The following is a 57,671-nucleotide window of genomic DNA, read 5'->3' on the forward strand; positions in this document are numbered from 1 at the left end:
CGGTTGCGCCTTCGGCAAAAGCGGGTCTTGTGGATCGCCTCATGGGACGCAAGGTCTCTGCTCCGGTAGTGCGGCGGGTTCTAGATGATGAGATGCTGGAGCAATTGGAAGAACTGTTGATCTCAACCGACATGGGCGTGGATACCGCCTTGCGGGTTACGGCCAACATGGCCGAAGGTCGATTTGGAAAGCGGTTGTCGGTAGATGAGATCAAACGCTTGATGGCGACCGAGGTGGCACGCATCATGGAGCCGATCGCAAAGCCACTGCCGCTATATGCCAAGAAGCCTCAGGTAGTGCTGGTTGTAGGTGTCAATGGATCAGGGAAAACGACGACCATCGGCAAGCTTGCCAGCCAGTTCAAAGCCGCAGGTAAAAACGTGGTGATTGCTGCTGGTGATACGTTTCGCGCGGCAGCCGTGGAACAGCTTCAGGTTTGGGGGGATCGCGCGGGCGTACCCGTGATGACTGCATCGCAGGGGTCCGATCCCGCGAGCCTGGCGTTCGAAGCAATGGGCAAGGCCGAACGGGACGGTGCGGATCTGCTGTTGATCGACACCGCCGGACGGCTGCAAAATCGCGGTGATCTGATGGAGGAGTTGGCAAAAATCGTTCGGGTTATTCGCAAGAAAGACCCCGACGCGCCCCACAACACACTTTTGGTGCTGGATGCGACGACCGGCCAGAACGCGTTGAGTCAGGTCAAGGTGTTTCAAGAGATATCCCAGGTATCGGGTCTGGTCATGACCAAGCTTGACGGAACGGCCAAAGGGGGTGTCCTTGTGGCATTGGCGGATAAGTTTGGTCTGCCCATTCATGCCATCGGCGTGGGAGAGCAGATTGACGACCTGCAGCCCTTTGATCCACAGGACTTTGCCGATGCGCTTATGGGACTTGACCCACGGTGATCCGCGTTAGAGGGACCGCCCGGTGAACGACTGGATTTTGCAGGTCGAAGGGACGGCTGCCGGACATCAAGCTGCATTGTGGTTGGCGTTGGCGGCGGCGTTTCTGCATGCCGTATTCGGTGCGTTGCAAAAGGGCCGCCATGACCCGTGGTTGACCCGAGGGGCGATCGATTTCTCGTATTTCGCGATGGCGGCACCGTTTGCGCTGTTTGTCGTGCCGTGGCCTGAGCCGCACATGTGGGTGATCTTTGCAGGGGCCTGGGCGATCCATATCGTCTACAAGCTGTTGCAGGCGTGGGCGTATACCAAAGGGGCCTATACGGTTGTCTATCCTGTCGTGCGCGGTACCGGCCCATTGTTCACGGTGATCGGCGCGTATCTGATCTTTGGCGAAAGCTTTACCGGGATCCAATGGCTGGGTGTCGGCGTGTTGATCGCGGGTATCTTCGGGCTGGCCTTGTACAACATGGTGTATCTGGTTTCGGAACGCGATACCCTGAATGCGGCGCTTGGACTGGCATTTTTAACCGGCCTTTTCGTGGCGCTGTACACGACCTTCGATGCATATGGTATTCGTGCGACAGGTGATCCGTTCACCTTTCTTGCCTGGTTTTTCATGATTGACGGGCTGGTGATGCCGTTTATTGCCGCGCGGCGCTGGGCACTGATGGCCCATCGACCGGCGTTGGGCCCTTTGATGGCACGCGGGGTGGTCGGCGGGATTGTGGCGTTTTTCAGCTTTGGTTCGATCATGCTGGCCACGCGGCTTGACAAGGTGGGGGAAGCCGCGGTGTTACGCGAAACCTCGACCGTATTTGCGGCGCTTATCGGTTGGCTGGTGCTGAAGGAAACGGTGGGGCCGCGTCGCATTGCCCTGATGACTTTGATTGCTGCCGGCGCTGTAATCGTCGAAATGGGTGGCTAACAGGAGATGAAGATGAGCACGACACGCAAGATCAATCCTATCCTGAAGTCGGCGCTGGAATACGGGCCGGTTGTGATATTCTTCATCGCATACCTTCGGTTCAAGGATGATGTTTTCACGATTTGGGGCACGCAATACAATGGGTTCATCGTGGTGACCGCTGCGTTTGTCCCGTTGTTGATCGCGTCTACCGGTGTGCTGTGGGCCCTGACGGGAAAAATCAGCCGGATGCAGGTGGCTACGGTCCTTCTGGTAACTGTTTTTGGTGGGCTGTCCGTTTGGCTTAACGACGAACGTTTTTTCAAGATGAAGCCAACTGCGATATACCTGCTGTTCGGTACGCTTTTGGCCATCGGCCTTGTGCGCGGTCAATCCTATCTGAAATATGTCATGGAAGAGATGATGCCGCTGAAAGAGGAAGGGTGGATGATCCTGACCAAGCGGCTGATGTTTTGCTTTTTCGGTCTGGCCGTGGCGAATGAACTGATCTGGCGGTTCGCGAGTACGGAGACCTGGGTTTACTTCAAGACCTTTGGTCTGACGGCGGTCGTGTTTGCGTTCTTCATGAGCCAGGGTAAGCTGTTTCAGACCTACAGCCTGGACAAGGACGAGGTCGATGCCGATGTACGTTGACGCCCCGGGGGCCAGCCCCCGCCGGCACTTGCGTGCCGGCCCCCCCGGGATATTGCTCCATTTGGAAAATATGCCTAGCGTTTGAACAAGGTGTCGTGCGTTTCTTTCTGCTTTGAAATGTCGCCGCGCTTGTCAGCATGTAGGGCACGCCCGGCCTGAACCCCGGGGCGGGCGGTCATGACATCGAGCCAGCGGGCCATATGGGGCTTGTCGTCAAGGGTCTGTTGCTGTCCTTCCCAAAGCGACGCCCACCCCCAGATCGAAAAGTCGGCGATGGATACCGAGGCACCTGCGACATATTCATTCAGTGCCAGTTGACGATCCAGCACGCCGTACAATCTGGCGGTTTCGGCACGGTAGCGATCCTTGGCATAGGGCAGATCGTTGGGCGGGTCCATCTGGGGGGCATATTTCAGGAAGTGATGCGCCTGGCCCGCCATTGGCCCCAGTCCGCCCATCTGCCACATCAACCACTGGTCAATCGCGATCCGGTCACGTTCGGTCGCGCCGTAGAACCGACCGGTTTTGCGCGCAAGATACTGCAATATGGCACCGGATTCGAAAATCGAGATTGGCGCATTGTCGGGACCCTCAGGGTCAATGATCGCCGGCATGCGGTTATTGGGGGAAATCTTGAGAAATTCCGGAGCGAACTGGTCCCCCGCGCCGATGTCGATCAGGCGGGTCCGGTAAGGCAGGCCCATTTCCTCGAGGGCGATGGAGACTTTCCAGCCGTTGGGGGTGGGCCAGTAGTAGAGATCAATAGGGTTGGGCGCGGCCATGCAGGGTCCTTTGGGTTTTGTTCGGTTTCATAGAGGCGGGTTTTGCACCGGGCTGCAAGAAAAAGCGTTCTGAAACAGAGTTGACGGAAGATATCCAGCGCTGGTGCGCGGCCCGCTGTTGACGATCGGTTGAACGAGGCGTAGCAGATAGCGCGTGGTGATTTGTTACCGGATTGCGGGCCACGGGCGGGGTGACCTGTCGAATACCGCTAAAAGGTCAGGATGAAAGCCCCCTTTCGCTTGGCCGCGTCAGGGGTTTTTTTATGCCGGCCTGGATAGCAGGCCAGGAAGGATATGAGGATGAACAGCCAATGGAAGCCACGTACCAAGGCGGTACATAGCGGGACCCGGCGCAGCCAATACAACGAAGTTTCCGAAGCCGTTTTTCTGACGCAGGGCTTCGTTTATGAAAGTGCTGAACAGGCGGAAGCACGGTTCCAGTCGCTGGGCGACGACGAATTCATCTATGCCCGATATGGCAACCCGACCGTGCGCATGTTCGAAGACCGCATTTCCGCCTTGCTGGGCTATGAGGATTGCTTTGCCTGCACATCGGGGATGGCGGCCGTAAGCGGTGCCCTGACTGCGCTGCTGAAAGCCGGGGATCACGTCGTCGCGGCACGGGCCTTGTTTGGGTCGTGCCTGTATGTGCTCGAAGATATCCTGGCCCGGTTCGGTGTCGAGATCACCTTGGTCGACGGAACCGATAACGCGGCCTGGGACGCTGCGCTGCGTTCCGACACCCGGTTGGTGTTTTTCGAGAGTATTTCCAACCCGACGCTGGAAGTCGTCGACATGTGCCATGTTGTCAAAGCCGCACATGCGGTCGGAGCACTGGTGGTCGTGGATGATGCGATGGCGACGCCGGTGTATTCCTATGCCCAAAAATGCGGAGCTGATATTGCCATCATATCGACAACGAAACACGTGGACGGGCAGGGGCGGCTGTTGGGTGGCGCGATCTGCGGATCCAAGGAGTTGGTTCGAGGTCCGATCGAAACCTATATGAAACACACAGGCGGCGCGATGAACCCGTTCACTGCCTGGACCCACCTAAAAGCGCTTGAGACCATCGACTTGCGTGTGCGGGCACAATCGGACGCGGCGCTGGAAATCGCACACGCACTGAGCGACCATCCCAAGTTGAGCGCTGTGCGGTATCCTTCCCATCCCGGTCATCCACAGCACGAACTTGCGATGTCGCACAGCACATCAGCCGGTACAGTACTGGCGCTTGAGGTCAAAGGCGGCAAAGCTGCGTGTTTCAAGTTTCTGAACGCGTTGGAAATCATCACCATTTCCAACAACTTCGCCGATGCAAAGTCGATAGCGACCCATCCTGCGACCACGACGCATCAACGGTTGCCGCAAGAACAAAAGGATGTCCTGGGCATCTCGGAGGGGCTTGTCCGGCTCTCTGTCGGTCTCGAAGATGTAAGCGATATCATCGCGGACCTTCGGCAAGCGTTGGATATGGCGGGCTGAATTCCTGAGGGTTTACTGGGGCACGCCACGGTTTTTTGAACTGATGGTTGGTAAAACCCGCGAAAAGCCCTTATATTCGGGGCAGATTGCTAGGGGCCTGCCATGAACGTTATTGCACCTTTGAACGTTACTCCTGATCGGGACGCTGCTGTTGCCGCGCTTGATACGCTCAAGGCGTGGGCCGCAAAGGCCAGTGCAGGAGAGGTCGATGCGCTGGACCCGGCGCTGGCACGGCTTTTGCAGAACGCCGAAGGGTATCCGAGCTTTAGCAGGGTATACCCTGATGGCTTTGCCGTGGGTGATAACTACAAAGCGACCCTACCCGATTTGCAAAATGGTCCCTCCAGCCTGATCCGGGGGGCCAAGCAACAAATCCAGCATGTGGGTATCTCGAACTTTCGCTTGCCGGTGCGGTTTCATACCCGTGATGGCGGAGATTTGACGCTTGAAACCTCGGTTACCGGGTCGGTCAGCCTTGAAGCCGACAAAAAAGGTATCAACATGTCGCGCATTATGCGCAGTTTCTATGAATATGCCGAAGAAACCTTCAGTTTCGAGGTCATGGAAGCGGCGCTGGACGACTACAAAACCGATCTGGAAAGCTGTGGTGCACGTATCCAGATGCGGTTTTCCTTTCCGATGAAAATCCAGAGCCTGCGGTCGGGACTGTCAGGCTATCAGTATTATGACATTGCGCTTGAACTGGTCGAAACCGGGGGCGCGCGCAAGAAGATCATGCATCTGGATTACGTCTATTCGTCCACTTGCCCATGCTCGTTGGAGTTGTCAGAGCATGCGCGCGCGACACGGGGGCAGTTGGCCACGCCCCATTCCCAACGTTCGGTCGCGCGGATTTCAGTGGATGTGAATTTCGACGAAGGTGTGTTGTGGTTCGAAGACCTGATAGAAGCCGCGCGCCGGGCGGTCCCTACTGAAACGCAGGTCATGGTCAAACGTGAGGACGAGCAGGCTTTTGCGGAGTTAAATGCAGCCAATCCGATATTCGTCGAGGACGCCGCCCGTTTGTTCTGCGAACAGTTGCAAGCTGATCCACGTATCGGTGATTTCAGGGTCATCGCCAGCCATCAGGAAAGCCTGCACAGCCATGATGCGATCAGCATTCTGACCCAAGGCACGACTTTTGCCGCGCAAAGTATCGACCCCAAGCTGTTCAATACGCTGGTTCACGTTGGCTGATCCTTGACACTGGCGCACCGTCACGCCAACGCTGCGCAGATGTTGGATATGCGACCCGTTGGATATGTGATCGGCCTGTTGGTTGCGGTGCTTGGCATCGCGATGATTGTGCCGATGTTGGTGGACATCGCGGAAGGTCGCGGTCACTGGCCGGTTTTTGTTGAATCGGGACTGATAACGATGCTGGGTGGCAGTATGATTGCCTTGTCCTGTGCCAATGGCGTCAGGCAGGGGCTTACCATTCAGCAGACGTTTTTGCTGACCTCGGGCGTCTGGCTCATGCTGCCATTGTTCGGTGCCTTGCCCTTCATGCTGGGGGCGACCGAAGCGCGGTTCGTCGATGCGGTGTTCGAGGCCATGTCGGGGATGACCACGACAGGCTCTACCGTGTTTACGGGCCTTGATGATCTTCCCAAGGGGTTATTGCTATGGCGCGGCATTCTGCAATGGCTCGGCGGGATCGGCATCATCGTCGTGGCAATGGTGTTTCTGCCCGAATTGCGCGTAGGCGGGATGCAGATCTTCAAATCCGAAGCCTTTGATACATTTGGAAAGATCTTGCCTCGGGCGGGGCAGATCGCCAGTCAGATATCGGTCATTTACGTTTGGCTGACCTTTGCCTGTGCACTGACATACCTTGCATTGGGGATGAATGTCTTCGACGCGACCGTCCATGCGCTGACGACGGTCTCGACCGGGGGGTTTTCAAATTACGATGCGTCATTCGGCACATTCTCGGGTAATGCCGAATATGCCGCATCGATCTTCATGGTGCTCGCGGCACTGCCTTTTGTGCGCTATGTTCAATTGCTTAACGGCAATGCGCTGGCACTGCACAGGGACCCGCAGGTGCGCGGCTTTCTGTTGACCATCACCGTCCTGGTGTTGATTGTATTCTTCTCAATTCGCACGGTGTTTCCACAGCATTGGGAACAGTCGCTGCGCGAAGCGCTGTTCAACATTACCTCTATCATCTCGGGTACCGGATTTGCATCGGTTGACTATATGGCGTGGGGGCCGTTTCCCGTGGCGTTGTTCTTCTTTACCGGGTTGATCGGCGGGTGTGCGGGGTCGACGGCGTGCTCAATAAAGATCTTTCGCTACCAGCTCCTGTTTGCCTCGATTCGTGCGCAGTTGCGGCGGATCCGGTCACCCAACGGTATATTCACCCCGCGCTACGATGGGCGCGCCATCAGCGGCGATGTCATGATTTCGGTCATGTCGTTCTTCATGTTTTTTACGCTGACCCTGGGGCTGGTTGCTGTGGCGCTCAGCATGACCGGGCTGGATTTTGTCACCTCAGTTTCCGGCGCAGGGGCGGCTTTGGGCAATATCGGACCCGGCTTGGGTGAAATTATCGGCCCAGCCGGGAATTTCAGTACGTTGAACGACACCGCCAAGTGGATATTGACCGCAGCGATGTTGATCGGCCGGTTGGAATTGATGGCGGTTTACGTCATTCTTACCTTTAAGTTCTGGAGAGCATGATGAGTGACACGCAAACCCGCCCGTTGGGTGCCCAGATATCGCACATGCTGAAATCGCGCGGTGTCGAGGTGATATTCGGCATTCCCGGGGTTCACAACCAAGAGATGTACCGGGGCATCGAAGAAGCCGGTCTGACCCATGTACTGGCGCGACACGAACAGGGCGCGGGATTTATGGCGGATGGTTATGCGCGGGCGACCGGAAAACCCGGGGTGGCCTATGTCATCACCGGGCCGGGCTTGTGCAACACCATGACGCCGATGGGGCAGGCCTATAGCGATTCCGTTCCCTTGCTGGTGCTGTCTTCGTGCCTTGATGAAACCGCTTTGCGCAAAGGGCAGCTTCACCAGATGAAAGACCAACGCGCCGCCGCCGAGACCGTGTGCGATTGGTCCGAGGTCGCGCAGACACCGCAGGCGGCGTATGGGCTGATTGACCGCGCCCTGACAGAATTCGCCACCCGCCGCGCGCGTTCCAAGCATCTATCGATTCCGATCGCCGTGCTGGAAGCCGGTGCGGTGGCGGCCAGGCCGTTGTCGGTTACGGCAAAACGGCCCATCGCCAGAGCTGAGGATATCGTGCTGCTTTCGGCACAGTTGCGCGCAGCCAAGCGGCCATTGTTCATCTTTGGCGGGGGCGCGGCGCACACGGAGAACGCGACGGCGTTGATGGCCCGGTGGCGGGCTGCCAGCATGACCACATATGCCGGGCGTGGCATCGTCGCCGGCGATGCGCCCCTGCATTTCGGGTCTTGCCTGGCGCGGCCGTCAAGCGTCGAGGTGATAGCGCGAGCCGACCTTGTGATCGCGATCGGCACCGAACTTGCCGAGGTCGACCTCTGGCGCAGCGAACTCGGTCATAGCGCCGCAATGGTACGCGTCGACATCGACCCCGTGGTGCTGGCGGACCAAGAAGCGGCGCAAGCCTGCATTCTGGCAGACGCAGCAAGCGTTATGGACGCACTAGACCAAGCCATTCCGGAAGCGTTGGAGACGCAGTGGTCCGCACAGCAAACGACAACGTGGCGTACGCGCTGGCGCGCCGAGGTCGACGCGGAGCGTCCGGGGATGTTGGCGGTCATCGATGCGGTTCAAGCGGCTTTGCCCAAGGATACGATGATCTATTCGGACATGACCCAATTCGCCTACGCCGCAAAAGAGGTGTGGGACATGGACCGTCCCGGCCACTGGCATCATCCTTACGGTTTCGGAACGTTGGGGTATGCCACACCTGCGGCAATCGGCGGTGCCATCGGCAGGCCTGGGTTGCCGACTGTGGCCATTATCGGAGACTACGGGTTTCACTACACTCTTCAAGAACTGGGCGTTGCAGTGGAACTGGGTCTGCCGCTGCCGATTATCCTGTGGGACAATGGCAAGCTTGGCGAAATCGAAGACAGCATGACCCGCGCACAGATTGCCCCTAATGCCGTGGTTGCCCATAATCCCGATTTTTGCAGATTGGCCGAAGCATTCGGCGCGTTGGCCACGGCCCCTGATCGTCTTGCCGACCTTCCCGACGTGCTGGCCGAAGCATTCAACGCCGACCGGCCAACCCTGATTTATCTGACACCGCAAACTGCCCGCTAGGTTCCGTGGAATGGCAGGGGGGACCGACGCTTTAGGCAGGCATCGGTCCCAAAACGGGTTTCTTATTCCCAGCAGCTGACCAGTACGGTCATGTCCTTGGCGTTTTCACGAAGGTCCTGTGGCTTGATCGATGCCGACCCGGCCTCGGTTACTGTTGTCACGGTGATGCCGGCTTTTTGGGCGATATCCGCGATCAGCTTTGCTTCGGCCGCGAACTTCACTTCTTCGGGCAGTTGCTGCGCGTCATCGCGGCGGGGGAGCAGCATCCCCAACACCTGGCCCTTGGCATCAAACACCGGCCCTCCCGCGTCGCCTTTTTGCGAAGCAACAGAGAGCCGCGCTATGTTTTCCTCACCGTTCAGGCCGCGCACATCCTCTAGCGAGCCGAAAGTGATGGTCGCGGAGCCCAGAACGCCTTCGTAAGGGAAACCCGCAACGGCAATCTCCGATTGCAGCCGGGGCGGCACGGTGTTGAACGTGGCCACCTTGATCGGCGCAAGCGGCGTACGCGGCTTAAGCAGCGAAACGCCGCTGTTTGCGTCGTCGATAACCACATCCAATTCGGTGTCGTCATCCAAAGTGAGGCGGCTGCAATTCTGAACCGCTTGAGATGTCGTCGCGACCGTCCCCCGCGCGTCGATGAAAAAACCTGACCGTGCGATTTTCGGCAACCGAACTTGCAGGCCCGACACCAGATCCACCGCTTGATCATCACCACCGCCAGCGGTGGAATTCAGAACGCCAGGCAGCCGGGTAAAGCTTTGCGTCATCTCGGTGATGACCCGGCGGCGCCTGTCTTCGTCACCTGCTGGCCAGATGAGCGTAAAGCCTTTGATCTCGCCATTTTGCAAGGAGACTTGGGTCTGGCTGATGATACGGCCGTTTTCGCCGATCAGCTCAAAGCTGTCGGACTTGCGTTCGCGCGGGCCTTGTTCGGGCACGATCTCCAGCGTCTGCATGATGTCATACAGGCCATATAGCGTGTCTTTGTCGCCTGATTGGCTGATGAGCAAAACCCGTGCCTGACTGTCACCGATGCTGTTGTAATGGGCGAAAGGTGGTTCGTACTTGTCAAAACCCACCATCGCCGTTGGCAAGATCATTTCGATACCGGCCTGCGTATCCCGTACAGGTTTCAGCCCGATACCTTCGAGAACGGCATTGTATTCCCCTAGCAGCGCCGCCCGCTGCAAAGTGGTCAAGACGCCTGTTACTTCGTAACCGTTTGCCTCTTGCCACTGCGCCATTGATCCGCGTGTTCCGCGGCCGAAGGCACCGTCAATTGCACCGTTGTAAAACCCAGCCCACTCCAACGCAATCTGAAGCTGTTCGCGCTGTCCGCGGTCCAGGTCTCTTTCGCTGCGACGTGCCTCGTCCAGGGTTTCATCGACAGGGGCAGCGGGAAGAACCGGCGCTTGGGGTACTGTCGCGGCTTCTGAATCGGCGGCCTGGTCTGCGGGTGGCAAAGCGGTTTGGGTGATAGACGTGTCGGCCTGTGTCTGTGTGTCGGCGTTCGGATCAATTGGTTCGATGGTCGGAATGTTCAGTACATTTGCGCCCACTGGCCAGAACTGCTGACGAAACTTTTGCGACACCTGAATGAAACTGTCGCGCGGCACCAGACCTTCGCGCCGGTAGCTTCGCAGCAACAGCTCTGCGTCGCGGCGCAAATATGGCCCGACGGCGATTCCGTACCATCCGCCCCCTAACGCGAATCCGTTCACATCCTCCAAGCTGTCACTATAGGCGCGGGCCCTTTCGGTTGCGCTCGACAGGTTTGGTTGCGCTTCGATCTGGATCCAGACCACTTCGTCGGCAGACTGGGCGCCAACGATGGCAGGAAGAAGGAAAAGGGCGGCAAACAATGCCAAAAACAGTCGCGTCATAGGAATAGGTGCTTTCAAGGGATTAGAGTTGCAGCAGATAAGCAGGAAAAGAGATTAAATGCCATGCCTGACACGCGGCAATTCATCACAAAGCTGCCAATTGACCCTCCGGCGGCAGCGCCGTAGGAAAGACCCGCAGCAGCAAAGGCAATTACTCATGTCCGATCCGGTTCAGCGCCCCCGTTCCTTTCAGGAAATCATCCTCGCCCTCCAATCATATTGGGCGCGTCAGGGCTGTGCGATCTTGCAACCCTATGACATGGAAGTTGGGGCAGGGACCTTCCACCCGGCAACGACATTGCGGGCACTTGGCACGAACCCCTGGGCGGCGGCCTATGTGCAGCCATCGCGGCGTCCGACCGACGGGCGGTATGGCGAAAATCCCAATCGGCTACAGCATTACTATCAGTATCAGGTGCTGATAAAGCCCAGCCCTCCGAATTTGCAAGACCTGTACCTTGGGTCGCTGGAAGCCATCGGCATCGACATGGCTTTGCATGACATCCGCTTTGTCGAAGACGACTGGGAAAGCCCGACCCTGGGGGCCTGGGGACTGGGCTGGGAAGTGTGGTGCGACGGCATGGAGGTCAGCCAGTTCACCTATTTCCAGCAAGTCGGCGGTCACGACTGCCACCCGGTTTCGGGCGAACTGACCTATGGGTTGGAACGGCTTGCGATGTATGTGCTGGGTGTCGATCACGTGATGGATATGCCGTTCAATGATCCCGACGCGCCTATCGCGCTGAGCTATGGCGATGTATTCAAGCAAACCGAAGAAGAATATGCCCGGTGGAATTTCGATGTGGCCAACACTGATGTGCTGCTGGATCATTTCGTCGAAGCCGAAAATGAATGCAAATCCATCCTGTCTCAGGATGCGCATGACCCCAAGACCGGCAAACGCATCATCATGGCACACCCGGCTTACGACCAGTGTATAAAGGCCAGCCATATCTTCAACCTGCTTGATGCACGCGGCGTCATCTCGGTTACCGAACGTCAGGCGTATATCGGACGGGTGCGAACACTCGCCAAGGCCTGTGCCGACGCCTTCGTTGAAACCCGCGCGGGCGGTTGGAAGGAAGACGCGGCATGAGCGGTAAACTTGTAGGAATTGTCATTTTGGTTATTGCAGCTATCGCGGGCATCGCGATCTATTATTTGCAGGTTTTCGGTTTTTACCACGAAGTTTTGGCCCCCCAGCACGGCGTCGAGCTGGTTTCGTTGTCTACAAATGAACCTGAACCGATCCTGACCGAGAACTTTCGCGGCATTGATGCCGATAGTTCGCCCATCCGGTATCGCGCATGCTTTGATACAAGCCTGAGCCTTGCGATGCTGTCTGAAACCTATGTCGTCAGCGACGATATCGTGCCGCGCAATGCACCCGGCTGGTTCGACTGTTTCGATGCCGCTGCAATCGGCGCAGAGCTTGAGGCAGGCACCGCGCTTACGTTTCTCAGCAAGAAAAACGTGCACTTTGGCGTTGACCGGATTGTGGCGATCACCTCGGACGGGCGCGGCTATGTTTGGCACGAACTGAACGACTGTGGTGACAAGTCCTATGACGGAACGGTGGTGGGCGAGGCATGCCCAGAACGCCCCGGCGATTGACCCTGCGCAGCTTTGGTATTTGAACACCCTCGCGTTCGGCGCGAAAAACATTTAACCGCACCGAACTACAAGCGGCCCCGAAAGGTACGAAACCCATGCCCGACCTCCTGATAGAGCTTTTCTCGGAAGAAATCCCCGCCCGCATGCAGGCGCGCGCGGCGGATGATCTGAAGAAACTGGTGACGAACGGTCTGGTGGATGCGGGGCTGACCTATGCCTCTGCGGCGGCCTTTTCGACGCCGCGTCGCCTGACCTTGACAATCGAAGAGATGCTGGACGCCAGCCCGTCGCTGGTCGAGGAACGCAAGGGCCCCAAGGCTGACGCGCCGGAAAAAGCCATCGAAGGCTTCTTGCGCGGTGCGGGGCTGACTCGCGACCAACTGGAAGAACGCGACACGCCCAAGGGCAAGATCCTGTTCGCCATGATCAAAAAGCCGGGCCGCCCCGCAGCTGAAATCGTGCCAGAGGTGCTGGAAACCACCATTCGCAATTTCCCATGGCCCAAATCCATGCGGTGGGGCAGTGGCAGCTTGCGGTGGGTGCGCCCGCTGCATTCGATCCTGTGTATCCTGTCGGCCGAGGATGGCGCGCAGACCGTGCCCTTGACCATCGACGGGATCACCGCAGGCGATACCACGCGCGGGCACCGCTTTCTGGCCCCCGATACAATTACCGTCAGCAACTTTGACGATTACGGCACCAAGCTGAAACGCGCCTTTGTCGTGCTCGACCCGGCAGAGCGGCGCGATACGATCTGGAACGACGCGACCAATATGGCCTTTGCCAACGGGCTTGAGGTGGTCGAGGATGCGGGCCTGCTGGCCGAGGTCGCAGGGCTGGTGGAATATCCCGTTGTGCTGATGGGGCAGATTGGCGATGATTTCCTTGGCCTGCCGCCCGAGGTGCTGCAAACCTCGATGAAAGAGCACCAGAAGTTCTTTTCCGTGCGCAACCCCAAGACGGGTCGCATCGAACGCTTTGTCACCGTCGCCAACCGCACCACCGCCGACGATGGCGCGACCATTCTGGCGGGCAATGAAAAAGTGCTCTCTGCGCGTCTGTCGGATGCTAAATTCTTCTGGGAAAACGATCTGCGCATCGCGCAATCGGATGCCGGGATGCAGACCTGGGTGGACCGTCTGTCCAACGTGACCTTCCACAACAAGCTGGGCACACAGGCCGAGCTGATCTCGCGTATGGAAGCACTGGCTGGGGAACTCGCCCCGATGGTCGGGGCCGACGCAGAAGAGGCCCGCGCCGCCGCCCGTTTCGCCAAGGCCGATCTGTCGTCCGAAATGGTCTATGAGTTCCCCGAACTTCAGGGGCTTATGGGCAGCTACTATGCCAAAGCCGCAGGCAAGTCCGAGGCCATCGCCGCCGCCGCCCAAGACCACTATGCGCCGCTTGGCCCATCCGACGATGTGCCAACCGCGCCCGTGTCCATCGCCGTGGCGCTGGCAGAGAAAATCGACAAGCTGACCGGCTTCTGGGCGATTGACGAAAAACCGACCGGAAGCAAAGACCCGTTCGCGCTGCGTCGCGCGGCCTTGGGCGTTATTCGGATTTTGGTTGAGAATGATATTAGGCTCCAACTTAACCCATTAATGAAGTTTGGGGTTAAGGGCTCGGGGCACCGATGGTATAATTTTGGCGATAATACCTCCGCATCATCGACAGAGGTTGAAGAAGGTATGTTTTTATCGGCAGGAGGTGTCGATGATCTCGCGGGTCACGTACATCAAAACCTCCTCTCCTTCCTCCACGACCGCCTGAAGGTCTACCTCAAAGACCAAGGCGTCCGTCACGACATCATCGACGCTTGCATCAGTTCTTCCGATGGCGCACCTGCCGGTGCGACGGACGGCAACGACGACCTGACCCTGCTGGTCAAACGCGCCAAGGCGCTGAGCGAGACGCTGAAAACCGACGACGGGGAAAACCTGATCCAGGGGTTCAAGCGCGCCAACAATATTCTCAGCCAAGCCGAGGATGCGGATGGGGTGGAATACTCCTTTGGGGCGGATATCAAATTTGCCGAGACGGAAGAAGAACGCGCGCTGTTTGCCGCCCTTGATACCGCAGAGGCAAAGATCAAACCGGCGATGGAAGCACAGGATTTCGGCACGGCCATGTCCGCGATGGCGTCCTTGCGCGGGCCGATTGATGCCTTCTTTGACGCGGTGCAGGTGAACTCTGACAACGCGACGGTCCGGCGTAACCGGTTGAACCTGCTCAGCCGTATCCGCACGATCTGTAGCTCGGTCGCGGATCTGACGAAAATCGACGGGTAACGCAGCAGACCCGACACGTGGGCAAGGCGATCACGCCTTGCCACACCACGGCGAAAGCCTATGCTGCGCAGGAACCCAAAGGTGCCGCAGTGCAGAAACACGCCATGACAACACTTATCACCCAGACTGCGCCAATCGCCAACAACACGCATGGTGGGCGCGCCAAATGTTTGCAACGTCTGGTACGCCTCGACCTGCCGGTGCCGCGTACCGTCGCGCTGCCTTTTGATACGGTGCTTGATATCGCGCGGGGGCAGGTCCCTGATATTCGCCAGATTGCCGATGAATTCCCGCATGACGCACTGCTGTGCGTGCGTCCGTCCTCTCAGGACCCCGACTGGGGCGGGCCGGGGGCGGTCGTGAACATAGGCATGAACGACGCGCGGTACCAATTTTACTGCGCGCAGATGGGCGAAGGGCCTGCATCGACGCTGTACACCCGGTTTGTCCAGTCCTACGCCGTGAATATCGCACGGCTTGACCCCGACATGTTTGACGAAGTGGAAGGCGAGGGCCGCGAGGCGTTGGAAGCGTCTTTGCGCGCTTATGAACTCGAGACCGAGGAAAGCTTTCCGCAAGATCGCGTGACCCAGTTGACTGCCGTGCTGAGTTCCATGGCGCGGGCGTGGGAAGGCACGTCGGCCCGGTTGTTGCGTCAGGCCAAGGGGGCACCCGCCGACGCGGGGTTGGGCCTGGTGGTGCAACAGATGGTCTTTGGTGTTGGAACCGGGCTTTGTGGGTCGGGCGTGCTGCAACTGGTCGACAGCACAACAGGGCTGCCGCAGATTACCGGGCGATATCTTAGCCAGTCGCAAGGTCGCGATGCCTTGCAAAATAACGCCGACGCCATGTTTCTTACCCGCGACCCACGTGGCCCGTCGTTGGAAGAACATGCCCCCGAGGCGTTCGAGACCTTGACGCAACACGCCGCATTGATGCGTCAACGGCTGCGCGCGGAAATGCAGCTGGAGTTTGTGATTTCGGACGGCGAGCTGTTTATTCTGGATGGGGTTCGCGTGGCGAGGTCATCGCGGGCGGCGGTCCGTATCGCGGTGGCGCTGGCCGATGAGGGTATCATCTCGCGCGAGGAAGCGTTGATGCGAGTGCAGCCGCGCACGTTGACAGAACTGCTGCACCGGCAGGTTGACCCACGGGCCAAGCGCGACGTGATCGGGCGGGGTATCGCGGCAAGCCCAGGGGCGGCGACGGGCAAGATCGTGTTCAACGCCAATGACGCGCAGGCCAGCGCGGCCCGCGGGGAAAAGTGCATACTTGTGCGGCGCGAAACCTCCCCCGAAGATATTCGCGGTATGCATGCCGCCCAAGCGGTCCTGACTGAACGTGGCGGTATCACCAGTCACGCCGCCGTAATCGGGCGCGGCTTGGGGCTGCCCTGCGTGGTGGGTGCGTCGTCGATGCGGTTCGATCTGGTAAAGGGTCAAATAACTGCCATGGATGGCCGGGTTTTCAAGGCTGGCGACGAAATCACCCTTGATGGCACGCACGGCGAAGTGCTTTGCGGTGCCCCCGATACACTGGAGCCGTTACTGGACGCGACGTTTCAGAAATTGATGGATTGGGCCGAACAAACTGCCGATATCGGTATCCGGGCCAATGCCGATACGCCTGCTGATGCGCAGACAGCCCGGAATTTCAATGCTCACGGTATCGGCCTTTGCCGCACCGAGCACATGTTTTTTGATCCCAGCCGTCTGACGGTGATGCGCGAGATGATCTTTGCCGACACCAGCGAAGGGCGGCGTGCGGTCTTGGACCGTCTTTTGCCGATGCAGCGTGACGATTTCATTCAGCTTTTCCGCATCATGCAGGGTCAGCCCGTCTGCATCCGCCTATTTGATCCGCCACTACACGAATTTTTGCCCACAAGCCGTTCGGGACAGCGTGACCTGGCCGAAGCGCTGGATCTGCCTCTGTCGAATGTGACCCGACGGATCGAGGCGATGTCGGAATACAACCCTATGCTGGGCCTGCGCGGGGTGCGGCTTGGTGTGACGGTACCCGAGATCTACGAGATGCAAGCGCGCGCGATATTCGAGGCTACGATCGAGGCAAGCCGGGATGGCGAGCCGGTCGTGCCTGAGATCATGATACCGTTGGTTTCGGCCAAGCGCGAAGTTGAAATGGTCAAAGCCAGCATTGACAAAATCGCGACGGCGGTGCGGTCAGAGCGGGGGGCTTCATTTACCTACAGGCTGGGCGTCATGGTGGAAACGCCTCGCGCGGCGCTTCGAGCCGGCGAAATCGCGCCGTATTGTTCATTCCTCAGTTTCGGGACCAACGACCTGACACAGATGACCTATGGGCTTAGCCGCGACGACGCGGGAAGGTTCATGTCGACATATGTTCAACAAGGGGTATTTCCCGAAGATCCGTTCCACATGCTGGATCAGGATGGCGTGGGCGAGCTGCTTCAGCTTGGTGCGGCTCGAGGGCGGGAAGCCCAACCTGGGGTTACGTTGTCGATCTGCGGAGAGCACGGCGGCAACCCCGAATCGATTGCATTTTGTCGCGCCGCGGGATTCGATTATGTCTCCTGCTCACCATTTCGTGTGCCAGTGGCACGCCTCGCAGCGGCACAACTGGCGATTACGCACAAGATAGGGTAGCGTGTTAGGAATCTAAGTCTATATATAGTGCGGCTGCGCGGGTTTCTGCGCAGTTAATTCTCGCAGGGTTTACCCATTGTCGGATATTGGGTACGCGGCCAAGAACGAAACTACTTGCGAGGCGCTCAATGCGTTCTATCCGAAGACTTTCCACATGTGCCGTCGTCAGCCTGTCGTTGCTGTCCCCCTTATCAGCTTTGGCAAGCCCGGAGCAGGCAAAAACCCTGGCGGACATCGAAGCGAAAGGTCTTCGATCTGTCGGTTCAGAGCGGCTCGAGACAATGGTATCGGCCTCTACATCGCCAAGCGAAATCGAATTCACACGAAGCTGGCTGGCAAAACAGCCGAAGGCATCGGGCGGCGAACAATGGAAGTGTTTATCGGAGGCTTTGTATTTCGAAGCCCGTGGCGAGACCATAAAGGGTCAATTCGCCGTCGCTGAAGTCATCTTGAACCGTGTAAAATCACGGCAGTTTCCCAGTACGCTGTGCAACGTGATCAATCAGGGAACCGGCAAGAAGTACCAGTGCCAGTTTACATATACCTGCGATGGAAACGCCGAGGTGATCTCGGAGCCCCGCGCTTATGCGCAGGTCGGCAAGGTCGCCCGCGCCGTTCTGGACGGGAAGGCTCCGTCGTTGACCAAGGGCGCTACCTATTACCACACCAAAGCGGTCAGCCCCCGCTGGTCCCGGGTTTTTACCCGCACCGCGCAGATCGGGGTTCATCTGTTTTATCGTGACGGTGTTCAAACCGCGTCGAACGACTAGGGCAGCCGTCGTGATTGATGTCTGGCCAGCCGCAACTGGTTTTGATACATCCCGACGAACGATCTAGGATCGCGTTTAGCGGGACAAAACAAAGGCCAGAACGATGACCACTGATACAAGGCTTGCGTTTGCGCACCCTTCCGAACGCGCAGCCGCGACCGCCGGTCCCGAGCCGTTGGACCGCATTTCGCTCAGGGATCACATCGTGTCTGTCGAAATCGGTGCGTTTCAGGCTGAACGTGGTGTCACGCAGCGCATCTGTTTCAATGTCGTCGTCGAGGTGCGGCCGTTGACCGGGCCGGTGGATGACGATGTCGACCGGATCTTGTCGTATGACCGTGTCACCGAAGCGATCGCCTATGAGCTGTCGGACGAGCGTCTGAACCTGCTGGAAACCTTGGCGGAAAGGGTCGCCGACCGAATTCTGCTTGAACGACAGGCAATGCGGGTATTTGTGCGCATCGAAAAACTGGACCGTGGCCCCGGTGCCCTGGGAGTCGAGATCGTGCGCGCGCGCGACGCTGCGCCGGACGCGCGGACTGACGCCGCCGAGGTACCGCATCCCGAACTGGTATATCTTAGCAACGACGCGATTGCGTCTTCGCATCTAGCGGGTTGGTTGGACCAGCTTCACGCCATGGGTCGCCCGCTTATCCTGTGTGTCGGTGCGTCTGACACGCCGGCACCGCATGTCGCGCATAAAATGGCACAGCGTCGGATTGACCTTTTGGCAATCGAGCAGAACGCATGGGTGTTGGCCTCAAAAGATGACCGCTGCGTTGTGGTTGCGACCCGAACCGAACTGAACTGGGCGCTGAAGAACGGACAGACCAGCGTATGGGCTCCTTCCAAGATTGTCTTGGACAGCGTTGACACACCATCGGTTCAGCCACGCGATGCAGTCGCACTGGCCGCTTGGTTTGCCGCCACCTTTGACGCAACAGAAATGCTGGTCATTGGTGCGGATTTGCCAGCGCAGGCATCTGTACCGCTGCGTGCGGTGCCCGTTGACCAAGGTGTCCTGTAATCCATGACAACATACTATAGACCCTTGGTGCAGATCGGTCCGACAAGACCCGATGCTGCGTTGCAACTGGCCGGGGGTTGGGGCTGGTTTACCCACGTCGAGACGGTATCGCGAAGCAAGGCTTCGCGCGTGGTCGACGCCGCCGAGCTTCCTGCCGATGTTCTGGCGCGGTTGACCACAAAACGTGCCGCCGTAGCCGGTCTTTCGATGGATCGACCCCAGATTATGGGGATATTGAACGTTACGCCTGACAGTTTTTCGGATGGAGGCCAACATTCTGAGGTGTCCGAAGCCGTGCTGGCGGGGCAGGCTATGGTCGCTGCGGGGGCGGATATTATCGACGTGGGAGGCGAATCGACCCGACCGGGAGCCGATCTGGTCGCCACCGAAAACGAGATCGAACGTGTATCGCCGGTCATCGTGGGACTGCGTGCCGCAGGGGTGCGCAACGCCATCTCTATTGACACGCGCAAGGCCGCGGTCGCCCAGGCGGCGGTGGCGGCGGGGGCGAGCCTGGTTAACGATGTGTCCGGATTCACCTTTGACGCCGAACTCGCACCATTTTGCCAGCGGCAACAGCTCCCGGTTTGTGTCATGCACGCCCAGGGCGAACCGGCTACCATGCACCTAGATCCGTTTTACGACCATGTTTTACTGGATGTGTACGATGCGCTTGATCGTCAGATCAATTTTCTTGTGGAAAGCGGTATCCGGCGAGAGATGATCGTGGCGGATCCGGGTATCGGCTTTGGCAAAACACTGGAACATAATCTGGCGTTGCTGGCGAGGATCAGTATATTTCACGCGTTGGGGACGCCCTTGTTGTTGGGGGTGTCACGCAAGAAATTCATCGGTACCCTCGGGCAGGCCGACACGCCCCAGGACCGCATGGCTGGTTCTATCGCAGTGGCGCTTGCAGGGCTGGCACAGGGTGTGCAAATTATCCGTGTCCACGACGTTGCAGAGACACGTCAGGCGGTATCGCTGTGGCACGCATCATCTTTTGGGAGTATTTTATGACGAAGCTTTTTGGGACTGACGGTATTCGGGGCGAAGCCAACATCTATCCGATGACCGCTGAAAATGCTTTGCGCATCGGTGCAGCGGTCGGACGATATTTCAGTTCCAGCCGTGCCGGCGCACACCGTGTGGTGATCGGCAAGGATACGCGGCTTTCCGGATATATGTTCGAGAATGCTTTGACTGCCGGGCTGACGTCTTCGGGTATGAACGTATTGCTGCTGGGACCGGTGCCTACGCCTGCTGTAGGGCTTTTGACCCGTTCGATGCGGGCGGATCTTGGGGTGATGATTTCAGCCAGTCACAATCCTGCCAAGGATAATGGCATCAAGTTCTTTGGTCCTGATGGTTTCAAACTCAGTGACGAGGTTGAAGCGGAAATCGAGGCATTGATCGCCGAGGGCGTCGCGTTGAACCCTGCGGACAAGATTGGCCGTGCCAAGCGGATTGACGACGGGCGGTTTCGCTATGTTGAGCGGGTGAAGTCTTCATTTCCCCGGCAGATGAGCCTGGCCGGTCTAAAAGTAGTGATTGATTGCGCCAACGGTGCTGCACACCGCGTTGCACCTGAAACCCTTTGGGAACTTGGGGCGGATGTAGTTGAGATCGGGGTCAAACCAAACGGATCCAATATCAATGACGATTGCGGATCGACCCACCCGGAACAAGCTGCCGCCGCCGTGCTGAGCCACGGTGCCGATGTCGGGATCTGTCTGGATGGGGACGCGGACCGGGTTATTCTGATCGACGAGTCCGGCAAGGTCGGCGACGGCGATCAATTCATGGCGCTGATGGCGTCACGATGGGCCGCCGAGGAGCGCCTGGCCAATAATGCATTGGTCGCGACGGTGATGAGCAACCTTGGACTGGAGCGTTTTTTGCAAGGCCAGGGGGTACGGCTGGAACGTACCGCCGTGGGCGACCGCTATGTGGTGCAACGCATGCGCGAAGGTGGGTTCAACCTTGGCGGCGAGCAATCCGGCCATATCGTGATGATGGACCATGCAACCACCGGCGATGGTCTTATGGCGGGACTGCAATTCCTTGCTGAAATGATCCGGTCGGGCAAGAAATCCTCGGAATTGCTGCAAAACTTTGAGATGGTGCCGCAACTTCTTGAAAACGTTAGATTTGCCGCGGGACAGACTCCATTGGAAGACGCCCAGGTTCTGGCCGCCATCGCCCAGGCCGAAGCCGACCTGGCGGGAAAGGGGCGGTTGTTGATACGCAAGTCGGGCACAGAGCCGTTGGTGCGGGTTATGGCCGAGCATGAAGATGCCGTTTTGATGTCACGCGCGGTAGGCTCTGTAGTGGAGGCGGTAACTGCCGCTGTGCGCGTCTGATCGCGCGCGGCTTCGGTCAGGTGGGTACTGTGACGGCTGGGGTCGGGATGCCTTCGGCGAGGATTTCAAACCATTTGGAATTAGCGGGCACCGCGACCAAACAGCGTTGCGATCACGCGATACTGGCTTAGCGCCACACCGCCGAGGATGAGCACGAGCGACCAAGCCAATGATGGCGGTAAAGGTTCGTTCAGGATAAGTGAACCGAGAAGCACTGCCCAGACCGGTACCTGGTAGTTTACGAGCGACATGAATACCGGGCCGGCGCTTCGGACGACGATGACGCGCAACATATTGGCGGCAGCGGTGGGAACCAAACCGAGAAAGCCGAGCGCGACAATGATCTTGGACGAGGGTAGCGGGGGCGGCCCTTCGACCGCGAAGGCCACCGGAAAGCTTATGCAGGTGGCGACGAGCAGCAAGACTGTTGCCAAACCGATCGGGTCGATCGCCGGAAGGCGGCGCATGACGATGGAGCTGAGAGCGTAACATAGCGCGGCCCCCAGGGTGGCGAGCCTTCCCAGGGTTTCGAGTTTGTTGCCTGTCGTGTCAAATGCCTGCGGGCCGATCAGGATGACCACGCCCGCGAAGCCCAGTGCGAAGCCAATGGATTTGGGCAGTGTCATGCGTTCGCCTGCCACGAAGAAATGTGCAAGTGGCAGGATGATCAGACCGGTTGCAGCCATCGATACACCGGCGAAACCCGAGGTGACGTATTGCTGGCCCCACGCCAGCAAGGTGAAGGGCACCGCCGAGCTGGTCATGCCGATGAAAATGAGTGCAACAAAATCAGACGGTTTCGGGGCGGTAAGGAAAAGGCGGAATCCTTGAACCCGCCAGACTGTGATCATCAACGCTGCGGCAAGACCGACCCGAAGTGCCGCGATCCAGAATGGCGGCATTTGGGTCAATGCGATTTCCGTCACCAAGAAGGTTCCGCCCCAAATGAAAGCCAGCAGAGCGATGATCAGCCAACTGAGCGGGGTGATGTTCGGCATGGTTCCGATTCAGTGGGCTTTGCTTCGCGCCGATGAAACGGCCCTGGCTGCGGTGCAGAAGTGAAAAGGCCCGGCGCGAAGCCGGGCCTTTTGCGGGTCAGGAGTGATTAGTTCTTGGCTTTGTCGACCATCTTGCCTGCGGAAATCCACGGCATCATTTCACGCAGCTTCTGGCCGACCTGTTCGATCTGATGTTCGTCGTTGATCCGGCGAGTCGCCTTGAACGATGGTTGGCCGACGGCGTTTTCCTGCATGAAGTCGCGCACGAACTTGCCGTTCTGGATGTCGGTCAGAACCGCTTTCATCTTTGCCTTTGTCTCGTCGTAGGGGAGGATGCGCGGGCCGGAGACGTATTCGCCATATTCGGCTGTGTTCGAGATCGAGTAGTTCATGTTGGCGATGCCGCCTTCATAGATCAGGTCGACGATCAGTTTCACCTCGTGCAGGCATTCGAAATAGGCCATTTCGGGCGCATAGCCCGCTTCGACCAGGGTTTCAAAGCCCATACGGATCAGTTCAACCAAGCCACCGCAGAGCACGGCCTGTTCACCGAAGAGATCGGTTTCGCATTCTTCACGGAAATTGGTTTCGATGATGCCGGAGCGGCCGCCACCGATGGCTGAGCAATAGCTGAGGCCGATTTCCAGCGCCTTGCCTGACGCGTCTTTGTCGACAGCCACGAGGCAGGGCACACCGCCGCCTTTGGTGTATTCGCCGCGTACAGTGTGGCCGGGGCCTTTGGGGGCCATCATGATGACGTCGATGCCTTCCTTGGGTTCGATCAGGCCGAAGTGGACGTTCAGGCCGTGAGCAAACGCGATAGCCGCGCCTTCGCGGATGTTGTCATGCACGTATTTCTTGTAGGTTTCGGCCTGAAGTTCGTCGGGCATCGTGAACATGATCACGTCGGCCCAGGCGGCGGCTTCGGCAATGCCCATGACCTTGAGACCTTCGCCTTCGGCTTTTTTGGCCGACGCGGAGCCTTCGCGCAGAGCGACGACGAGGTTTTTCGCACCGGAATCGCGCAGGTTCAACGCGTGGGCATGGCCCTGGCTGCCATAGCCGAGGATGGCGACCTTTTTATCTTTGATCAGGTTAACGTCGCAGTCACGGTCGTAGTAAACGCGCATTGGGCGTCCTTTCGGGTTCATTGAAATCTGGGGAGACCTTACTGGAAGTCGAGACAGATGCCATTGGTCGATTATGAGTTTATTTGGCAAAATGAAGATGGTAATGCGTGATACTGGTAAATTATGGAAAAATCATGCTTGATGATATTGATCGACGCATTTTACGCCATTGGCAGGCAGATGCCGGGTTAACCCCGGTGGATCTGGCGGATCTGGTCGGATTGACCGCGGGCAAGGTGGCGCGGCGCATCGCGCGGATGCAGGAAGCCGGAATCGTCGAGGGTGTCGGTATGGTCGTGGATTGGGCCGCGCTAGGATACACTGTCGAGGTGTCGTTGCGGATCACGTTGGACAAGACCCAGAGCAATGCGTTTGACAAATTCCTGGAGGCCGCGCGGAAGGTGGCCGAAGTGATCGAGATCCAGACCTTTCTTGGCCGCGTGGACGTGCGCTTGTCGATCATTGCGCGCGACATGGGACACTATCAGCAGATCTATCGCGGCGGCATACTGACGTTGCCGCATATCGCGGACATCGAGGCGCTGATGCATGTCGCGCGGATCAAGGCGGACGAGGCTTTGCCGTTATGATCGCGCTGGACGAGATCGACCGCAAGCTGATCCAGTCGCTGGCGCGGGATGCCACCCAGAGTGCGGGGGCTTTGGGACGGTATCTTGGATTATCGCAACCGGCGACGTGGCGCCGGATCAAGCGGTTGGAAAGCGCAGGTATCTTGCGCGGAAAGCGGCTGCGATTGAACCGGGAAGTCTTGGGTTTCGGGGTAACGGTGTTTTTGGGTGTCAAACTTGCGACAAAAGGCCACGTCAGTCTGGATGATTTCGAGCGCGCGGTCAGCGCCATCCCCGAGGTGCAGACGGTGGAGCACGTGCTGGGGCTTTATGACTATCGGTTAAGGGTGGTGGCGCGGGACCTGGCAGATTTTGAACGGGTGTTGCGACGTCGGATCATGACCCTGCCCGGCGCGGGGGCGGTCGAAGCCAACGTGTTGTTAAGCGAAGAACGACTGAGGGGGCCATTGGGCTCGTGACTTTGGGTGGGCAAACGCTATGGTTCACCCAAATCATTAGGAGAGACCCATGCCTGCTTTGCTGAATACCGTTGATCCCGACGGGCTTGAAGAGTTTTCCGTCGTCTTCACGGATCGTTCGCTGAACCATATGAGCGCCGCGTTCCAGGGCGTTATGCGTGACATCAGTGCAATGCTGAAGGAAGTATACAATGCCGAAGCTGTGGCTGTGGTACCGGGTGGCGGAACCTTTGGGATGGAGGCGGTTGCCCGCCAGTTTGCGCGCGGGGTCGAGGTGTTGGTCGTGCGCAATGGCTGGTTTTCCTATCGCTGGAGCCAGATCATCGAAAACGGGGACCTGACCGGAAAGGCGACCGTTCTCAAGGCACGGATGCAGGGGAACAGTACGCCTGCACCGTTTGCGCCCTGTCCCATCGACGAGGTGGTGGAAGCCATTCGTGTGCAAAAGCCCAAGGTCGTGTTTGCCCCGCATGTTGAAACGAGCGCGGGCGTCATTCTGCCGGATGACTACATCAAGCAGATGGCCGAGGCCGCCCATGAGGTAGGGGCGTTGATGGTGCTGGATAGTATCGCATCGGGGTGTGCCTGGGTGGACATGAAGGCGCTCGGCATCGACGTACTGATCTCGGCCCCGCAAAAAGGTTGGAGCGCGTCGCCGTCGGCTGGGTTGGTAATGATGTCGGCGCGCGCAGTCGGGCGTCTAGCCGAGACGACTTCCGACAGCTTCGCGCTCGATCTGGGTAAGTGGCACAGCATCATGCAGGCGTATGAGAACGGCGGCCATGCCTATCATTCGACTATGCCCACCGATGCGCTGCGCGGTTTTCGCGATGCCATGAAAGAAACCCAGGCATACGGCTTTGATCGGCTCAAGGAGGCGCAGTGGCGCTTGGGTGACGGCGTACGGAAGATGCTGGCGGAACGCGGTGTCACATCGGTTGCCGCGGAAGGGTACGGGGCACCGGGTGTGGTTGTGAGCTATACCAATGATCCGTCAGTTCAAAACGGTAAGGCGTTCGCGGCAGAAGGGATGCAGATTGCCGCAGGCGTGCCGCTGATGTGCGACGAGCCAGCGGATTTCCAGACATTTCGTCTAGGGTTGTTCGGATTGGACAAGCTCTATGATGTCGATGCAACGCTCGGGCGGTTGGCGAGGGTCATCGACAAGGTGTTATAGGTTTCAATGCATGCGACGGGTCAGCCCCGGCGCATGCCCAAACCCATCTGCATCAGCATCTTGCGCACCGGTGCTGCTGCATAAAGCGTATTCAGGCCGGCTGCGCGGACGTCGCGGGCCAACGGCGCTTTAGCCTGACTGGCGCGGTTCAACATGTCAATGCCGCGCACCCGCAACAGGACATCGGCGTGGCGCGTCTTGTGATAGGCATCAAGCATCGCCTGGCTGCCGAGGTTTTCCGAATCCGCCCGGGCAAGATCAAGCAGGGTTTCCACATCTTTCAGCGACATATTCAGCCCCTGCGCGCCGATTGGCGGCACCACATGCGCAGCCTCGGCGATCAAGGCAAGCCGCTCGGCTGACATCCGCGCCGCATGCTGGCTGATCACGGGCCACACGGCGCGTGGGCTGACGATGGTCAGCGGTCCGAAAAGATGGCAACTGCGCTGCGATGCTGCTGAGGAGAACGCGTCGGCATCCAGCGACATCCGTTTCAGGGAGGCAGCGCCGTCATCCATCCACACCACCGCAGAACAGGGCGTGCCATCGCGGTCGGGCAAAGGGACAAGCGTGAACGGCCCGCCAGTGCGGTGTATTTCGGTGGACACATTTTCATGTGGGATCGGATGCGTCGCGCTAAAGACAATCGCCTTTTGGCCATAGCTGTGTCTTGTCACCGGGATGCCCGCGGCGTTGCGCATCGGACTGTCGCGCCCATCTGCCGCAACGACCAGGCGCGCTTCGACCCGGTTGCCATCGCTGAGCCCGACTTTCGCCCCGGTCGTACGGGTGAAAAGGGATGTCGTGCTGACCCCCGGGCGGAAGTCCACGTTGGGTAGCTCGGAAAACCGATCAAGCAGTGCGCGGCGCAGCAGCCAGTTGGGGAAATTCCAGCCGAAAGGTTGCTCCGAAATGTCGGCGGCGTCGAACTCGCGCGTGGTCCGAGGCACCATATCGGGGCCCCCGGCGTCCACGATCCGCATGATTTGCAAAGGTGCTGCGTGATCTTGTAGATGGTTCCAGATGCCAGCGCTTTCGAGAACGCGGCGAGCAGGTTGCAGCATCGCGGTCGAACGCATGTCGGCACCTTGGGCGGCACCGTCGGTAACCGGGGCCGCGGGATCAACGCAAATGACGTCAAACCCCGCATTCCCGAAAGCTGCGGCTGCGGCAAGCCCGGCGATGCCACCGCCAGAGATGAGGATATCGCACTTCATGTTCATGCCTGCCAGTTAGCCCGTGATCCGTTTAAGAAAAGTGCCAAGATCGTCGGTATGAAAATGAATGTGGTCGGCAGGGGCCGCAACGGGGGCGACATGGACCGTGCCCATACCCATTTCATGTGGTGCGATCAAATTGCGGGGGTCGTCCTCGAACATCACGGCACACGAAGGGTCCAGCGCATCCAAGGCAAACACCGTATCAAAAGCAGCGCGTTCAGGTTTAGGGAGGAAACCCGCATTTTCAACTCCATAAACTGCCTGAAACAGGCCATTGAGCCCACGAGCGGCGATGACACGTTCAGCATAACGCGCCGTCCCGTTGGTATAGACGATGCAGCGTCCGGGCAGGGCCTTGATCCGGGCGGCGAGATTCGGGTCAGGGACAAGTGCCTCGAACGAGATTTCGTGCACGTCGTGTAGATACGGCCCAGGGTCAAGATCATGTTCGCGCATCAGCCCGGCGAGTGTGGTGCCGTAGGTGTGCCAATAATGGGTGCGCAGATGGTTAGCGCGTGCCTGATCGACGCCAAGCGCTTCCATCACCCATCGCGTCATCCGTACCTCGATCTGGTCGAATAGTCGCGCTGACGGCGGGTATAGCGTATTGTCGAGGTCAAAAACCCAAGTGTTTACATGTGAAAAGGCTGACTGTGGCATGGCGCGTTGGTACGCTGGCTGTGACGCCAACGCAAGATCGTGGGCTTGCGCAAATTCCCGTCGTGGGTAAGGTGCTGTGATCCTTTTGAAAGTGAACTGATGACAGCCCCGCGACCCGGACCGACAGACGCATATACCATGATTTTGGATGCTATCGACGTAGGCACCTACCGCCCCGGTGACAGGTTGGTGGAAAGCGAATTGGCCGACCGGTTCGGAGTGTCACGGACCCCTATTCGCGAAGCGTTGCAGCGGCTAGAAACACAATCCTTGTTGTCGCGTGACGGGCGCAGCCTGATTGTCGCATCGTTGGACCACAATCAGATGGCGGAGCTATACGTGGTACGAGGAGAACTGGAGGGGTTGGCGGCCCGGCTCGCGGCGCGACATGCGACGGCCGAGGAAGTACGGGTTTTACGTGAGATGGTCGAGGAGGATGACGCGTTGCGCGATAATCCGGCAGCACTGGCACGAGCCAATCGACGGTTTCACAAGCAAATACACTTGGCATCCCACAACCGCTATCTGGTGCAGCAACTTGATCTTGTGCACCGGTCGATGGCCCTGATGGCGACATCTTCACTGGCCGTCCACGGGCGCGGTGCGATTGCACAGGATGAACATGACAACATCGTCAAGATGATCGAACAACGCAATGAAGACGGCGCTGATGAAGCGCTGAGGCTGCACATATCGGTCGCCTTCATGACCCGGCTCAAGCAGGACGCCGCACGTCGCAAGGAAGAAGGCTAGGGCAAAGACGTTGACGGTGTAGGCCCTGATACGCAAGGGGGCTGGCCCAATCCATGCTGGGTCTTGTCCCAGTAGAATGGTATTACGATAAACTCGTAAAGCGCTTTATACGCTGCAAAAGTGCCCAGTATAAAGTAAATCGGCAGCGTTACGGCCCACGGCAGCAGGTGGCGATGCTCGGTCCCTGAAACGGCCTTCAAGGCAATCGCGATATTGAGCAGTTCAGCGAAAACGAAAAAGCTGAACAGCCCCATCAAGACACCGGTGCCTAAGGTGGTTTCGATGGGGTGGACCATACCCGCAAATGTCAGGCAGAAAGACCACAGCAACGGCGCGGCGATGAACTGACTGAATGTAGCGAAAAACAGGGTCTGAATGCCTATGAACCGGATAACCCCCACCTCTTTGATCAGCCGTCGGGGGGCGCGCATATGTACACACCATGTGATCAAGAACCCCTTTAGCCAACGCGATCTTTGCTTGATCCAGGGCCACGCCCGGAAATTTGCCTCTTCGTAGGTGACGGTAGGCATCAAGGTGGTCTTGAAGCCGTGCCGCGCCAGCCTTACACCAAGGTCGGCATCCTCGGTGACGTTATGCGCATCCCATCCGCGAAGCTGTTCAAGAATGTCGCGGCGAAAAAACAAGGTGGTGCCCCCCAAAGGGATAACCATTCCCAACCGGGCAATGCCCGGCAGCACAACGCGCCACCACGCTGCGTATTCAATCGTGAAACAGCGCGAAATCCAGTTAGTACGGGCGTTATAATAATCAAGCACCCCCTGAACGCAGGCGACATCATCCGGCGCTTGGGCAAAATATTCGACGACGCGGTCGATCTGGTCGATTTCGGGCGCATCCTCGGCATCCCATACGCCGATGATAGTCCCGCTGCAAAAATCCAAGGCATAGTTCAGCGCGCGCGGCTTTGTGCGTAGACGTCCTGCCTGCGGCACCTCGATCACTTCGAACCATGAAGGTAACGTCGTACGCGCGATGGTATCGCGCGTCAGCGTGTCTCCTTCTTCGAGAACCAAGACGATTTGCAGCAAGGCCTTGGGATACCTGAGGCGCGAAAGCCGCGCAATCAGCGCGGTCGCTATTTCTTCTTCTTGAAACAGCGGCACCAGAACCGATACCTTTGGCAACCTTGACCGAGGTATATCGCCAAGCCGCGATCGTTTTTCCGGCGGGGCGGACAGAAACGTTTTTGCAAAAAAGGCGAGGCTCCGCAAAGTTACCGTCATGATGCTGGTTAGCAGTGCCCCCAGGATCAAAACGGTAAAGGTCCATGCGGGGTGCCACATTGCAAGGCTCGCCAATATAGCCAGAGTCATGATTGCCCACCCTGAACGATGATGGGATCGGCCCTGCCAAATGCGGCAGCTTTCATCCAAAGCGACTCTGGAGCCGGCACGGCATGCCAGTTCTTGCCCGTAAAGGGCCGATATCTGCTGGTTTATCTGGGATTTCCTGGCGACCACAGGCAGATAGCTGTTCCCCGCGCGAGCAAGGCGATCGACGACGTCGTCAAATCTGTCCGGCTGATCGGTGGCAACCAGAATGGTTTTTCCCAACTTGGACCACGGCACGACGCCAAATTTTAGACAGTCCAGCGCATTCATGTGGCTGGCCATGTCAGGCCTCGGCGGAGTTTCGTTCAAGTCAACCAGTTGTAGATGATGTTGAGCAGCAAGCGCCTGGGTAACGTCGTCTTCCGAGAGCAGGTGCCGGGCGATCAGAAGCTCACCCAGCGGCGCGTCACAGTACCGTTGTTCAGCCAATGCGCACAAAAGATCCGGTGGTTGAATGAAGCCCGCGTCAACCAACATGCGCCCGATAGGGACGCGGTTCTTATTCGTTCTCGCCGGTGTCGGGGCAGGGAATTCCAGACCAAGGTTGCTCAACTTCAGAACTCCTCCCTTTAGGGTGAGAACGAAGATGGCAAAAGGTGTTTAACCGAAGCTTAACGACCGATAAAGGAGGCGCGCGTCACCCCGCCGACTGGGTGGCGCGTTCTGCCATCGCGGAAGCAAAACGTTCAAACAGGTAAAAACTGTCCTGAGGGCCGGGGCTTGCTTCGGGGTGGTGTTGAACGGACCAAACGGGACGACCCTCCATGCGGATACCGCAGTTCGACCCGTCAAACAAAGAGCGATGGGTTTCCACCACGCCGGAAGGAAGCGTTTGCGCGTCGACGGCAAACCCGTGGTTCATCGATGTGATCTCGACCTTGCCAGTCTCCATGTCCTTGACCGGATGGTTGGCCCCGTGGTGGCCGTGGCTCATCTTGACCGTTCGGCCCCCCAAAGCGAGGGCAAGCATCTGGTGGCCCAGGCAGATCCCGAACACGGGCAGATCGGTCTTTTCGATCACTTCCTTGATCATGGGCACGGCGTAAACGCCCGTCGCGGCCGGATCACCCGGTCCGTTGGACAGGAAAACGCCATCAGGCTTATTGGCCATGATGTCTTCGTAGGTGGCCGTCGCCGGTAGCACGGTCACATCACATCCCGCCGATGCCAGACAGCGCAGGATGTTGCGCTTGGCACCGTAATCGATTGCAACAACCTTGTGCGCAGCATTGGTCTGGGCCGGGTACCCGTCGGGCCATGCCCATCGCATCTCGTTCCAGCGATAGGATTGCTTGCAGCTTACATCCTTGGCCAGATCCATTCCTTCGAGCCCGGCGAAACGGCGTGCCGCGGCAACCAGCGCTTCGGCGTCAATATTGCCATCGGGCGCGTGGACAAGCGCCGCGTGAGGTGCGCCTTGCTGGCGAATGGCGCGGGTCAGACGGCGGGTATCGATACCGCCAATGGCGATACGGCCACGCGCGGCCAACCAGTCGGCCAAGGGCTGGATAGTGCGCCAGTTGCTGGGGTCGGTGGGCATCCACTTCACGACCATACCAGCGGCGACCGGATCACCGGTTTCGTCGTCATCAAGGTTGGTGCCGGTGTTGCCGATATGCGGGAAAGTAAAGGTCACGATCTGGCCGGCATATGACGGGTCAGTCATGATTTCCTGATATCCGGTCATCGCTGTATTGAAGCAAAGCTCGGCCACGGTTTGCCCGGTTGCACCAAACCCTGTGCCGTAAAAAAGCGATCCGTCCGCAAGAGCCAGGCAGGCGGTCGGACGAGAAGATGTAGACACGGTCATGGGAGGGCCTCCAGTGGCAGAGATGTGGAGCTAAACGGGGGCAACCTAAAGCCGAGAGTAAGCGGGGTCAATACCATGTGAAAAATGAAATATGCAGGTAAATCAGTTGGTTGCAATGTTTCCGCGGGATTGCCTGTAGCCGTCAAACGCTCTATATTGCGCGGTTCAATACCCTTGGGGTCGAAGGATGATGGCAATGGAACTGCGCACACGCATTACGGACGCATTAAAACAAGCGATGAAAGACAAGGCAGCCGCAAGGTTGTCTACGCTGCGCCTGATCAATGCGGCGATCAAGGACAAGGATATCGCTGCGCGGGCTGACGGTGGCGATGACGGGGTAGGCGATGCCGAAGTTCTCGCGATTCTCGGCAAAATGTCCAAACAGCGAATGGAATCAGTGCGCGCCTACGAAGAAGGTGGTCGGCTGGATCTGGCCGACCGTGAACGTGACGAAATCAAGGTGATCGAAGAATTTCTGCCCCGTCAGTTGACAGAAGAAGAGAGCGCCAAAGCGGTGGATGATGCCATTGCCGAAGTCGGCGCGTCTTCGATCCGGGATATGGGCAAGGTCATCGGCCTTCTCAAGGCAAAATATACCGGCCAGATGGATTTCGGCAGCGTTGGCCCAAAGGTCAAAGACCGCCTGAGCTAGGGCCTAGCGCAGCAGCGACCGGTTCAGTTCATCAAACAACGCCTTGCGTTCGTCTTCGCTCAGAAATTTTCCGATTTCAACTTCGCGGCCTTTGCCGCGCAAGGTAATGTAAAAAGGCACTGGCCCGCCTTTTTCGTACCGGGTGACAATTGTCCAGTACCGATTACATTCCCATTCCTTTACTTCGCCCTTGGCGGTTGTGTGGATCAGGTGCGCTGTGTCGGGGGATAATGTGAGCACTTCCTCGATTTGCCGGGCCTTATAATTCGATTGCAGTGCGAAATATACACCAGCGAGTGCGGCCATCGCAAAAGGCAGCAGACCCCACAGGACAGGCGTCCCCAGCAGCGCCACGGTCGGGATCAGAATAAAGGCAAATGTCGTCAGGATGAACGCTGCAAACCCTTTGGCAGGCAGGGATTGGTGGGGCCATAGCCGCAGTTCTTGCGTCGGTGCCGTAGGTGGCGTTTTCCATTGATAAGGCATAATTGCGTCCGCACGGCAGCTAGTCGCCGTGAATGTAGCCCGAGAAAAGGGTCAGACAACGCAAATAAATGTGTCTGACCCCGTGGACCCGTTATTCAAGCTCGACCAGCAAGTCCTTGGCGTCAATCTGGCCGCCGGGACTGACGTGCACCGCTTTCACCACTGCGTCACGGTCCGCATGAATGCCGGTTTCCATTTTCATGGCTTCAATCGTCAGCAAAAGATCGCCTGCCTTCACCTTTTGACCGGCTTTCGTGCCAACGGATGCTACGACACCGGGCATCGGGGCACCGATATGGTTGGCGTTCCCGTTTTCGGCCTTTGGTCTTTGTGCCGTGGTGGCTTTGACCAACCGGTTGGGCACCCGCACGACGCGAGGCTGGCCGTTCAGTTCAAAGAATACTTTGACTTCACCATCTTCGTTGGTCTCGCTCAGGGCCTGCAACCTGATCTCGAGCGTTTTGCCCGGGTCAATTTCTGCGGTGATCTCTTCGCCCGGTTCCATGCCGTAGAAGAACGTACGCGTGGGCAATACGCGAACAGGGCCATAGCTGCGATGCCGCCCCATATAATCGAGGAAAACCTTGGGGTACATCATGTACCCTGACAGGTCATCATCCTCGATATCGACTCCTTCAAGCTGGTCGCTGAGCTCTTTGCGAGCGGCTTCGAGATCAACAGGTGGCAAATGTGCTCCCGGGCGTTGCGTGTTAGGTTGTTCGCCCTTGAGAACTTTGTTGACGATGCCCGCGGGGAAGCCTCCTGGGGGTTGCCCAAGGTTGCCGCGCATCATGTCTATCACGCTGTCAGGAAACGACATTTCCGCCTTGGGATCTTCGACCTGCTCTCTGGTAAGCCCCTGGGACACCATCATCAGGGCCATATCGCCCACCACTTTGGAAGACGGCGTAACCTTGACGATATCGCCGAACATCTGGTTCACGTCGGCATAGGTCCGCGCAACTTCCGGCCACCGATCTTCCAGCCCCATCGACGCCGCCTGCGCCTTCAGGTTGGTGAACTGACCTCCGGGCATTTCGTGCAGATAAACCTCGGACGAGGGCGCCTGCATGCCCGTTTCAAACGCCGCATATTCGTTACGGACCTCTTCCCAGTAGTTCGATATCTCGCGCACCGCGTCCATCGAAATACCGGTATCGCGATCCGTGTGCTTTAGCGCCTCGACAACCGACCCCAGCGTTGCTTGGGATGTGTTGCCCGACAGTGCGTCCATCGCGCAGTCAACCGCGTCCACCCCGGCCTCGGAAGCCGCCATGATCGTGGCGACGGCGACGCCTGCGGTATCGTGGGTGTGGAAATGGATCGGAAGGCCGACTTCAGATTTCAGTGCCTTGATCAGCGCTTTTGCGGCGTTCGGCTTCAGCAGGCCAGCCATGTCCTTCAGACCCAGTACATGGGCCCCGGCGGATTTCAGTTCCTTACCCATCGCGACGTAATACTTCAGATCGTATTTGGCCCGATCAGGGTCGAAGATGTCGCCGGTATAGCATACGGTACCTTCGCAAATCTTGCCGTTCTCGATCACCGCATCCATCGCGACCCGCATGTTTTCGACCCAGTTGAGGCTGTCAAAGACGCGGAACACATCGACGCCTTCGGTCGCGGCGACACGGACAAATTCCTGCACAACGTTGTCAGGGTAATTGGTGTAGCCGACGCCGTTGGATCCGCGTAACAGCATCTGGGTCATCACATTCGGTAGTGCCGCGCGCAGGTCGCGCAGTCGTTGCCACGGGCATTCCTGCAAGAACCGATACGCTACGTCGAATGTGGCACCGCCCCAACACTCCATTGAGAAAAGCTGTGGCATGTTGGCGGCATAGGCCGGGGCGACCTTGATCATGTCGTGGCTGCGCATGCGCGTTGCCAACAAAGATTGATGCCCGTCGCGCATGGTGGTATCGGTGATCAGCAGCTGTCGCTGTTGACCCATCCAGTCTGCGACCGCTTGCGGCCCTTTTTGTTCCAGAAGATTGCGCGTTCCCATCCGGGGTTCTGCCTTGGCGGTTGGGGGCAGCGGCGCACGCACGGAAGCGGCCGGGCGTTCAAAACCTTTGGTTTCGGGATGACCGTTTACAGTAATGTCGGCAATATAGGTCAGGACCTTGGTTGCACGGTCTCGGCGTTTCTCGAAGGTAAACAGTTCCGGTGTCTGGTCGATGAACTTGGTGTGGTAGGTATTGTTTAAAAAGGTGGGATGTTTCAGCAGGTTTTCGACAAAGGCGATATTGGTCGAAACGCCCCGGATCCGGAATTCGCGCAGCGCGCGGTCCATGCGCGCGATTGCGGCCTCTGGGGTTTGGGCCTTTGCGGTGACCTTGACCAAGAGGCTGTCATAGTAACGCGTAATCACGCCCCCCGAATAGGCGGTGCCACCGTCAAGACGGATGCCCATGCCCGTTGCCTCGCGAAAAGCGGTGATCCGGCCATAATCAGGAATAAAGTTGTTTTGCGGGTCCTCGGTAGTGATCCGGGTTTGCAATGCGTGGCCGTTCAACTGCACATCGGCCTGGCTGGCTTTGCCGGTCGCCTGGGCGATGGTCTTGCCTTCGGCAATCAGGATCTGGGCCTGGACGATGTCGATGCCGGTGACTTCTTCGGTTACGGTATGTTCGACCTGAACGCGGGGGTTGACTTCGATGAAGTAAAATTTGCCGTCTTCCATATCCATCAGGAATTCGACCGTACCGGCACATTCGTAATTCACATGCGCGCAGATCTTGCGGCCAAGCTCGCAAATCTCAGCGCGTTGTTCGTCAGTGAGATACGGTGCCGGGGCCCGTTCCACCACCTTTTGGTTGCGCCTTTGCACCGAACAGTCACGCTCGAACAAATGGTAGATTTCACCATAGGCGTCACCGAGAATCTGAACCTCTACGTGACGGGCCTTCAGGATCATCTTCTCAAGATACCCCTCACCATTGCCAAAGGCTGCTTCGGCCTCGCGGCGGCCTTCGAGCACTTTTTCCTGAAGCTCGTTTTCATTTTCGATCGGGCGCATGCCGCGGCCCCCACCGCCCCACGACGCCTTGAGCATCAACGGATAGCCGATCTCGGCGGCCTGCTTGCGTATAACGTTCATGTCCTCGCCCAGAACTTCGGTGGCGGGGATGACGGGCACGCCGGCTTCGATGGCGACGCGGCGCGCGCTGGCCTTGTCGCCCAAGGCGCGCATTGTTTCGGCGCGCGGACCGATGAAGGCAATGCCGTTTTGTTCACATGCATCGACGAAATCGGGGTTTTCCGACAGCAAGCCATAACCCGGATGAATGGCATCGGCACCCGAAGCCTTGGCAACGCGAATGATTTCGTCGATGCTGAGATATGCCGCGACCGGACCAAGCCCCGCACCAATGCGGTACGCTTCGTCAGCTTTGAAGCGATGCAGGCCCAGCTTGTCTTCTTCCGCAAAGACGGCAACCGTTTTTTTGCCCATCTCATTTGCTGCCCGCATGATACGAATGGCGATTTCGCCGCGGTTTGCGATGAGGATTTTATTGAAGTCGGTCATTATCGGGCCTCGCTGTTTGGCAAGTTATCGGTCTGGTGCTGTATGAACGGTGGCGTTGTCGCTGCGCTGCGGCATTGTTGCGTTGGTTTGATAGGGTGTGCAAGCAGAGAATTTAACCCTCCGGGGGGGATTTTTTACCATTTGGAAGATCAAGGCGGGCAAAGGTAGGGATGGAGCGCGTAAGGTCTTTTAATTGGCGGGTTCCGAGTTGGCCCATATTCGCGAGCAGATCTTTCTTCAGGACATCGATGAGATGATCGATTCCCTTAGGACCCAGAGCTGCCAGAGCGTAGTGAAAGCCGCGGCCAAGCATCACGAAATCCGCGCCAAGGGCCAGCGCGCGCAACATATCAAGGCCTGTTTCGATGCCACTGTCGAAGATGATTGGCAGCGACGTCACGGCACGGATCGGGGCCAGCATGTCCACTGCGGCCGGAGCCGCGTCAAACTGGCGGCCTGCGTGGTTTGAGACCCAGATGGCATCAGCCCCGAGCCGGTCCAGACGGGCGGCATCTTCAGGACGTAACACGCCTTTTACGATGAAAGGCCCATCCCAGGCGTCGCGAAGCCAGTTCACATAGTCCCAATCCGGCGAAGTGCGGAGCAGATAACCGACGTGAGCTGTTGAAGACAGGTTTTGCGTGGTGACTCCAACGTAACTGTCGAGCATGCGCATGTGCGGCATCCCGCGCCGTGCCATGGCCATAGACCAGGCGGGTCGCATTGCGGACTGGGCCAAAAGGCGCGGAGACAGGCGCGGTGGGTTGGTCAGCCCGGAGCGCGTTTGGCGTTCTCGTCGGCTGGCGACAGGGACATCCACCGTCAGGATGAGGCCCTTGAACCCGGATGCGCGGGCGCGTCGCAGCATATCGGCGCGAATTTCGGGATCTCGCGGCGGATACATCTGAAACCACGCGTTCTTGCCAAGATGGGGGGCAAGGTCTTCGGGGCTTTGGCTGGCCACTGTCGACAGGCAGTAGGGGATACCGTGCCGGGCCGCCGACCGCGCCAGATGCCCTTCGGCATCGGGCCAGATCAGCCCGGACATTCCGACAGGTGCGACACCAAAGGGCAGGGGGATCCGGTCGTTGAAAAGCGTTACGGAGGTATCAGGGTCAAATTCCCCATGCAGGATCGAGGGCATCAGACCGATGCGGTCCAGCGCGGCACGGTTCAGTCTTTGCGTCGCCTGCGTTCCGGTTGCGCTGTCAAGATATTCCCATACAAATTTTGGAATGCGCCTTTTGGCGCGGTCGCGCAGATCTGATAGTGCAGGGTAGGTGGTGTGCAAATCCATTGAAGCACTTGTGCAGGGCACAGCGGAATTGTCCAGCCTGATCCGGATGTGGGAAGGGGCTGGACGGGAGCATTTCCCTTGGGGCCTGATCAAGCTTTGACATTGACCTGGGACGGATCAAACATATCCATGATCGCCGACATCGCTTTTTCCACTTCGCTGGGCGATTGCGCCGTATCGGTATCACCGATTTGGTCAAACGTGCGTTCCGCCGATGTTCTCAATCGGTCGTCCGCAGTGCTGCGCAGGTGCTGCATGGAACTGGCGACTGATCGACACAGCCCGGAAAGCGCCTGCATGGTTGCAGAAAGCTGCGCGTTCGGGATCGCGCCCTGATCATATGCGTCGAGAACCTGGATGATCTGGTCCAGTTTCCAGCCCGAAAACGATGAATAATAGCGTACGTCCTGAAACGCCGCGATATCAAGCGCATCGCGGTAAACTTTAGAAAACCGCGTCGCGCTACCGACCACGCGATGTTCACCGTTGTTTGTGAGGACGTGATGGAGCGTTGTTTCCCAAGCGAGCCGACCGCAGGGCAGATCCAGGGTTTCGCGGTAGCGCAGGGGGGGCGCTTGTTCCACACAAAGGGCATATCGAGATTGTATTCGTTTAGCTTGGGCCCGCGGAAAAATTCTTTCCAGCGGTTTCAGGACGATATCCTGCATCGCAACGCCGGTTTGGCGCTCGCAGGCAAGGTTGAGCGCGAGAAATTCAAATTCCCCCGACATTTCAGAACGTTGTGCAACGAAAATTGGCAAATCGAACCTGTCAATCTGATTTCGTAGCACACCTATGTCATTACTTCTAAACATTCTCTTAGCTCCAGAATGTTTAGAGTTTGTAAAAAAAAGAGTTACCAAAATATTAACTGGTCTGGGGAATTTGGGTCTGACCGGTTATCGAGGTTCCGTATCAGTCGATCACATCACACCGTTTGCGAATGCAGGGTTTTAAGAGAACATTTTGCGAACGTATCTTTTATTCGCGGTAAAGGCGGGCTAGATTGGCAGCATGAATGATTTCGACGAACTAGACGCCTTCGAGGGCGCTTCGCTGTCGGCGCGTGCCATGGCAGTGCGGCCACAACCCTATCTTGACGGGCTCAACCCAGCGCAGCGGGCGGCGGTGGAAAAAATGGACGGTCCGGTGCTGATGTTGGCCGGTGCCGGCACCGGCAAGACCAAGGCCCTGACGGCACGCATCGTTCATTTAATGAATACTGGCCGGGCCCGCCCGAACGAGATACTGGCCGTTACCTTCACCAATAAAGCGGCGCGCGAGATGAAAAGCCGGGTCGGTCAGATGTTGGGGCAAAATATTGAAGGGATGCCGTGGCTTGGGACGTTTCATGCGATCTGCGTCAAACTATTGCGCCGTCATGCCGAACTGGTTGGGCTCAAGTCGAACTTCACCATCCTTGATACGGATGACCAGTTGCGGTTGCTCAAGCAATTGGTGCAGGCCGAAGGGATAGACGACAAGCGGTGGCCGGCACGGATGCTGGCGGGGCTTATCGACGGCTGGAAGAATCGCGCCTTGACCCCCGAAAAGGTGCCAGCCGCGGATGCGGGGGCCTATAACCATCGGGGCAGCGAAATCTATGCGCAGTATCAGGCTCGCCTGAAAGAGCTGAACGCCACCGATTTCGGCGATCTGCTGCTGCATATGATAACGATTTTCCAGAACAATCAGGATGTGTTGCAGCAGTATCAACGCTGGTTCAAATACATTCTGGTGGACGAATACCAAGATACCAATGTCGCCCAATACATGTGGTTGCGTCTGCTGGCGTCGGGGCACCGGAATATCTGCTGCGTGGGCGACGACGACCAGTCGATCTATGGATGGCGCGGGGCCGAGGTCGGGAACATACTGCGGTTCGAGAAGGATTTCCCCGGCTCGCATGTGGTCCGTCTGGAGCAGAACTATCGGTCGACCCCGCATATTCTGGCCGCTGCTTCCGGGGTTATCGCTGGAAACGAGGGTCGATTGGGTAAAACCCTATGGACCGAGGCACAGGAAGGCGAAAAAATCCGCTTGATCGGCCATTGGGACGGCGAAGAGGAAGCCCGCTGGATCGGGGATGAAATTGAAGCCATGCAGCGCGGGACTCGCGATCTGCGACAGTATTCGCTGGATGATATGGCAATCTTGGTGCGGGCATCGCACCAGATGCGCGCGTTCGAAGACCGGTTTTTGACGATCGGTTTGCCCTACCGGGTAATCGGGGGCCCGCGGTTTTACGAACGCATGGAGATTCGCGATGCGATGGCGTATTTTCGTGTCGTGACATCGCCCGATGACGATCTTGCCTTTGAAAGGATCGTCAACACTCCAAAACGTGGACTGGGTGATAAAGCCCAGCAGAACATTCAAAAGACCGCGCGCGCACATGGCGTGAATCTGGTCGATGGTGCGCGGATCCTGTTGGCCGATGGGGGAATCAGCGGCAAGGGGGCAGCGCAGCTGCGGTTGCTTATCGACGGAATCGAGCGGTGGGGCCAGATGGTGAAGGGGCGGCCGCTTCGGCAGCTTGAGTCTGACGACGACGTGCTGGAACAAGCCGACTTTGACGACAATGGTCCGGCTCAGGCGGCACCCGAGATAAGTCATGTTGAACTGGCGCAGATCATCCTGGATGAAAGCGGCTATACGGGATATTGGCAAAACGACAAGACGCCAGAGGCTCCGGGACGGTTGGAGAACCTCAAGGAGCTTGTGAAGGCGCTGGAGCAGTTCGAGAATCTGCAAGGTTTTCTGGAACACGTCAGTCTGATCATGGACAACGAAACGGACGACAGCGGTGCCAAAGTGTCGATCATGACGCTGCACGCGTCCAAGGGGTTGGAATTTCCGGCGGTTTTCCTGCCGGGCTGGGAAGATGGGCTGTTCCCCTCTCAACGCTCAATGGATGAATCCGGCCTCAAGGGGTTGGAGGAAGAGCGCCGACTGGCCTATGTGGGCATCACCCGGGCTGAAGAAATCTGTACCATATCTTTTGCGGCCAACCGACGGGTTTTCGGGCAATGGCAAAGTGCGATGCCGTCCCGGTTCATTGATGAGCTTCCCGAGAAACATGTGGATGTCCTGACGCCGCCCGGTTTGTACGGCGGGGGCTATGGGGCAGCGGTCCCGACCTCGCACCTGCATGAAAAGGCAGCCGAGGCGAATGTCTATAATTCGCCAGGATGGCGACGGCTGCAAAGCCGCAGCAATGCGCGCGGAATGAGCCAACCTGCCGAAGCGCGCAATGTAACGATAGATATGGCCGCGGTCAGCAGCTTTACCATTGGAGAGCGGGTCTTTCATCAGAAGTTTGGCTACGGTGTCATTGCCGGGATCGAGGGAGACAAGCTTGAGATCGAGTTCGACAAGGCTGGTAGCAAAAAGGTGGTGTCACGGTTCGTCACCGGAGCCGATGACGTACCTTTCTAGATAGATACGGGTCGGCATCGCCGGCCCCCAGCCCGGATTAAAGCGATATCCCACATATTAAAAACAAGAACGGCGGTGCTTTGGGAGGAAAGCACCGCCGTCTTTATCGACGTCCCCACTCCGATCGGGAGGAAAGGGGGGAGGGGACGTTTATGAAGGCCGCCGGTCTCAGGGAGGAGGAGGAGACCCGAAGCCTTCGTCAGGCACACAACAGGGAGGGTGCGTGTGCCCGATCCGTGATTAGTTAAGCAGCGTTGCGACCGGTTTCCAGTGCGACACTGCGGATTTGTGAGCGGCTGATCCCGAGATCGGCCAGGTCGCGGTTCGACAATGAGCTCAGCTCGTTGAACGTGGCGCGGTATACCCGGCGCTGTTTGCGACGCGCTTCAAATGTGGATGCCAGCGCTGCCAAGCGGTCAGCAAAGGAAGGAGCAGTTGTTGCGTTTAAGAATGCCATGTCAAGCACCTCGCTTTCAGTTTCGTTATTGTTCGCAATCGTTCGTGTTGTGTTGAATATGTATGATTATGCTGCAAGTGCACAACCAATAGATCGGCAATGCTGCTATGCAGCAAATGCATAGGGAAAGTTGACGTAACGTCCTGTTATCACCGGAAACTTCGGCACATGATATCGCGGTGCCGCCGGTGCCTACAAAATGATATGCTGATGAAAAAAGGGCGACGATACCAGGGAGGAGGAAGGGTATCGCCGCCTAATACAGTTACACTCGGGAGGAGGATGAATGTAACTGGTCTTTCTATTGGTCCGCGCCTTGCGCTTTCCTGAACCCTTTCTGACCCATTTGCTGCGTTTGCACAATTACAAAATGCGCAATGCTGCCATGCAGCGAAAACATACGAAGACTGATGAATATTTGTGCGAATTTTTTGGCCAATGCTGTTCATCTGGTCAGAACTGGGACGGCCCCTTGTGATTTGCCCAAAAACTGCCATGTCAGACATGAACGAAAGAGGAAAAGCGCCATGCCGATCACCAGGTCAGAAGTCGAATCCGCCTTGGCGCGCGTGATGTTGCCGGATGGAAAATCAATTCTGGCGCATGATTTGATTCGAGCGTTGACGATCGAGGGCGATGTGGTGCGTTTCGTGATCGAGGCACCGAATGCTCAGATGGCGGCACAGATGGCCCCCCTGCGCGATGCTGCTGAAAAGGTGGTGCAAGATCTCGAAGGCGTGGCTTCTGTCACCGCGGCTCTTACTGCACACGGACCGGCCCCTAAAACAGCGGCCCCCAGCCTGAAGATCGGCGGTCACCCTAAACCGCAGGCCGGGCCGACCAAGCCTTCCGGCGTTCAGCGTATTCTGGCGATCGGGTCGGGCAAGGGCGGGGTGGGGAAATCCACCGTCAGCTCCAACCTTGCTGTCGCGCTTGCGCGGGCGGGGCGCAAGGTCGGTCTGTTGGACGCGGATATATACGGCCCAAGCCAGCCGCGTATGATGGGGGTGAACAAGCGCCCTGCGTCGCCGGATGGTAAAACCATCATTCCGCTGCACGCCCACGGTGTTACGCTGATGTCGATTGGTTTCATGATGGAGGAGGGCAAGGCGGTGGTCTGGCGCGGCCCCATGCTTATGGGGGCCTTGCAGCAGATGCTTGGTCAGGTCGAGTGGGGCGAGCTTGACGTGTTGCTTGTCGACTTGCCGCCCGGAACCGGCGATGTCCAGCTTACCTTGTGTACCAAGTCCGAGCTTTCCGGGGCGATTGTGGTGTCCACGCCCCAGGACGTCGCGCTGATCGACGCGCGCAAAGCCATAGACATGTTCAACACACTAAAGACACCGGTATTGGGGCTGATCGAAAACATGTCGCTTTTCGTTTGTCCTGATTGCGGATCTGAACACCAGATCTTCGGTCATGGTGGCGTGGCTGCCGAGTCGGCAAAGATCGGCGTTCCCTTGCTGGGCAGTCTGCCAATTGATCTTGAGACACGTCTGGCAGGTGATGAAGGGACTCCGATCGCGGCAGGTGACGGCCCAATGGCCCAGGCCTATGCGAAGATTGCACAGGGCCTGATCGACGGCGGTATGGCCTAGGGTGTGAGCCGATGCCGATGTGTGACGCGTTCCGGCGTCGCCCCGCTATATTCGTCGTCTGCCAATTAGCACTTCTGCCAGTGATTATGATCTCGGTACTAGTGGCCCCGTCGGCGGCCGGGCCATGATTGACCAACCGCGCATCTTGCCGGGGGATGATCTGCTGTAAATGACCACGCGCTCAAGCGTCGTGGGCAAGCACCTTTGGGCCCGCGTCGCGACCAGCCGCAATATCGTGGCCCGGGGCGTGAGCATTAGATGCATCCCCGACCATTCCTTCGTTACGGTGTTGCGGCACGAAGCGTGACCAAGCCCTAGCTGGTGGCGAGCGGGTTGGCGTGGGCTTCATGGGATTTCATGGGATACGAAGAAACCGTCTCGGTCACCGAATGAAGATGATTCGGCTAATTTTAGCCGATTAATGGGTTTTACCCTTGAAACTTGTTGCAATTAGCAGGTGCCTTATGGAACAAGCCAAGAACACCCCTTGTGGATAACTGTGTGGATTCTTTTTTTACGGGAAACCGTGGGAAATTTGTCCCAGTTTCGGAATCGTCTACATGATGTGCGTTTGGTTGATATTGGAACTATATGTGCGAAGTCTTTGGTATCTAACCTCGCTAGATGTTGTTTTTTTAACCTGTGCAAAACCAAATCCGGTGTCCTGAAGCGAAAAAAACTATGGACGCCCATGAATTCCCATGGCATCCCTAGTGCATCGGATGAGAACGAGACACGGGGCACCAAACGACCCCAAGACCAAATAAAAACTCTAGCAGGTTCATACAGGCACCTCGCTTTCATCAGACCACGAGATCCGGCGCGCGAGCGAGCAGACATCCCCCCAGGTGGCGCGCGCAGTCGGACTTCCCCGCCAAGGCGGGACGGGCGGCGGGTTGATCAGTGGCAGCAGATCAACCCGCCGTTTTTACTTCCACCACAGGGGCAACGATTTAAGGCGCGCATGCGTCACAGGCAGGGATAGTACGTGAGCCGCAGGTTCAGAGGCGAAGGCCAACACAAAGTCGATACGAAGGGGCGGGTGTCTATCCCAGCCTCTTTTCGGCGTGTGTTGGAAGCCAATGACCCGAACTGGCAAAACGGAGGCACACCCGAGCTGGTGATTGTGTACGGCGATAGCCGCCGCAACTATCTGGAATGTTACACGATGCGCGCGATCGAAGAGGTCGATGACAAGATCGATGCCCTGCCGCGCGGATCGATGGAACGCAAGATGCTCCAGCGTCTGTTCCACGGTCAATCGTTTCCAACGTCGGTAGACGAGACAGGACGCCTGGTGCTGCCTGCCAAACTGCGCAACAAGATCGACCTGGACGCGGAGGCATTTTTTATCGCGGCTGGCGATACCTTCCAAATCTGGAAACCGGAAACCTACGAGACCGAGGAAAAGGCGCGCGAAGAGGAATGGCTGGACGACCTGCCAGAAGACTTTGACCCGCTGATTTTCCTGGACCGCAAGCCGGAGTCGTAAGGGTCATGTCCGCCGCCACTGACACCGGTTCCGCCCCCCACACCCCCGTTTTGCTTCGCCCGTTACTTGCCGCCGTGGCTCCTGTCACGGGGCGTTGGCTGGATGGTACCTTTGGTGCAGGCGGATATACCCGTGGTTTGCTTGACGCCGGTGCCGACCAAGTGGTCGCCGTTGATCGCGATCCGCTAGCCTTTGAAATGGCGCAGCCATGGGCGGGGGACTATGGCGATAAAATCGTCATGCAGCGCGGCGTTTTCTCGAGAATGGATGAATACGCCCGCGATCTGGACGGTATAGTGCTGGATCTGGGCGTGTCGTCGATGCAGCTGGATCTGGCCGAGCGTGGCTTTTCATTTATGCGCGACGGGCCGCTTGATATGCGCATGAGCCAGGACGGCCCGTCTGCCGCTGATCTGGTTAACGACGCAGAAGAAGAGACTCTTGCCAACATCCTGTTTCAATACGGCGAAGAGCGGGCCAGTCGGCGTATCGCGAAGGCAATCGTCAGGGCCCGGCAGGATGCTCCGATCACGACGACACTTGCGCTTGCGGGGCTTGTCGAGGGGTGCCTGCCGCGATCAAAGCCCGGTCAGTCGCACCCCGCGACCCGCAGCTTTCAAGCGCTGCGCATTGCCGTGAACAATGAATACGGCGAGTTATTCGAAGGGCTTATGGCCGCTGAGCGGGCGTTGAAGCCCGGTGGACAACTGGCTGTAGTTACCTTCCACTCGGTTGAAGACCGGATGGTCAAACGGTTTTTGACGGCGCGCGCCGGCACGGGTGGCAATGCCAACCGATACGCACCTGAAATACAGGTTGAAGCGCCGCAATTCCGGGTAGAGAAGCGCAAGGCCATCGGCCCGGATGCGCAGGAATTGGAAGAAAACCCGCGCAGTCGATCAGCGAAGCTGCGTGTGGCTGTCCGCACGGGTGCGCCATCCGGTTCGGTCGATGCCAAATCTATCGGTATGCCTATGGTCAAGGGATTATCCATATGAGAACAGTGCTTTACATCCTCACCACCCTTTGTGTGATCGGGTTGGCATTCTGGGCATACCGCGAGAATTACGCCACTCAGAAGGCGCTGAGTGACACGGATAATCTGCGCGCTGAAATCCGGGATGCCTATAGCAGGCTGGCGGTTCTCAGGGCCGAATGGGCGTATCTGAACCGCCCCGATCGTCTGCGTGACCTCGCCGAGATGAATTTTGACAGATTGAACCTGCTGCCTTTGCACCCCGATCAGTTTGGGCAGATCGATCAGGTCAGCTATCCGCCGCTGCCTGAACTGCCGTTGCTGGAAATCACCGACGGCATAGATGTATCTTCCATGGAGGTCGCAGAATGATCCGTACTCCGCTGCGCCCGCTTGCCCGTATTCTCGAGGCCCGCCAAAAAGGCGAAAACCCCGACGCGATCGAGCGTGAAAACAAGCGTATCCGTCACGAACAGATGCGCGATGCATCCCGTCAGCGTGCCGAGGGCCGCCTGCTTGTGTTGGGCGTGTTCTTTTTCTGTGCGTTTGCCGTCGTCGGCGCGCGGATGGGGGTTATCGCCACCACTGACCCGACAGAACCACGCGCCGCTGCGCCCGGTTCAGTGATTTCAGCCACGCGTGCGGATATCGTGGATCGCAATGGCAATTTGCTTGCCACCAACTTTGAAACCCGGGCGCTGTACGCACAGCCGCACCACATGATTGATCCGGTGCGGGCAGCGAAAAAGCTGATGAAAGTCTTTCCCGATCTGAACGAGGAACGGCTGATCCGCGACTTTACCGGCAAGCGCAAGTTTTTGTGGATAAAAAAGAAAATCAGTCCCGAGCAGATGCAGGCCGTGCATGACATCGGCGAACCGGGCTTGCTGTTTGCGCCGCGCGACATGCGTTTGTATCCCAACGGAACGCTCGCGGCCCATATTCTGGGCGGTTCCAGTTTTGGTCGCGAAGGTGTGCACGGGGCAGAGGTGATCGGCGTTGCCGGCGTCGAGAAATATTTTGATGATTATCTTCGGGATCCTGCCAATGGCAACAAGCCGTTGGAGCTTTCGCTTGATATGACGGTTCAGGCCGCGTCAGAACGGGTTCTCTATGGCGGTATGAAGTTGATGAACGCAAAGGGTGCCACTTCGGTTCTGATGGATGTTCACACGGGGGAGGTGATCAGCGCGGTATCGTTGCCATCTTTCGACCCCAACGATCGCCCCCGTGTTTCGCTGACAGGCGATGCATCCGACAGTCCGCTGTTCAACCGTTCGGTACAAGGCGTGTACGAACTGGGTTCGGTGTTCAAGATATTTACCGCAGCACAGGCCATCGATCTGGGGCTGGTCACCGCTGACACGGTTATCGATACATCTGGCCCGATGAAAGTCGGCGGTTTCCGTATCGGTGAATTCAAGAACAAAAACTATGGTGAACAATCGGTTACCGGTATCATCGTGCACAGTTCTAACCGAGGCACCGGACGTCTGGCGCTGCAAATCGGTGCAGAACGTCAACAGAAGTTCCTGAAAAGCCTGGGCTTTTTTGAACCCACCCCGTTCGAGATCATCGAGGCATCCAGCGGTAAGCCGCTGTTGCCGCAAAAGTGGACCGAGCTTAGCACAGTGACGATTTCGTACGGACACGGGCTATCGTCCAGCCCGATGCATTTGGCAGCCGGGTATGCGACAATTGCCAATGGCGGGCGCAAGGTCACGCCGACGCTGCGCAAGCAAACCACCCCCGTACTGGGAGAGCAGGTCATGTCCGAACGCGCGGCTGCCGATGCTCGCAAAATGCTGCGTGCCGTGGTTACCGAAGGCACGGCCAGCTTTGCCGAAGTTCCGGGATACCATATCGGCGGCAAGACCGGCACGGCAGACAAACCGAAGCCAACCGGCGGGTATTACGAAGACAAGGTCATCGCCACCTTTGCCGGTATGTTTCCGGCCTACGATCCTAAATATGTCTTGATCGTCACCCTGGACGAACCCGTTGAAACATCTGGCGATAAACCGCGCCGCACCGCCGGATGGACAGCCGTTCCAGTCGCTGCGGAAATGGTCCGCCGCGTCGCACCCCTGCTGGGACTGCGACCGACTGTTGAACCGGGCAGCATCGCTGATATAACGCTGTCCAGCAGCAACTGATAAAGAGCGTTCCCCGATGGGCAGACAGGCCGTCCCACTGACTTCGTTAGGTCTGACCGCGAAGAAAGGCGACAACCCTTGGATTACGGGCATCGCAGTGGATAGCCGGCAGGTGACGCCGGGGACCCTGTTCGCCGCCATGCCAGGCAGCACTGTACACGGTGCCGCTTTTATCAAATATGCGTTGCAACAGGGCGCGAACGCTGTTTTGACCGATGCGGCCGGAGCCGCCCTTGCAAAAGACGCTCTTGCCAAGGCAGCGGTCACCGTTGTCGTGACCGATGCCCCCCGCGAGGCTCTGTCGCGCGCCGCAGCACTGTGGTTCGGAGCACAGCCAGCGACCATGGTCGCGGTGACAGGCACCAACGGCAAGACCTCTGTCAGCACTTTTGTACGGCAAATATGGATCGAAATGGACCTCGCCGCCATCAATCTCGGGACCACCGGGGTCGAAGGCGCATGGACGGCTCCGTTGGCCCACACCACGCCGGAACCAATCACCCTGCACCGGACCTTGGCCGAGGCCAGCGCCAATGGCATTACCCATGCGGCCATGGAAGCATCAAGTCACGGCTTGGACCAACGCCGTCTGGACGGTGTCACCTTGAAAGCTGCCGGCTTTACCAACTTCACCCAGGACCACTTGGATTATCACGATACTTTCGAAGCATATTTTGACGCTAAGGCTGGACTATTTGCGCGCGTGCTCCCCGAAGATGGCGTTGCCGTGATTAACGTGGACGATCCCAGGGGGATAGACATGGCGGCAATCGCCCGCGCGCGCGGGTGCGAGGTGATCAGCGTAGGTCGGGATGGGGGGGACCTGCACCTGACCGGGCAACGCTTTGACGCCACCGGGCAGGACCTTCGCTTTACATGGCGCGGCAAGGTCTATCAAAAGCGGCTGAACCTGATCGGTGGATTTCAGGCGGACAACGTTCTTCTGGCTGCCGGACTCGTCATCGCCTGCGGAGCCAAACCTGCGGACGTATTTGACACGTTGCCGCATTTAGTTACCGTGCGGGGCCGGATGCAGTTGGCCGCGACGCGCGATAACGGCGGCGCGGTTTTCGTCGATTACGCGCATACCCCCGACGCCGTCGCCACCGCGCTTGCCGCGATGCGCCCCCATGTCATGGGCCGACTGGTCGCTATTGTCGGGGCCGGGGGGGACCGTGACCGTGCCAAACGCCCGTTGATGGGGAAAGCGGCGGCCCAACACGCCGACCTGGTGATTGTCACCGATGACAATCCGCGCACCGAAGACCCCGCGTCGATACGTGCGGCCGTGTTGCAAGGTGCGCCGCTGGCGACAGAAGTCGGTGACCGCGCTGAAGCGATCTTGCGCGGGATCGACGCGATCGGCCCCGGCGACGCCTTGCTGATTGCCGGTAAGGGTCATGAAACCGGGCAGATAATCGGCGATGACATTTTGCCGTTCGATGATGTGGAACACGCAAGCGTGGCAGTGGCTGCGCTGGATGGGAGACTGGCATGAGCCTGTGGACAGCAGCAGAGGCAGCGCAAGCCACCGGTGGCCGCGCTGTGGGCGATTGGCAGTGTGACGGGGTATCTATTGACACCCGTACCATCGAACCTGGCGACTTGTTTGTCGCCCTCAAGGATGTGCGTGATGGTCACGACTTTGTGGCCGCGGCCTTGAAAAATGGGGCAGGGGCAGCGTTGGTAAGCCGGGTTCCCGACGATGTGCCCGAGGGTGCGCCATTGCTGGTGGTTAGGGACGTATTAAGCGGGCTTGAGGCATTGGGAGCGGCCGCGCGGGCACGCACCCGGGCAAAAGTCGCGGCGGTGACCGGAAGCGTCGGGAAAACCTCTACCAAGGAAATGCTGCTGGCGATCTTTGCCGACCAGGGGCGGGCACATGCATCGGTCGAAAGTTACAACAATCACTGGGGGGTTCCCCTGACGCTGGCGCGGATGCCTGTCGACACCGACTATGCGGTGATCGAGATCGGCATGAACCACCCCGGCGAGATCGCCCCGTTGTCCAGGCTTGCACGCCCTGACGTGGCGCTGGTCACAACGGTGGCCGCCGTTCACCTTGAGGCATTCGCCAACGTCGCTGAAATTGCGGTCGAGAAAGCCGCTATATTCGAAGGCCTTGCCCCGGGCGGCGTCGCTGTGATCAACGCCGATATCGAACATGCCGCGATTCTGATGGCCAAGGCAGTGGACTGTCGCCTGCGTGAAGCCGAATTCGGTGAACACGGGTTTCACTACAAACTGGCCGAGGTGCTGGTGCAAGGCGACACCACGGTTGTACGCGCCGATGCCGATGGAACGCCGCTTTTGTTCAAGATCGGGACACCGGGGCGGCATTTCGCGATGAACGCACTCGGGGCGCTGGCTGTCGCCCAGGCGATGGGAGCGGACCTCGCTCTGGCCTCGGCATCCCTGGGCCGCTGGACCCCCTACAAGGGGCGTGGCGTCCGCGAGGTCATCCATTTGGATGCGGTCGACACACATCTGACCTTGGACCTGATCGACGACAGCTATAACGCCAATCCAACGTCGATGGCCGCCGCGCTCGAGGTGTTGGCCGCGTCCGAGGTCACGCATGATATCGGTCGCGTCAGCAAGGGGCGTCGGATCGCGTATTTGGGAGATATGAAAGAACTCGGACCCGATGAAATCGCTCTTCATGCGGGGCTGGCGCATTTGCATGCCACCCAACAATTGGATGTGATCCACTGCGTCGGGCCGCTGATGCGGTCGCTGTATGATCTGCTTCCTGCCCACCAGCGGGGGGAATGGGCCGCGACCTCGGATGCGCTGTTACCGGGTCTAAGCGGCCATCTGGACAGTGGCGATGTTGTGCTGGCCAAAGGTTCATTGTCGATGAAACTTGGTCTAATCGTTGACGCGATCCGCAAAATGGGCCATCCGGTGCCGAACGAGGTGCAGGGCCAGGCCCCTGTCAGATAATGAGTTAGGACGTGTAGATGCTGTATTGGTTGACCCTGCTGTCAGATGGTGGCGATTTCTTCAACCTTTTCCGCTACATCACGTTTCGAGCCGGCGGTGCATTCCTGACGGCGCTGCTGTTTGGGTTTCTGTTCGGGCAACCCCTGATAAACGTCTTGCGGAAGCGCCAGGGTAAAGGCCAGCCCATTCGGGACGACGGCCCCGAGGGGCATTTCGTGAAGGCTGGCACGCCGACAATGGGCGGGCTTTTGATTGTGGGCGCTCTGCTGACCTCGACCTTGATATGGGCGCGGCTTGATAATCCTTTCGTTTGGATGGTTTTGCTGGTCACGGTGGCCTTTGCCGCCATCGGCTTTGCCGACGATTATGCGAAGGTAAGCAAGCAGAACACAAAGGGCGTATCGAGCAAGATGCGGCTGTTATTGGGCTTTGTCATCGCCGGTGTCGCGGCCTATTGGGCGGCGCAGTTTCACCCGGTCGAATTGCAGAACCAGTTGGCCCTGCCGGTCTTCAAGAACACCTTGATCAATCTGGGCTATATGTTCGTCCCGTTTTCTATTCTGGTCATCGTAGGTGCCGCGAATGCGGTGAACCTGACCGATGGTCTGGATGGACTGGCGATCATGCCGGTCATGATTGCATCAGGGGCCCTGGGTGTAATCGCCTATGCAGTCGGGCGCGTCGACTTTACCGAATATCTCGACGTGCACTATGTGCCCGGTACGGGCGAGATACTGGTGTTCACCGCAGGGCTTTTTGGCGGGGGACTGGGGTTTTTGTGGTACAATGCCCCGCCTGCGGCCGTGTTCATGGGCGATACGGGGTCGTTGGCCCTGGGGGGAGCCCTGGGGGCCATCGCGGTGGCGACCAAGCACGAACTGGTGCTGGCGATCGTTGGCGGGCTTTTCGTGGTCGAGGCGCTGTCGGTGATCATTCAGGTCCTGTACTTCAAGCGCACCGGCAAACGCGTATTTCTGATGGCACCGATTCATCACCATTACGAGAAAAAAGGATGGGCCGAGCCGCAGATCGTCATCCGCTTCTGGATTATTTCGCTTATTCTGGCGATGATCGGGCTGGCGACGCTGAAGGTCCGCTGACGGCACGGGATAAGTGACGCGGATGTGTGACGTGTTCGCGCGGTCGGGCAGCGTGCCCCGACCGGACGACCGGTTCGGGAGAGGACGGAAAGGGGGCCAGCCCCCATCGCCCTGATAGGGCGATTCCCCCGGAGTTTTTTCCTCGCAAAATGAAAGCTGCTAGAAGATAGACCAGCCCATTGCCCGGGCCAGGCTGGCCATGGCCTGGGTGCCTTTGAGAGAGTTGCCGTAACGATTGAGCCCGGGCGACCAGACCGCGATGCTGGCCTTGCCCGGGACGATTGCCAAGATGCCTCCTCCGACGCCTGATTTCGCGGGCAGACCCACCCGATATGCAAAGTCACCGGAGCCGTCGTAATGGCCGCAGGTGAGCATCAGCGCATTCAGGCGTCGAATACGTTGCGGCAGGATCATACGAGGAAATTTCGGGGTTTCGATCAGAAAGCGGCCTGCCATCGCGAGTTGCCGTACCGACATTTCAATCGCGCAGTGGTGAAAATACGTCCCCAGGGCTTTTTCAGGCGTATTGTTGAGGTTGCCGCAAGAGGCAAGAAAATGTGCAAGCGCGAAGTTGCGGTGCCCATGCGCCGTTTCGGATGCGGCGACGGAGTGGTTGATGTGGATGTTATCGTCACCGGCGGCGGCGCGGACGAACTGGAGTATTTCCGCCAGCGTATCCCGGGGCTCGCGTCCTGTCAGAATCTCGTCGGTGGTGACGATTGCCCCGGCATTGATAAAGGGATTTCGCGGGCGCCCCGATTCCTGTTCAAGTTGGACAATCGAATTGAAGGCCCGGCCCGAGGGTTCCCGGCCCACCCGGCGCCACAACTGGTCACCAGATCTGCCCAAGGCGATGGCGAGTGTGAACACCTTGGTTATCGATTGCACGGAGAACGCGGTATCGGCGTCACCTGCTGTGAAGACGTCGCCATTGTCGGTCGTAACCGCGATGGCGAATTGCGCCGGATCGACACGGGCCAGTTCGGGGATATACGCCGCCACGTCGCCCCAGGTGTCGTTTGCGCGCATGTCATCGTTGAGCTGGGACAAGATCTCTGGCAGAGGGGGCATGGGAAGCTCCGATCAGTTTCAGAGCTATCGCTAGCAGGAGAATGGGCATGATACCAGTTCAGGGATTGAGCGGCGCGAAGGTAGCTGTTTTGGGATTGGGCCGATCCGGTCTGTCTGCTGCGCGGGCCCTGCGGGCCGGGGGGGCGGTGGTGGTATGTTGGGATGATGATCCGGCGGCGCGCCGTATCGCGGAGGCCGAGGGGTTCGACTGTGTCGACTTTTTGAAGCCAAACGCGTTTGAGGCCGTGGCACGGTTGATCGTGTCGCCCGGTATCGCACATCTATACCCGGCACCGAACCCTGTCATTGTCGCGGCACAAGATGCGGGGGTTGCGGTCGACAATGATATCGGGCTGTTCTTTCAAAGCTTTGCTACTTTGGCGTGGGATGATTTCGACCTGGTCCCCAAGGTGATCGCGGTGACTGGATCAAACGGAAAATCCACCACCTCGGCATTGATCCATCACGTGTTGACACATGCGGGGCGGCCAGCACAGTTGGCAGGGAATATCGGGCGCGGCGTTCTGGATATCGAGCCTGCCATTGACGGCGAAGTGGTGGTTCTGGAGTTGTCGAGCTATCAGACGGAACTTGCGCGTAACCTGACGCCGGATATCGCTGTGTTCACCAACCTCAGCCCCGATCATCTGGATCGTCATGCGGGGATGGGGGGGTATTTTGCGGCCAAGCGGCGTTTGTTCGCCGAGGGCGGGCCAGACCGGGCGGTGATTGGTGTCGACGAGCCCGAGGGGCGGTTTTTGGCGGGCCAGTTGAGCGAAGGGGCAGCGGATGACCGGGTGATCCGGGTATCTGTGGAGCGTAAGTTGACGGGGCTGGGGTGGCAGGTATTCGCACGCAGAGGGTTTTTATCGGAGTATCGGCAGGGCAAGCAGATCGGGTCGATCGACTTGCGGGCGGTGACCGGGTTGCCAGGTGCGCATAACCATCAAAACGCCTGCGCGGCGTATGCGGCATGCCGAACCCTGGGGTTCGCCCCGAAGGTCATTGAGGCTGCGTTTCACAGTTTCGGCGGATTGCCGCATCGCAGTCAGACCATTGGAGAACGGGATGGAGTGCGCTTTGTCAATGACAGCAAGGCCACGAACGTTGACAGCGCCGTCAAGGCACTGGCCGCGTTCGAGAGCATTCGGTGGATTTGCGGGGGGCTGGAGAAGGAAGGGGGCGTTGGAGTGCTCGCCGGTCCGATAAGTACCGTCCGCAAGGCTTACGTGATCGGCCGCGAGGCGGCACAGTTTGCGATCAAACTGGGCGTTGAGGCGGAGGTTTGCGGGACGATGGAAAAGGCCGTTGCGCGGGCGGTCGCCGAGGCCGAACCGGGAGATGTCGTGCTCTTGGCACCCGCAGCCGCGAGCTTTGATCAGTATGATAATTTCGAGCGGCGGGGCGAAGACTTTGTGGTTCAGGCGCGCAAGCATTTGTAAGGCGCGACGCCGGGGGCGCTGCCCCCGCAGCCTGAGGCTGCTCCCCCGGGATAAAGGCCATTTGGAATTCAGGTTCTGCAGGCAATGTCCCGCGCTGCGGCCATCGCGGAGGACCAGGCCCATTGAAAATTATACCCTCCGAGCCAGCCGGTCACGTCGATCGCTTCGCCGATGAAATACAGGCCGCGCACGGTTTTTGATTCCATCGTTTTTGAGGACAGGGCATCTGTGTCGACACCGCCCAGGGTGACTTCGGCGGTGCGGTAGCCTTCGGTTCCCGACGGGGTCAGAGACCAGTTTGACAGTGTTTCACACAGCGCCTGCAGGCGACTGTCGGACCAGTCGGCGAGGTTGCCGCCAAGATCCATGTCGGCTGCCAGATAGTCGACAAGGCGGGTGGGCAGATGGTGCGCCAGCTCTGTTGTCAGGTTGCGGCGGCCGGAGGCTTGACGCTGGTCACGCAATGCAGCGAATACGTCTTTGCCCGTCAGCAGATTGACGCTTATTGCATGCCCGGGCGTCCAGTAGCTTGAAGCCTGGAGTATTGCGGGGCCGGAAAGACCGCGGTGGGTGAACAGAAGTGCTTCGTCGAAGGATGTGGCTGCGGCGGTTACGCGCGCGGGTACCGCGGTGCCCGAGAGTGGGGCAAATCGTGCATCGGTAAATGTCAACGGCACGAGCCCGGGGCGGGTATCGGTCACGGGGATGCCGAATTGGATCGCTATATCGTAGGCACGTCCTGTGGCACCCATCTTGGGGATCGATTTTCCCCCTGTCGCGATGACCAGCTGATTGGCCGTCACCCTGGTCGCGCCTTGCGAGGTGACAAGAGACATGCTGAAGCCACTGTCGGTTTTCCCGATCTGTTCGACCGTGGATTGCAAGCGCAGTTCCACGCCTGCTTTTTGCATCAGGTCGCGAAGCATGGCGATGATCTGTTTGGCGGAGATGTCACAGAACAGTTGTCCAAGGGTTTTTTCGTGCCATGCGATGGCATGGGCGTCAACGAGCGCGATAAAGTCCCATTGGGTATATTTGGCCAATGCTGATTTGGCGAAATGCGGGTTGCGCGAGATGAACGCCGCCGGCGCGCAGTACATATTGGTGAAATTGCAACGCCCCCCGCCTGAAATGCGGATTTTCTCGCCCGGGGCCCGTGCGTGATCGACCGCCAGAACCGACCCTCCGGCGTGGGCTGCGCACATCATGCCGGCTGCCCCTGCGCCCAATATAACCGTATCATAATGCATCAGAAGCGCTTTGCCCGACCTGCGCGTTTCGGTCAAGTGCGCGTGATGGCGGTTGTCGCGCGGACAAACCGGTCTAGCCTTGGACCTGTGACGAATTGAAATCAAGCAGGAGACACCGCGGTGAACGTATTAGACGCAGGAAATACCTTTCCAAGATTAGCGATCCCGGAGCTTAAAGGCGGGATGCTGACATTGGGGGAGCCGCGCGGAAACCACGACTGGCAAATGGTCGTGGTCTATCGGGGATTGCATTGCCCGATATGCAAGAAATACCTGGCGACGCTCGAAGGGTTGGTTCCCGAATTTGCCGAACTTGGCGTCGACGTGGTTGCCGGGTCAGGGGACCCGTTGGAAAAGGCGCGCCAAATGGCACAGGATCAAAACCTGTCGCTGGCAATCGGATATGACCTGAGTGTCACGCAGATGCGGGAGCTGGGGCTTTTTGTATCCGACCCGCGAAGCCCGCTGGAAACCGACCGTCCGTTTGCCGAACCGGGGCTTTTCGTGATCAATGCCGAGGGCAATATCCAAATCATTGATTTGTCAAATGCTCCATTCGCAAGGCCGGATCTGCAAAGCCTTTTGAACGGGGTGAAATTCATTCGCGACAAAGACTATCCAATCCGCGGCACGCATGACGATACCTGAGCTGCTTTGCGCGGGGCGTGATAAAACATACTAGCCCCGCGCACCAAATCGGGTTACAGTGAAAGTTAGATCCCGCAAAGGGGCGTTTTGAGGCAGTGTAAGGCGATATCCATGACAGAAATGGTCTATGGCGCGGTTCCCGTTCGGGATGGGGAACCTATTCTTCCAAAGTGGTGGCGGACAATCGACAAATGGGCGATGTCCAGCATTCTCATGCTGTTTGTCGTCGGCATGTTGCTGGGCCTGGCCGCATCACCACCGTTGGCTGCGAAGAACGGTTTCGATTCTTTCTACTATGTGCAGCGACAGGCGGTATTTGGTGTGCTTGCCATCGTGGCAATGCTGTTGACGTCGATGATGACGCCTACGCTTGTGCGCCGGCTGGCTGTCGTCGGGTTTTTGGTGTTCTTTGTGGCGCTGGCATTGCTGCCGTTTTTTGGAACCGATTTCGGAAAGGGCGCGGTGCGCTGGTATTCGATGGGGTTTGCATCCTTTCAGCCATCGGAGTTTCTGAAACCGGGGTTTGTGGTTGTCGCGGCGTGGATGATGGCCGCCGCCCTTGAGATTAACGGACCTCCCGGCAAAACCTGGTCATTCGCGCTGTGTATCTCGATCGTGCTGATGCTGGCCTTGCAACCCGACTTTGGCCAGGCCTGTCTGGTGCTGTTTGGCTGGGGGGTAATGTATTTCGTGGCTGGTGCGCCCTTGTTCTTGCTGGTGGGAATGGCCGGCATGGTCGTGGTGGCGGGCAGTTTTGCCTATTCAAGCTCGGAACACTTTGCGCGGCGAATTGACGGGTTTTTATCCGCAGATATCGATCCGCGGACCCAGATTGGCTATGCCACTGATGCCATCCGCGAAGGCGGGTTGTTCGGCGTAGGCGTCGGAGAGGGGCAAGTGAAGTGGTCGCTGCCTGACGCACATACGGATTTCATCATCGCCGTTGCCGCGGAGGAATATGGGTTGATCCTCGTGATGATCGTGATCGCCCTGTACGCAGTCATCGTTGTGCGTTCACTACTGCGCCTGGTGCGTGAACGCGACCCGTTCATCCGCCTGGCCGGTACCGGTCTGGCATCCATGTTCGCAGTGCAGGCGATGATCAACATGGGCGTTGCTGTAAGATTGCTGCCCGCCAAAGGCATGACCTTGCCGTTTGTCAGCTATGGCGGGTCTTCTGTGATTGCCTCGGGTATTGCCGTGGGCATGTTGCTTGCTTTCACACGGTCGCGTCCGCAGGGCCAGATATCTGACCTGCTAAGCCGGGGCCGGAGCCGGTGACGGCACCATTGCTCATTATCGCGGCGGGCGGAACCGGCGGGCATATGTTCCCGGCTCAGGCGTTGGCCGAGGTGATGCTGGCACGGGGGTGGCGGGTTAAATTGACCACC

The 57,671-nt window shown here is 58.4% G+C and carries 49 protein-coding genes (2 of these 49 cut by a window edge); 34 read left to right on the forward strand and 15 right to left on the reverse strand.

What is annotated here, in order from left to right; translation table 11 throughout:
• The 3 genes in view from ftsY to AC13DE_RS17315 are tightly spaced (at most 22 nt apart) and all read left to right on the forward strand, a layout consistent with a single transcriptional unit that may run on beyond the window.
• On the forward strand, positions 1-908 hold the 3' portion of the coding sequence (gene ftsY / locus AC13DE_RS17305; protein ID WP_446315777.1) for a signal recognition particle-docking protein FtsY. Its footprint begins 277 nt before the window's first position; 908 of the gene's 1,185 nt are visible here — the last part of the coding sequence; its start codon lies beyond the left edge, outside the window; it ends in the stop codon at positions 906-908.
• 22 nt (positions 909-930) lie between these two features.
• Positions 931-1,833: a DMT family transporter gene (locus tag AC13DE_RS17310; protein WP_446297114.1), complete on the forward strand. Its 903-nt coding sequence runs from the start codon at positions 931-933 to the stop codon at positions 1,831-1,833.
• Between the two features lie 12 nt (positions 1,834-1,845).
• Positions 1,846-2,466, forward strand: a complete 621-nt coding sequence (locus AC13DE_RS17315; RefSeq protein WP_483048540.1) for an inner membrane-spanning protein YciB — start codon at positions 1,846-1,848, stop codon at positions 2,464-2,466.
• A 74-nt stretch (positions 2,467-2,540) separates the two neighbouring features.
• Here AC13DE_RS17315 and AC13DE_RS17320 read toward each other — a convergent pair whose 3' ends face one another.
• Positions 2,541-3,248, reverse strand: a complete 708-nt coding sequence (locus AC13DE_RS17320; protein ID WP_446297112.1) for a glutathione S-transferase N-terminal domain-containing protein — start codon at positions 3,246-3,248, stop codon at positions 2,541-2,543.
• Between the two features lie 300 nt (positions 3,249-3,548).
• On the opposite strand from AC13DE_RS17320, the gene AC13DE_RS17325 reads away from it, so the two are divergent.
• From AC13DE_RS17325 to AC13DE_RS17340, 4 genes are all read left to right on the forward strand, one after another.
• Positions 3,549-4,733 carry an aminotransferase class V-fold PLP-dependent enzyme gene (locus tag AC13DE_RS17325; RefSeq protein WP_483048541.1) on the forward strand — a complete coding sequence of 395 codons (1,185 nt, stop codon included), beginning with the start codon at positions 3,549-3,551 and terminating at the stop codon, positions 4,731-4,733.
• Positions 4,734-4,835: 102 nt separating this feature from the next.
• Positions 4,836-5,930, forward strand: a complete 1,095-nt coding sequence (gene folE2, locus AC13DE_RS17330) for a GTP cyclohydrolase FolE2 (protein WP_446297110.1) — start codon at positions 4,836-4,838, stop codon at positions 5,928-5,930.
• A gap of 39 nt (positions 5,931-5,969) precedes the next feature.
• Positions 5,970-7,418 carry a TrkH family potassium uptake protein gene (locus AC13DE_RS17335; protein ID WP_483048853.1) on the forward strand — a complete coding sequence of 483 codons (1,449 nt, stop codon included), beginning with the start codon at positions 5,970-5,972 and terminating at the stop codon, positions 7,416-7,418.
• Positions 7,418-9,007, forward strand: coding sequence for a 5-guanidino-2-oxopentanoate decarboxylase (locus AC13DE_RS17340; RefSeq protein ID WP_483048542.1), 1,590 nt, complete (start codon positions 7,418-7,420; stop codon positions 9,005-9,007). The genes AC13DE_RS17335 and AC13DE_RS17340 overlap by 1 nt, the downstream gene beginning before the upstream one ends.
• 62 nt (positions 9,008-9,069) lie before the next feature.
• Here the strand turns inward: AC13DE_RS17340 and AC13DE_RS17345 are convergent, their stop codons facing one another.
• Positions 9,070-10,893, reverse strand: coding sequence for a serine protease (locus AC13DE_RS17345; RefSeq protein ID WP_483048543.1), 1,824 nt, complete (start codon positions 10,891-10,893; stop codon positions 9,070-9,072).
• A gap of 157 nt (positions 10,894-11,050) precedes the next feature.
• Here AC13DE_RS17345 and AC13DE_RS17350 point away from each other — a divergent pair, with 157 nt between their 5' ends.
• The 8 genes from AC13DE_RS17350 (at position 11,051) to glmM (ending at position 21,585) form a co-directional block, all read left to right on the forward strand.
• Positions 11,051-11,989 carry a glycine--tRNA ligase subunit alpha gene (locus tag AC13DE_RS17350; RefSeq protein WP_483048544.1) on the forward strand — a complete coding sequence of 313 codons (939 nt, stop codon included), beginning with the start codon at positions 11,051-11,053 and terminating at the stop codon, positions 11,987-11,989.
• A complete protein-coding gene (locus AC13DE_RS17355) occupies positions 11,986-12,507 on the forward strand; it encodes a DUF6446 family protein (RefSeq protein WP_446297106.1) in 522 nt (173 codons plus the stop codon). Before AC13DE_RS17350 ends, AC13DE_RS17355 begins: the two co-directional genes overlap by 4 nt.
• A gap of 95 nt (positions 12,508-12,602) precedes the next feature.
• Positions 12,603-14,798: a glycine--tRNA ligase subunit beta gene (gene glyS / locus AC13DE_RS17360; protein ID WP_483048545.1), complete on the forward strand. Its 2,196-nt coding sequence runs from the start codon at positions 12,603-12,605 to the stop codon at positions 14,796-14,798.
• Positions 14,799-14,902: 104 nt separating this feature from the next.
• Positions 14,903-17,425: a putative PEP-binding protein gene (locus AC13DE_RS17365; RefSeq protein ID WP_483048546.1), complete on the forward strand. Its 2,523-nt coding sequence runs from the start codon at positions 14,903-14,905 to the stop codon at positions 17,423-17,425.
• A 128-nt stretch (positions 17,426-17,553) separates the two neighbouring features.
• A complete protein-coding gene (locus AC13DE_RS17370) occupies positions 17,554-18,195 on the forward strand; it encodes a cell wall hydrolase (protein ID WP_446297103.1) in 642 nt (213 codons plus the stop codon).
• A gap of 103 nt (positions 18,196-18,298) precedes the next feature.
• The gene (locus AC13DE_RS17375; protein ID WP_446297102.1) at positions 18,299-19,222 is read left to right on the forward strand and encodes a dihydroneopterin aldolase; all 924 of its coding nucleotides are present in this window, start codon (positions 18,299-18,301) and stop codon (positions 19,220-19,222) included.
• Between the two features lie 3 nt (positions 19,223-19,225).
• Complete coding sequence (gene folP, locus AC13DE_RS17380) at positions 19,226-20,242, forward strand: dihydropteroate synthase (RefSeq protein ID WP_483048547.1); 1,017 nt, start codon at positions 19,226-19,228, stop codon at positions 20,240-20,242.
• Entirely contained in the window at positions 20,239-21,585 is a 1,347-nt protein-coding gene (glmM, locus tag AC13DE_RS17385; RefSeq protein WP_446297100.1) for a phosphoglucosamine mutase, read from the forward strand. Before folP ends, glmM begins: the two co-directional genes overlap by 4 nt.
• 80 nt (positions 21,586-21,665) lie before the next feature.
• On the opposite strand, the gene AC13DE_RS17390 is transcribed toward glmM, so the two are convergent.
• Both AC13DE_RS17390 and ilvC read right to left on the reverse strand, forming a co-directional pair.
• Positions 21,666-22,583, reverse strand: coding sequence for a DMT family transporter (locus AC13DE_RS17390; RefSeq protein WP_446297099.1), 918 nt, complete (start codon positions 22,581-22,583; stop codon positions 21,666-21,668).
• A 107-nt stretch (positions 22,584-22,690) separates the two neighbouring features.
• The gene (ilvC, locus tag AC13DE_RS17395; RefSeq protein WP_446295652.1) at positions 22,691-23,713 is read right to left on the reverse strand and encodes a ketol-acid reductoisomerase; all 1,023 of its coding nucleotides are present in this window, start codon (positions 23,711-23,713) and stop codon (positions 22,691-22,693) included.
• 134 nt (positions 23,714-23,847) lie between these two features.
• Between ilvC and AC13DE_RS17400 the strand changes: the two genes are divergently transcribed.
• From AC13DE_RS17400 to AC13DE_RS17410, 3 genes are read left to right on the forward strand one after another with little or no spacing between them, the layout of a single operon-like run.
• A complete protein-coding gene (locus AC13DE_RS17400) occupies positions 23,848-24,303 on the forward strand; it encodes an Lrp/AsnC family transcriptional regulator (protein WP_483048548.1) in 456 nt (151 codons plus the stop codon).
• On the forward strand, positions 24,300-24,761 hold the full coding sequence (locus tag AC13DE_RS17405) for an Lrp/AsnC family transcriptional regulator (protein WP_446314507.1): 462 nt from the start codon (positions 24,300-24,302) through the stop codon (positions 24,759-24,761). The genes AC13DE_RS17400 and AC13DE_RS17405 overlap by 4 nt, the downstream gene beginning before the upstream one ends.
• Positions 24,762-24,810: 49 nt before the next feature.
• On the forward strand, positions 24,811-25,938 hold the full coding sequence (locus tag AC13DE_RS17410; protein WP_483048549.1) for an aminotransferase class V-fold PLP-dependent enzyme: 1,128 nt from the start codon (positions 24,811-24,813) through the stop codon (positions 25,936-25,938).
• A gap of 20 nt (positions 25,939-25,958) precedes the next feature.
• Here AC13DE_RS17410 and AC13DE_RS17415 read toward each other — a convergent pair whose 3' ends face one another.
• Positions 25,959-27,161 carry a UbiH/UbiF family hydroxylase gene (locus AC13DE_RS17415; RefSeq protein ID WP_483048550.1) on the reverse strand — a complete coding sequence of 401 codons (1,203 nt, stop codon included), beginning with the start codon at positions 27,159-27,161 and terminating at the stop codon, positions 25,959-25,961.
• A gap of 9 nt (positions 27,162-27,170) precedes the next feature.
• Entirely contained in the window at positions 27,171-27,818 is a 648-nt protein-coding gene (locus tag AC13DE_RS17420; RefSeq protein WP_483048551.1) for a pyrimidine 5'-nucleotidase, read from the reverse strand.
• A gap of 99 nt (positions 27,819-27,917) precedes the next feature.
• Here AC13DE_RS17420 and AC13DE_RS17425 point away from each other — a divergent pair, with 99 nt between their 5' ends.
• Positions 27,918-28,571 (forward strand): GntR family transcriptional regulator, encoded by a 654-nt coding sequence (locus AC13DE_RS17425; RefSeq protein WP_446295646.1) that lies wholly within the window; start codon positions 27,918-27,920, stop codon positions 28,569-28,571.
• Here AC13DE_RS17425 and AC13DE_RS17430 read toward each other — a convergent pair.
• Entirely contained in the window at positions 28,568-30,478 is a 1,911-nt protein-coding gene (locus tag AC13DE_RS17430) for a glycosyltransferase (RefSeq protein WP_483048552.1), read from the reverse strand. The two genes, AC13DE_RS17425 and AC13DE_RS17430, sit on opposite strands and share 4 nt — an antisense overlap.
• Positions 30,479-30,563: 85 nt before the next feature.
• Entirely contained in the window at positions 30,564-31,736 is a 1,173-nt protein-coding gene (gene carA, locus AC13DE_RS17435; RefSeq protein ID WP_483048553.1) for a glutamine-hydrolyzing carbamoyl-phosphate synthase small subunit, read from the reverse strand.
• A 196-nt stretch (positions 31,737-31,932) separates the two neighbouring features.
• Here carA and AC13DE_RS17440 point away from each other — a divergent pair, with 196 nt between their 5' ends.
• Positions 31,933-32,391, forward strand: coding sequence for a GatB/YqeY domain-containing protein (locus AC13DE_RS17440; protein WP_446295643.1), 459 nt, complete (start codon positions 31,933-31,935; stop codon positions 32,389-32,391).
• Positions 32,392-32,394: 3 nt separating this feature from the next.
• Here AC13DE_RS17440 and AC13DE_RS17445 read toward each other — a convergent pair whose 3' ends face one another.
• The 4 genes from AC13DE_RS17445 to AC13DE_RS17460 all read right to left on the reverse strand — a co-directional run bounded on the left by AC13DE_RS17445 (position 32,395) and on the right by AC13DE_RS17460 (position 38,521).
• Entirely contained in the window at positions 32,395-32,877 is a 483-nt protein-coding gene (locus AC13DE_RS17445) for a DUF2244 domain-containing protein (RefSeq protein ID WP_483048554.1), read from the reverse strand.
• Positions 32,878-32,968: 91 nt separating this feature from the next.
• Positions 32,969-36,409, reverse strand: a complete 3,441-nt coding sequence (locus AC13DE_RS17450) for a pyruvate carboxylase (RefSeq protein ID WP_446295640.1) — start codon at positions 36,407-36,409, stop codon at positions 32,969-32,971.
• Positions 36,410-36,521: 112 nt separating this feature from the next.
• The gene (locus AC13DE_RS17455; RefSeq protein ID WP_483048555.1) at positions 36,522-37,706 is read right to left on the reverse strand and encodes an alpha-hydroxy acid oxidase; all 1,185 of its coding nucleotides are present in this window, start codon (positions 37,704-37,706) and stop codon (positions 36,522-36,524) included.
• A gap of 89 nt (positions 37,707-37,795) precedes the next feature.
• The gene (locus AC13DE_RS17460; RefSeq protein WP_446313412.1) at positions 37,796-38,521 is read right to left on the reverse strand and encodes a hypothetical protein; all 726 of its coding nucleotides are present in this window, start codon (positions 38,519-38,521) and stop codon (positions 37,796-37,798) included.
• Positions 38,522-38,720: 199 nt separating this feature from the next.
• On the opposite strand from AC13DE_RS17460, the gene AC13DE_RS17465 reads away from it, so the two are divergent.
• Complete coding sequence (locus tag AC13DE_RS17465) at positions 38,721-41,144, forward strand: ATP-dependent helicase (protein ID WP_483048556.1); 2,424 nt, start codon at positions 38,721-38,723, stop codon at positions 41,142-41,144.
• A gap of 244 nt (positions 41,145-41,388) precedes the next feature.
• On the opposite strand, the gene AC13DE_RS17470 is transcribed toward AC13DE_RS17465, so the two are convergent.
• On the reverse strand, positions 41,389-41,601 hold the full coding sequence (locus AC13DE_RS17470; RefSeq protein WP_446295636.1) for a DUF1127 domain-containing protein: 213 nt from the start codon (positions 41,599-41,601) through the stop codon (positions 41,389-41,391).
• Between the two features lie 527 nt (positions 41,602-42,128).
• On the opposite strand from AC13DE_RS17470, the gene AC13DE_RS17475 reads away from it, so the two are divergent.
• The 9 genes from AC13DE_RS17475 to mraY all read left to right on the forward strand — a co-directional run bounded on the left by AC13DE_RS17475 (position 42,129) and on the right by mraY (position 51,869).
• Complete coding sequence (locus tag AC13DE_RS17475; RefSeq protein ID WP_446295635.1) at positions 42,129-43,199, forward strand: Mrp/NBP35 family ATP-binding protein; 1,071 nt, start codon at positions 42,129-42,131, stop codon at positions 43,197-43,199.
• Between the two features lie 169 nt (positions 43,200-43,368).
• Positions 43,369-43,506, forward strand: a complete 138-nt coding sequence (locus tag AC13DE_RS17480) for a hypothetical protein (protein WP_483048557.1) — start codon at positions 43,369-43,371, stop codon at positions 43,504-43,506.
• Between the two features lie 681 nt (positions 43,507-44,187).
• A complete protein-coding gene (mraZ, locus tag AC13DE_RS17485) occupies positions 44,188-44,691 on the forward strand; it encodes a division/cell wall cluster transcriptional repressor MraZ (protein ID WP_446295633.1) in 504 nt (167 codons plus the stop codon).
• 5 nt (positions 44,692-44,696) lie between these two features.
• Positions 44,697-45,689 carry a 16S rRNA (cytosine(1402)-N(4))-methyltransferase RsmH gene (gene rsmH / locus AC13DE_RS17490; protein WP_483048558.1) on the forward strand — a complete coding sequence of 331 codons (993 nt, stop codon included), beginning with the start codon at positions 44,697-44,699 and terminating at the stop codon, positions 45,687-45,689.
• A complete protein-coding gene (gene ftsL, locus AC13DE_RS17495; RefSeq protein WP_446295631.1) occupies positions 45,686-46,039 on the forward strand; it encodes a cell division protein FtsL in 354 nt (117 codons plus the stop codon). Before rsmH ends, ftsL begins: the two co-directional genes overlap by 4 nt.
• On the forward strand, positions 46,036-47,823 hold the full coding sequence (locus AC13DE_RS17500; RefSeq protein ID WP_446295630.1) for a peptidoglycan D,D-transpeptidase FtsI family protein: 1,788 nt from the start codon (positions 46,036-46,038) through the stop codon (positions 47,821-47,823). Before ftsL ends, AC13DE_RS17500 begins: the two co-directional genes overlap by 4 nt.
• Before the next feature lie 16 nt (positions 47,824-47,839).
• On the forward strand, positions 47,840-49,321 hold the full coding sequence (locus AC13DE_RS17505) for a UDP-N-acetylmuramoyl-L-alanyl-D-glutamate--2,6-diaminopimelate ligase (protein ID WP_483048559.1): 1,482 nt from the start codon (positions 47,840-47,842) through the stop codon (positions 49,319-49,321).
• Entirely contained in the window at positions 49,318-50,769 is a 1,452-nt protein-coding gene (locus AC13DE_RS17510) for a UDP-N-acetylmuramoyl-tripeptide--D-alanyl-D-alanine ligase (RefSeq protein ID WP_483048560.1), read from the forward strand. Before AC13DE_RS17505 ends, AC13DE_RS17510 begins: the two co-directional genes overlap by 4 nt.
• 17 nt (positions 50,770-50,786) lie before the next feature.
• Positions 50,787-51,869, forward strand: coding sequence for a phospho-N-acetylmuramoyl-pentapeptide-transferase (gene mraY, locus AC13DE_RS17515; protein WP_446295627.1), 1,083 nt, complete (start codon positions 50,787-50,789; stop codon positions 51,867-51,869).
• Between the two features lie 159 nt (positions 51,870-52,028).
• On the opposite strand, the gene AC13DE_RS17520 is transcribed toward mraY, so the two are convergent.
• The gene (locus tag AC13DE_RS17520; protein WP_483048561.1) at positions 52,029-52,940 is read right to left on the reverse strand and encodes a glutaminase; all 912 of its coding nucleotides are present in this window, start codon (positions 52,938-52,940) and stop codon (positions 52,029-52,031) included.
• A gap of 47 nt (positions 52,941-52,987) precedes the next feature.
• Here AC13DE_RS17520 and murD point away from each other — a divergent pair, with 47 nt between their 5' ends.
• Positions 52,988-54,382: a UDP-N-acetylmuramoyl-L-alanine--D-glutamate ligase gene (gene murD / locus AC13DE_RS17525; RefSeq protein WP_483048562.1), complete on the forward strand. Its 1,395-nt coding sequence runs from the start codon at positions 52,988-52,990 to the stop codon at positions 54,380-54,382.
• Between the two features lie 68 nt (positions 54,383-54,450).
• On the opposite strand, the gene AC13DE_RS17530 is transcribed toward murD, so the two are convergent.
• On the reverse strand, positions 54,451-55,632 hold the full coding sequence (locus AC13DE_RS17530) for a BaiN/RdsA family NAD(P)/FAD-dependent oxidoreductase (protein WP_483048563.1): 1,182 nt from the start codon (positions 55,630-55,632) through the stop codon (positions 54,451-54,453).
• Between the two features lie 120 nt (positions 55,633-55,752).
• Here AC13DE_RS17530 and AC13DE_RS17535 point away from each other — a divergent pair, with 120 nt between their 5' ends.
• From AC13DE_RS17535 to AC13DE_RS17545, 3 genes are all read left to right on the forward strand, one after another.
• Positions 55,753-56,280, forward strand: coding sequence for a peroxiredoxin-like family protein (locus AC13DE_RS17535; RefSeq protein ID WP_483048564.1), 528 nt, complete (start codon positions 55,753-55,755; stop codon positions 56,278-56,280).
• Between the two features lie 111 nt (positions 56,281-56,391).
• Positions 56,392-57,561: a peptidoglycan glycosyltransferase FtsW gene (locus AC13DE_RS17540; protein ID WP_483048565.1), complete on the forward strand. Its 1,170-nt coding sequence runs from the start codon at positions 56,392-56,394 to the stop codon at positions 57,559-57,561.
• Positions 57,558-57,671, forward strand: partial view of a UDP-N-acetylglucosamine--N-acetylmuramyl-(pentapeptide) pyrophosphoryl-undecaprenol N-acetylglucosamine transferase gene (locus tag AC13DE_RS17545; protein ID WP_483048566.1) — the 5' end (the start) only. 987 nt of this gene lie beyond the right edge of the window; 114 of the gene's 1,101 nt are visible here — the first part of the coding sequence; the start codon lies at positions 57,558-57,560; its stop codon lies beyond the right edge, outside the window. The genes AC13DE_RS17540 and AC13DE_RS17545 overlap by 4 nt, the downstream gene beginning before the upstream one ends.

The sequence above is a fragment of the Sulfitobacter sp. L-8 genome (assembly GCF_056859255.1).

Bases quoted from the DNA above. Each gene is read 5' to 3' on its own strand.
- AC13DE_RS17375 (WP_446297102.1), top strand. From the start codon at position 18,299: ATGACCACTGATACAAGGCTTGCGTTTGCGCACCCTTCCGAACGCGCA.
- AC13DE_RS17520 (WP_483048561.1), bottom strand. From the start codon at position 52,940: ATGCCCCCTCTGCCAGAGATCTTGTCCCAGCTCAACGATGACATGCGC.
- AC13DE_RS17420 (WP_483048551.1), bottom strand. From the start codon at position 27,818: ATGCCACAGTCAGCCTTTTCACATGTAAACACTTGGGTTTTTGACCTC.
- AC13DE_RS17410 (WP_483048549.1), top strand. From the start codon at position 24,811: ATGCCTGCTTTGCTGAATACCGTTGATCCCGACGGGCTTGAAGAGTTT.
- AC13DE_RS17505 (WP_483048559.1), top strand. From the start codon at position 47,840: ATGGGCAGACAGGCCGTCCCACTGACTTCGTTAGGTCTGACCGCGAAG.
- AC13DE_RS17500 (WP_446295630.1), top strand. From the start codon at position 46,036: ATGATCCGTACTCCGCTGCGCCCGCTTGCCCGTATTCTCGAGGCCCGC.
- carA (WP_483048553.1), bottom strand. From the start codon at position 31,736: ATGACCGTGTCTACATCTTCTCGTCCGACCGCCTGCCTGGCTCTTGCG.
- AC13DE_RS17415 (WP_483048550.1), bottom strand. From the start codon at position 27,161: ATGAACATGAAGTGCGATATCCTCATCTCTGGCGGTGGCATCGCCGGG.
- AC13DE_RS17465 (WP_483048556.1), top strand. From the start codon at position 38,721: ATGAATGATTTCGACGAACTAGACGCCTTCGAGGGCGCTTCGCTGTCG.
- AC13DE_RS17365 (WP_483048546.1), top strand. From the start codon at position 14,903: ATGACAACACTTATCACCCAGACTGCGCCAATCGCCAACAACACGCAT.
- rsmH (WP_483048558.1), top strand. From the start codon at position 44,697: ATGTCCGCCGCCACTGACACCGGTTCCGCCCCCCACACCCCCGTTTTG.
- murD (WP_483048562.1), top strand. From the start codon at position 52,988: ATGATACCAGTTCAGGGATTGAGCGGCGCGAAGGTAGCTGTTTTGGGA.
- folE2 (WP_446297110.1), top strand. From the start codon at position 4,836: ATGAACGTTATTGCACCTTTGAACGTTACTCCTGATCGGGACGCTGCT.
- AC13DE_RS17320 (WP_446297112.1), bottom strand. From the start codon at position 3,248: ATGGCCGCGCCCAACCCTATTGATCTCTACTACTGGCCCACCCCCAAC.
- AC13DE_RS17350 (WP_483048544.1), top strand. From the start codon at position 11,051: ATGTCCGATCCGGTTCAGCGCCCCCGTTCCTTTCAGGAAATCATCCTC.
- AC13DE_RS17335 (WP_483048853.1), top strand. From the start codon at position 5,970: ATGTTGGATATGCGACCCGTTGGATATGTGATCGGCCTGTTGGTTGCG.
- AC13DE_RS17540 (WP_483048565.1), top strand. From the start codon at position 56,392: ATGACAGAAATGGTCTATGGCGCGGTTCCCGTTCGGGATGGGGAACCT.
- AC13DE_RS17510 (WP_483048560.1), top strand. From the start codon at position 49,318: ATGAGCCTGTGGACAGCAGCAGAGGCAGCGCAAGCCACCGGTGGCCGC.
- AC13DE_RS17425 (WP_446295646.1), top strand. From the start codon at position 27,918: ATGACAGCCCCGCGACCCGGACCGACAGACGCATATACCATGATTTTG.
- folP (WP_483048547.1), top strand. From the start codon at position 19,226: ATGACAACATACTATAGACCCTTGGTGCAGATCGGTCCGACAAGACCC.
- AC13DE_RS17440 (WP_446295643.1), top strand. From the start codon at position 31,933: ATGGAACTGCGCACACGCATTACGGACGCATTAAAACAAGCGATGAAA.
- AC13DE_RS17470 (WP_446295636.1), bottom strand. From the start codon at position 41,601: ATGGCATTCTTAAACGCAACAACTGCTCCTTCCTTTGCTGACCGCTTG.
- AC13DE_RS17445 (WP_483048554.1), bottom strand. From the start codon at position 32,877: ATGCCTTATCAATGGAAAACGCCACCTACGGCACCGACGCAAGAACTG.
- AC13DE_RS17400 (WP_483048548.1), top strand. From the start codon at position 23,848: ATGCTTGATGATATTGATCGACGCATTTTACGCCATTGGCAGGCAGAT.
- mraY (WP_446295627.1), top strand. From the start codon at position 50,787: ATGCTGTATTGGTTGACCCTGCTGTCAGATGGTGGCGATTTCTTCAAC.
- AC13DE_RS17340 (WP_483048542.1), top strand. From the start codon at position 7,418: ATGAGTGACACGCAAACCCGCCCGTTGGGTGCCCAGATATCGCACATG.
- glyS (WP_483048545.1), top strand. From the start codon at position 12,603: ATGCCCGACCTCCTGATAGAGCTTTTCTCGGAAGAAATCCCCGCCCGC.
- ftsL (WP_446295631.1), top strand. From the start codon at position 45,686: ATGAGAACAGTGCTTTACATCCTCACCACCCTTTGTGTGATCGGGTTG.
- AC13DE_RS17345 (WP_483048543.1), bottom strand. From the start codon at position 10,893: ATGACGCGACTGTTTTTGGCATTGTTTGCCGCCCTTTTCCTTCTTCCT.
- AC13DE_RS17370 (WP_446297103.1), top strand. From the start codon at position 17,554: ATGCGTTCTATCCGAAGACTTTCCACATGTGCCGTCGTCAGCCTGTCG.
- AC13DE_RS17480 (WP_483048557.1), top strand. From the start codon at position 43,369: ATGACCACGCGCTCAAGCGTCGTGGGCAAGCACCTTTGGGCCCGCGTC.
- AC13DE_RS17405 (WP_446314507.1), top strand. From the start codon at position 24,300: ATGATCGCGCTGGACGAGATCGACCGCAAGCTGATCCAGTCGCTGGCG.
- ilvC (WP_446295652.1), bottom strand. From the start codon at position 23,713: ATGCGCGTTTACTACGACCGTGACTGCGACGTTAACCTGATCAAAGAT.
- AC13DE_RS17460 (WP_446313412.1), bottom strand. From the start codon at position 38,521: ATGTTTAGAAGTAATGACATAGGTGTGCTACGAAATCAGATTGACAGG.
- AC13DE_RS17315 (WP_483048540.1), top strand. From the start codon at position 1,846: ATGAGCACGACACGCAAGATCAATCCTATCCTGAAGTCGGCGCTGGAA.
- AC13DE_RS17475 (WP_446295635.1), top strand. From the start codon at position 42,129: ATGCCGATCACCAGGTCAGAAGTCGAATCCGCCTTGGCGCGCGTGATG.
- AC13DE_RS17530 (WP_483048563.1), bottom strand. From the start codon at position 55,632: ATGCATTATGATACGGTTATATTGGGCGCAGGGGCAGCCGGCATGATG.
- AC13DE_RS17355 (WP_446297106.1), top strand. From the start codon at position 11,986: ATGAGCGGTAAACTTGTAGGAATTGTCATTTTGGTTATTGCAGCTATC.
- AC13DE_RS17450 (WP_446295640.1), bottom strand. From the start codon at position 36,409: ATGACCGACTTCAATAAAATCCTCATCGCAAACCGCGGCGAAATCGCC.
- AC13DE_RS17390 (WP_446297099.1), bottom strand. From the start codon at position 22,583: ATGCCGAACATCACCCCGCTCAGTTGGCTGATCATCGCTCTGCTGGCT.
- AC13DE_RS17455 (WP_483048555.1), bottom strand. From the start codon at position 37,706: ATGGATTTGCACACCACCTACCCTGCACTATCAGATCTGCGCGACCGC.
- glmM (WP_446297100.1), top strand. From the start codon at position 20,239: ATGACGAAGCTTTTTGGGACTGACGGTATTCGGGGCGAAGCCAACATC.
- AC13DE_RS17325 (WP_483048541.1), top strand. From the start codon at position 3,549: ATGAACAGCCAATGGAAGCCACGTACCAAGGCGGTACATAGCGGGACC.